Annotated in this window: 49 protein-coding genes and 3 pseudogenes (1 of these 52 running past the window's edge); 23 read left to right on the forward strand and 29 right to left on the reverse strand. The window is 72.5% G+C overall.

What is annotated here, in order from left to right; all coding sequences use genetic code 11:
* Positions 1 to 22: 22 nt before the first annotated feature.
* Positions 23 to 547: a MepB family protein gene (locus tag BIV23_RS24125; protein ID WP_071383033.1), complete on the reverse strand. Its 525-nt coding sequence runs from the start codon at positions 545 to 547 to the stop codon at positions 23 to 25.
* A 227-nt stretch (positions 548 to 774) separates the two neighbouring features.
* Between BIV23_RS24125 and BIV23_RS24130 the strand changes: the two genes are divergently transcribed.
* The 3 genes from BIV23_RS24130 (at position 775) to BIV23_RS24140 (ending at position 4,090) form a co-directional block, all read left to right on the forward strand.
* On the forward strand, positions 775 to 2,028 hold the full coding sequence (locus BIV23_RS24130) for a sensor histidine kinase (protein ID WP_079173325.1): 1,254 nt from the start codon (positions 775 to 777) through the stop codon (positions 2,026 to 2,028).
* Positions 2,025 to 2,684: a response regulator gene (locus tag BIV23_RS24135; RefSeq protein WP_071383034.1), complete on the forward strand. Its 660-nt coding sequence runs from the start codon at positions 2,025 to 2,027 to the stop codon at positions 2,682 to 2,684. Before BIV23_RS24130 ends, BIV23_RS24135 begins: the two co-directional genes overlap by 4 nt.
* Positions 2,685 to 3,016: 332 nt before the next feature.
* The gene (locus BIV23_RS24140) at positions 3,017 to 4,090 is read left to right on the forward strand and encodes a fatty acid desaturase family protein (protein ID WP_071383035.1); all 1,074 of its coding nucleotides are present in this window, start codon (positions 3,017 to 3,019) and stop codon (positions 4,088 to 4,090) included.
* Between the two features lie 72 nt (positions 4,091 to 4,162).
* Here the strand turns inward: BIV23_RS24140 and BIV23_RS24145 are convergent.
* From BIV23_RS24145 to BIV23_RS24175, 7 genes and pseudogenes are all read right to left on the reverse strand, one after another.
* Positions 4,163 to 5,340 (reverse strand): annotated as a pseudogene (locus BIV23_RS24145) (cation:dicarboxylate symporter family transporter); the annotation flags it as partial.
* Between the two features lie 54 nt (positions 5,341 to 5,394).
* A complete protein-coding gene (gene gap / locus BIV23_RS24150; RefSeq protein ID WP_071383036.1) occupies positions 5,395 to 6,393 on the reverse strand; it encodes a type I glyceraldehyde-3-phosphate dehydrogenase in 999 nt (332 codons plus the stop codon).
* Positions 6,394 to 6,556: 163 nt separating this feature from the next.
* A complete protein-coding gene (locus BIV23_RS24155) occupies positions 6,557 to 7,513 on the reverse strand; it encodes a GlxA family transcriptional regulator (RefSeq protein ID WP_071383037.1) in 957 nt (318 codons plus the stop codon).
* Positions 7,514 to 7,583: 70 nt separating this feature from the next.
* On the reverse strand, positions 7,584 to 8,351 hold the full coding sequence (locus tag BIV23_RS24160; protein ID WP_071383038.1) for an SAM-dependent methyltransferase: 768 nt from the start codon (positions 8,349 to 8,351) through the stop codon (positions 7,584 to 7,586).
* A 398-nt stretch (positions 8,352 to 8,749) separates the two neighbouring features.
* On the reverse strand, positions 8,750 to 10,198 hold the full coding sequence (gene argG, locus BIV23_RS24165; RefSeq protein ID WP_071383039.1) for an argininosuccinate synthase: 1,449 nt from the start codon (positions 10,196 to 10,198) through the stop codon (positions 8,750 to 8,752).
* Between the two features lie 294 nt (positions 10,199 to 10,492).
* Positions 10,493 to 10,981 carry an aminoacyl-tRNA deacylase gene (locus tag BIV23_RS46635; RefSeq protein WP_177240012.1) on the reverse strand — a complete coding sequence of 163 codons (489 nt, stop codon included), beginning with the start codon at positions 10,979 to 10,981 and terminating at the stop codon, positions 10,493 to 10,495.
* Positions 10,982 to 11,123: 142 nt separating this feature from the next.
* The gene (locus BIV23_RS24175; protein ID WP_071383040.1) at positions 11,124 to 12,005 is read right to left on the reverse strand and encodes a winged helix-turn-helix transcriptional regulator; all 882 of its coding nucleotides are present in this window, start codon (positions 12,003 to 12,005) and stop codon (positions 11,124 to 11,126) included.
* A gap of 93 nt (positions 12,006 to 12,098) precedes the next feature.
* Between BIV23_RS24175 and BIV23_RS24180 the strand changes: the two genes are divergently transcribed.
* Positions 12,099 to 12,767: an O-methyltransferase gene (locus BIV23_RS24180; protein ID WP_071383041.1), complete on the forward strand. Its 669-nt coding sequence runs from the start codon at positions 12,099 to 12,101 to the stop codon at positions 12,765 to 12,767.
* A 25-nt stretch (positions 12,768 to 12,792) separates the two neighbouring features.
* On the opposite strand, the gene BIV23_RS24185 is transcribed toward BIV23_RS24180, so the two are convergent.
* Positions 12,793 to 14,451, reverse strand: a complete 1,659-nt coding sequence (locus BIV23_RS24185) for a penicillin-binding transpeptidase domain-containing protein (protein ID WP_071383042.1) — start codon at positions 14,449 to 14,451, stop codon at positions 12,793 to 12,795.
* Between the two features lie 285 nt (positions 14,452 to 14,736).
* On the opposite strand from BIV23_RS24185, the gene BIV23_RS24190 reads away from it, so the two are divergent.
* Complete coding sequence (locus tag BIV23_RS24190) at positions 14,737 to 17,061, forward strand: glycosyl hydrolase family 95 catalytic domain-containing protein (protein ID WP_177240013.1); 2,325 nt, start codon at positions 14,737 to 14,739, stop codon at positions 17,059 to 17,061.
* 252 nt (positions 17,062 to 17,313) lie between these two features.
* On the opposite strand, the gene BIV23_RS24195 is transcribed toward BIV23_RS24190, so the two are convergent.
* A complete protein-coding gene (locus BIV23_RS24195) occupies positions 17,314 to 17,880 on the reverse strand; it encodes a TetR/AcrR family transcriptional regulator (protein WP_071383113.1) in 567 nt (188 codons plus the stop codon).
* Positions 17,881 to 17,965: 85 nt separating this feature from the next.
* Between BIV23_RS24195 and BIV23_RS24200 the strand changes: the two genes are divergently transcribed.
* Both BIV23_RS24200 and BIV23_RS24205 read left to right on the forward strand, forming a co-directional pair.
* On the forward strand, positions 17,966 to 18,889 hold the full coding sequence (locus BIV23_RS24200) for an SDR family oxidoreductase (protein ID WP_071383043.1): 924 nt from the start codon (positions 17,966 to 17,968) through the stop codon (positions 18,887 to 18,889).
* Between the two features lie 185 nt (positions 18,890 to 19,074).
* Entirely contained in the window at positions 19,075 to 19,743 is a 669-nt protein-coding gene (locus BIV23_RS24205; RefSeq protein WP_071383044.1) for a DUF4232 domain-containing protein, read from the forward strand.
* Here BIV23_RS24205 and BIV23_RS24210 read toward each other — a convergent pair.
* Positions 19,715 to 20,470, reverse strand: a complete 756-nt coding sequence (locus BIV23_RS24210; protein ID WP_071383045.1) for a TioE family transcriptional regulator — start codon at positions 20,468 to 20,470, stop codon at positions 19,715 to 19,717. The genes BIV23_RS24205 and BIV23_RS24210 overlap by 29 nt on opposite strands.
* Before the next feature lie 124 nt (positions 20,471 to 20,594).
* On the opposite strand from BIV23_RS24210, the gene BIV23_RS24215 reads away from it, so the two are divergent.
* Positions 20,595 to 21,746, forward strand: a complete 1,152-nt coding sequence (locus BIV23_RS24215) for an erythromycin esterase family protein (RefSeq protein ID WP_071383046.1) — start codon at positions 20,595 to 20,597, stop codon at positions 21,744 to 21,746.
* Positions 21,747 to 21,774: 28 nt separating this feature from the next.
* Positions 21,775 to 22,173, forward strand: coding sequence for an ACT domain-containing protein (locus tag BIV23_RS24220; RefSeq protein WP_071383047.1), 399 nt, complete (start codon positions 21,775 to 21,777; stop codon positions 22,171 to 22,173).
* Positions 22,174 to 22,647: 474 nt separating this feature from the next.
* Here the strand turns inward: BIV23_RS24220 and BIV23_RS24225 are convergent, their stop codons facing one another.
* The gene (locus BIV23_RS24225; protein WP_245790620.1) at positions 22,648 to 23,709 is read right to left on the reverse strand and encodes a cobalamin-independent methionine synthase II family protein; all 1,062 of its coding nucleotides are present in this window, start codon (positions 23,707 to 23,709) and stop codon (positions 22,648 to 22,650) included.
* 191 nt (positions 23,710 to 23,900) lie between these two features.
* Here BIV23_RS24225 and BIV23_RS24230 point away from each other — a divergent pair, with 191 nt between their 5' ends.
* Together BIV23_RS24230 and BIV23_RS24235 are read left to right on the forward strand one after the other, a co-directional pair.
* A complete protein-coding gene (locus BIV23_RS24230) occupies positions 23,901 to 24,857 on the forward strand; it encodes a MerR family transcriptional regulator (protein WP_071383049.1) in 957 nt (318 codons plus the stop codon).
* 73 nt (positions 24,858 to 24,930) lie between these two features.
* A complete protein-coding gene (locus BIV23_RS24235) occupies positions 24,931 to 25,575 on the forward strand; it encodes an FMN-binding negative transcriptional regulator (protein WP_071383050.1) in 645 nt (214 codons plus the stop codon).
* 25 nt (positions 25,576 to 25,600) lie between these two features.
* On the opposite strand, the gene BIV23_RS24240 is transcribed toward BIV23_RS24235, so the two are convergent.
* Positions 25,601 to 26,071 (reverse strand): GNAT family N-acetyltransferase, encoded by a 471-nt coding sequence (locus BIV23_RS24240; protein ID WP_071383114.1) that lies wholly within the window; start codon positions 26,069 to 26,071, stop codon positions 25,601 to 25,603.
* 684 nt (positions 26,072 to 26,755) lie between these two features.
* On the opposite strand from BIV23_RS24240, the gene BIV23_RS24245 reads away from it, so the two are divergent.
* The 3 genes from BIV23_RS24245 (at position 26,756) to BIV23_RS24255 (ending at position 30,308) form a co-directional block, all read left to right on the forward strand.
* Positions 26,756 to 27,493 (forward strand): hypothetical protein, encoded by a 738-nt coding sequence (locus BIV23_RS24245; RefSeq protein WP_071383051.1) that lies wholly within the window; start codon positions 26,756 to 26,758, stop codon positions 27,491 to 27,493.
* A gap of 737 nt (positions 27,494 to 28,230) precedes the next feature.
* Entirely contained in the window at positions 28,231 to 29,202 is a 972-nt protein-coding gene (locus BIV23_RS24250; protein ID WP_071383052.1) for an alpha/beta hydrolase, read from the forward strand.
* A gap of 356 nt (positions 29,203 to 29,558) precedes the next feature.
* Positions 29,559 to 30,308 carry an SDR family oxidoreductase gene (locus BIV23_RS24255; protein WP_071383053.1) on the forward strand — a complete coding sequence of 250 codons (750 nt, stop codon included), beginning with the start codon at positions 29,559 to 29,561 and terminating at the stop codon, positions 30,306 to 30,308.
* A gap of 96 nt (positions 30,309 to 30,404) precedes the next feature.
* Here the strand turns inward: BIV23_RS24255 and BIV23_RS24260 are convergent, their stop codons facing one another.
* Entirely contained in the window at positions 30,405 to 30,635 is a 231-nt protein-coding gene (locus BIV23_RS24260) for a hypothetical protein (RefSeq protein WP_245790614.1), read from the reverse strand.
* Between the two features lie 303 nt (positions 30,636 to 30,938).
* Here BIV23_RS24260 and BIV23_RS24265 point away from each other — a divergent pair.
* The 3 genes and pseudogenes from BIV23_RS24265 (at position 30,939) to BIV23_RS24275 (ending at position 33,665) form a co-directional block, all read left to right on the forward strand.
* Positions 30,939 to 32,069 (forward strand): annotated as a pseudogene (locus tag BIV23_RS24265) (sensor histidine kinase).
* Between the two features lie 98 nt (positions 32,070 to 32,167).
* A complete protein-coding gene (locus tag BIV23_RS24270) occupies positions 32,168 to 32,632 on the forward strand; it encodes a MerR family transcriptional regulator (RefSeq protein WP_071383054.1) in 465 nt (154 codons plus the stop codon).
* A 7-nt stretch (positions 32,633 to 32,639) separates the two neighbouring features.
* On the forward strand, positions 32,640 to 33,665 hold the full coding sequence (locus BIV23_RS24275) for an aldo/keto reductase (protein WP_071383055.1): 1,026 nt from the start codon (positions 32,640 to 32,642) through the stop codon (positions 33,663 to 33,665).
* Between the two features lie 16 nt (positions 33,666 to 33,681).
* On the opposite strand, the gene BIV23_RS24280 is transcribed toward BIV23_RS24275, so the two are convergent.
* The 5 genes from BIV23_RS24280 to BIV23_RS24295 form a co-directional block, all read right to left on the reverse strand.
* On the reverse strand, positions 33,682 to 35,124 hold the full coding sequence (locus BIV23_RS24280; protein ID WP_071383056.1) for a phytoene desaturase family protein: 1,443 nt from the start codon (positions 35,122 to 35,124) through the stop codon (positions 33,682 to 33,684).
* 221 nt (positions 35,125 to 35,345) lie between these two features.
* Positions 35,346 to 35,450: a hypothetical protein gene (locus BIV23_RS54260; RefSeq protein ID WP_483883312.1), complete on the reverse strand. Its 105-nt coding sequence runs from the start codon at positions 35,448 to 35,450 to the stop codon at positions 35,346 to 35,348.
* A gap of 34 nt (positions 35,451 to 35,484) precedes the next feature.
* Complete coding sequence (locus BIV23_RS24285; RefSeq protein WP_071383057.1) at positions 35,485 to 35,745, reverse strand: hypothetical protein; 261 nt, start codon at positions 35,743 to 35,745, stop codon at positions 35,485 to 35,487.
* 13 nt (positions 35,746 to 35,758) lie between these two features.
* The gene (locus tag BIV23_RS24290; RefSeq protein ID WP_071383058.1) at positions 35,759 to 38,314 is read right to left on the reverse strand and encodes an ATP-dependent Clp protease ATP-binding subunit; all 2,556 of its coding nucleotides are present in this window, start codon (positions 38,312 to 38,314) and stop codon (positions 35,759 to 35,761) included.
* A gap of 130 nt (positions 38,315 to 38,444) precedes the next feature.
* Positions 38,445 to 39,389, reverse strand: a complete 945-nt coding sequence (locus BIV23_RS24295) for a Dyp-type peroxidase (protein ID WP_071383116.1) — start codon at positions 39,387 to 39,389, stop codon at positions 38,445 to 38,447.
* 173 nt (positions 39,390 to 39,562) lie between these two features.
* On the opposite strand from BIV23_RS24295, the gene BIV23_RS24300 reads away from it, so the two are divergent.
* On the forward strand, positions 39,563 to 40,492 hold the full coding sequence (locus BIV23_RS24300; protein WP_071383059.1) for a LysR family transcriptional regulator: 930 nt from the start codon (positions 39,563 to 39,565) through the stop codon (positions 40,490 to 40,492).
* Positions 40,493 to 40,505: 13 nt separating this feature from the next.
* Here the strand turns inward: BIV23_RS24300 and fdhD are convergent, their stop codons facing one another.
* On the reverse strand, positions 40,506 to 41,342 hold the full coding sequence (fdhD, locus tag BIV23_RS24305) for a formate dehydrogenase accessory sulfurtransferase FdhD (RefSeq protein ID WP_071383060.1): 837 nt from the start codon (positions 41,340 to 41,342) through the stop codon (positions 40,506 to 40,508).
* On the reverse strand, positions 41,330 to 43,633 hold the full coding sequence (locus tag BIV23_RS24310) for an FdhF/YdeP family oxidoreductase (RefSeq protein ID WP_071383061.1): 2,304 nt from the start codon (positions 43,631 to 43,633) through the stop codon (positions 41,330 to 41,332). The genes fdhD and BIV23_RS24310 overlap by 13 nt, the downstream gene beginning before the upstream one ends.
* A gap of 149 nt (positions 43,634 to 43,782) precedes the next feature.
* On the opposite strand from BIV23_RS24310, the gene BIV23_RS24315 reads away from it, so the two are divergent.
* On the forward strand, positions 43,783 to 45,075 hold the full coding sequence (locus tag BIV23_RS24315; RefSeq protein WP_079173336.1) for a molybdopterin molybdotransferase MoeA: 1,293 nt from the start codon (positions 43,783 to 43,785) through the stop codon (positions 45,073 to 45,075).
* A 104-nt stretch (positions 45,076 to 45,179) separates the two neighbouring features.
* Positions 45,180 to 45,494: pseudogene (locus tag BIV23_RS54000) on the forward strand (thioesterase family protein); the annotation flags it as partial.
* A 66-nt stretch (positions 45,495 to 45,560) separates the two neighbouring features.
* Here the strand turns inward: BIV23_RS54000 and BIV23_RS24320 are convergent.
* The 3 genes from BIV23_RS24320 to BIV23_RS24330 form a co-directional block, all read right to left on the reverse strand.
* On the reverse strand, positions 45,561 to 45,923 hold the full coding sequence (locus BIV23_RS24320; protein WP_071383062.1) for an NUDIX domain-containing protein: 363 nt from the start codon (positions 45,921 to 45,923) through the stop codon (positions 45,561 to 45,563).
* 80 nt (positions 45,924 to 46,003) lie between these two features.
* Positions 46,004 to 46,885, reverse strand: coding sequence for a diacylglycerol kinase family protein (locus BIV23_RS24325; RefSeq protein WP_071383063.1), 882 nt, complete (start codon positions 46,883 to 46,885; stop codon positions 46,004 to 46,006).
* Positions 46,886 to 46,950: 65 nt separating this feature from the next.
* A complete protein-coding gene (locus BIV23_RS24330) occupies positions 46,951 to 48,555 on the reverse strand; it encodes an FAD-binding oxidoreductase (RefSeq protein WP_071383064.1) in 1,605 nt (534 codons plus the stop codon).
* Positions 48,556 to 48,685: 130 nt separating this feature from the next.
* On the opposite strand from BIV23_RS24330, the gene BIV23_RS24335 reads away from it, so the two are divergent.
* Together BIV23_RS24335 and BIV23_RS24340 are read left to right on the forward strand one after the other, a co-directional pair.
* Complete coding sequence (locus tag BIV23_RS24335) at positions 48,686 to 49,285, forward strand: TetR/AcrR family transcriptional regulator (RefSeq protein ID WP_071383065.1); 600 nt, start codon at positions 48,686 to 48,688, stop codon at positions 49,283 to 49,285.
* Complete coding sequence (locus BIV23_RS24340) at positions 49,282 to 50,865, forward strand: glycerol-3-phosphate dehydrogenase/oxidase (RefSeq protein ID WP_071383066.1); 1,584 nt, start codon at positions 49,282 to 49,284, stop codon at positions 50,863 to 50,865. Before BIV23_RS24335 ends, BIV23_RS24340 begins: the two co-directional genes overlap by 4 nt.
* A 140-nt stretch (positions 50,866 to 51,005) precedes the next feature.
* Here BIV23_RS24340 and BIV23_RS24345 read toward each other — a convergent pair whose 3' ends face one another.
* Positions 51,006 to 52,457, reverse strand: coding sequence for a WGR domain-containing protein (locus BIV23_RS24345; protein WP_071383067.1), 1,452 nt, complete (start codon positions 52,455 to 52,457; stop codon positions 51,006 to 51,008).
* Between the two features lie 91 nt (positions 52,458 to 52,548).
* Entirely contained in the window at positions 52,549 to 53,220 is a 672-nt protein-coding gene (locus BIV23_RS24350; RefSeq protein ID WP_071383068.1) for a TetR/AcrR family transcriptional regulator, read from the reverse strand.
* 159 nt (positions 53,221 to 53,379) lie between these two features.
* Between BIV23_RS24350 and BIV23_RS24355 the strand changes: the two genes are divergently transcribed.
* Positions 53,380 to 54,165, forward strand: a complete 786-nt coding sequence (locus BIV23_RS24355; RefSeq protein WP_071383069.1) for an SDR family NAD(P)-dependent oxidoreductase — start codon at positions 53,380 to 53,382, stop codon at positions 54,163 to 54,165.
* 54 nt (positions 54,166 to 54,219) lie between these two features.
* Here the strand turns inward: BIV23_RS24355 and BIV23_RS24360 are convergent, their stop codons facing one another.
* The 3 genes from BIV23_RS24360 to BIV23_RS24370 form a co-directional block, all read right to left on the reverse strand.
* Positions 54,220 to 55,188, reverse strand: coding sequence for a threo-3-hydroxy-L-aspartate ammonia-lyase (locus BIV23_RS24360; RefSeq protein ID WP_071383070.1), 969 nt, complete (start codon positions 55,186 to 55,188; stop codon positions 54,220 to 54,222).
* Between the two features lie 22 nt (positions 55,189 to 55,210).
* Complete coding sequence (locus BIV23_RS24365; protein ID WP_245790615.1) at positions 55,211 to 55,882, reverse strand: helix-turn-helix transcriptional regulator; 672 nt, start codon at positions 55,880 to 55,882, stop codon at positions 55,211 to 55,213.
* A gap of 204 nt (positions 55,883 to 56,086) precedes the next feature.
* Positions 56,087 to 56,393: the final stretch of an SDR family oxidoreductase gene (locus tag BIV23_RS24370; protein WP_071383071.1), read on the reverse strand. It continues 398 nt past the right edge of the window; 307 of the gene's 705 nt are visible here — the last part of the coding sequence; its start codon lies off the right edge, out of view; its stop codon occupies positions 56,087 to 56,089.

Consider the following 56,393-nt stretch of genomic DNA (forward strand, 5'->3'; position numbering starts at 1 on the left):
CCCGCGCTTCCTAAAACACGGCCTAGGGGCGGTAAAGGGCTTTGGCGCGCTCCATCTGGACGGCCCGGCCCTCCCCGAGGCACAGGAAGTAGTTCACCTGCCAGGCCTGAGTGCTGGTTGCCTGACGACTGGTCGTGGTCACCCATGGCGGGTAGACGCGGAACCCTCGCTTCCCGCCGGTACCGTTCCTGGACACGATGCCGCGCTCGCACAGCACCTCTCGCGGGAACACGAACTGCCCGAAACCGCCGCTGTCACGGCTACTGACGACGAAGAGGTCGACCCCGTCACCGGTATCGAACGGCCGGATCGGGCCTTCGGCCGACCGCAGCCACACGGTGACGAACTGGCCGGCCTTCGTCGGGGTGGTCTTGGCCACGCGGAACCGGACCGACAACCCGTCGATCGTGAACCCGTGAGCCGCGTACTCGGCGCTCTCCGGTTCGGGCACCGGCTGCGAGCAGGCAAAGCCGCCTGGGTCGTACACCCGTGTCTTCGCTGCCAGCAGATCACCGTGAAGCCCTGCCCAGGGCTGTTGCGCCGCCATGCTCATATCCTGCCAGCACGCCCGCCACGCACCGTCGGGTGAGTGCCGCTCGTCGAGGCGCGTATGGGCGCTGCCGCCGGCGCCACGCACACGAAGGCCCGCGCAGTGGGCCACCGGGCAGGAGGCCGCGGGCGGCGTTGCGCACTGCCGCACCCACCCACGGGCATACCACGGGCGTACGTCCCCGGGCCGATGCCGCGCGGGTGACGGCTCGTTAGTCTCACGGCATGCTCACCTCACCGGCCGACCCGCTCGGCGCCGCCGTTCCCCGCAAGGAGTTGTCCGTGACGAGGAGAACGGCGGTCGCCGACTGGGCGTGCGGCGTGCTGTACCTCTTCCTGGTGCTGGTCCTGCTGACGGCCGCACCGCGTGCCTCGGGCGTTCTGAACGCCGTCGGATGCCTGCTGGCGGCGAGTCTGCTGGCCGGGGTCGTGCGGCGGAGGCCGGCGGCGGCTCTGGCGCTGACGCTGGTCGGGGCCACCGCCGTGGTGGTCCTCCCGCACCGCCCCACCGCCATCGCGCTGACGTTGCAGGGGCAGGCGCCGTTCGTGTCGTTCGTGGCGGCCGACCTCGCCCTGGGGTGCATCGTCGCCACGCGGACCCGGCGGGCCGCCCTGGCCGCCGTGGTGCCGGCGTTCACCGTGCAGCTGCTCGTGATCAGCGTCTTCTCCCACGGGGACTTTCTGGTCCTCAACGGCGTCATCGGCCTGCTCGCACTGATCGCGTCCTGCGTGGTCGGGCTGCTGTTCCGCGAGCGCCGCGAGCATGCGGTGGCGCTGCGCGCGCAGGAGGTGGCTGAGGCCGTCACAGCCGAACGGCTGCGGATCGCACGGGAGTTGCACGACATGGTCGCGCACAGCATCGGCATCGTGACCATCCAGGCCGGGGTGGCCGGCCGGGTCATCGACACACAGCCCGGGGCGGCGCGCGAGGCGCTGCGGGCCATCGAGGACACGAGCAGGCAGACCCTGTCCGGCCTCCGCCGCACCCTGGTGGCGCTCCGCCGGGCGGACCCGGACACGACGGCCGTGGAGGGGCCGGCGGGCACGAGGGAGGACTCGCTCGCGCCCGCGCCGGGGCTCGCGGACCTCGCTCGGCTGGCAGCGGCCACCGCGGACGCGGGAGTACGGGTCGAGGTGCACGTCGGCGGGAAGCAGCGGCCGTTGCCGGCCGAACTCGACCTGGCCGCCTACCGTATCGTGCAGGAGGCGCTGACCAACGTGGTCCGCCACGCGGGCACCGGGGACTGCCGGGTGGCCGTCGACTACGGGGACGAGGAGCTGACGGTGGAGGTCGTCGACGACGGGCGGGGCGCCACCGGTCCCGGCCCCGGGCACGGCTTCGGGATCATCGGCATGCGCGAGCGGGCGGGGCTGTTGCACGGCCGGCTCAGCGCGGGGCCGCGTCCCGAGGGCGGCTTCCGGGTGGTGGCGCTGCTGCCGCTGCCGGAGTCCGTCGCGGCCGGAGCCGAGACCCGATGAGCATCCGGGTCGTCCTCGCCGACGACCAGCCGCTGGTGCGCTCCGGGCTGCGTGTCCTCATGGCCGATCACCCCGACCTGGAGGTGGTCGGCGAGGCCACCACCGGTGACGAGGCGGTCCGACTGACCGAGGAACTCGCCCCCGACGTCGTGGTGATGGACATCAGGATGCCCGGGACGGACGGCATCGAGGCCACCCGCCGGATCACGGCCGGCCCGACGGCGGCCCGGGTCCTCGTCCTGACCACGTTCGACGAGGACGACCATGTGTACGGCGCGCTGCGGGCCGGAGCCGGCGGCTTCGTCGTCAAGGACATGGCGCTGGACGACATCCTCGGCGCGATCCGCGTCGTCGCCGCCGGAGACGCGTTGATCGCGCCCGGCGTGACGCGCCGCCTGATCGCGGACTTCGTCGGCCGCCCCCTGACCGCGCCGGAACGGCGCGTCCCGCGTCTGGCGGGCATCACCGAGCGGGAACGCGAGGTGCTGGCCCTCGTCGGACGCGGTCGCTCGAACACCGAGATCGCGGAGGACCTCTTCATCACGGTCGCCACCACCAAGTCCCACGTCTCACGCCTGCTCACCAAACTGGGCGCCCGTGACCGGGTCCAGCTCGTGATCACCGCGTACGAGACGGGGCTGGTCGAACCGTACTGAACTCCACGGTCGCGCGGCGGCACCCGGCAGGAGTTCATCTCTCGGCTGCGCCGCACCCGTCACCCACCGAGCGCGGCGCTACTGGCGGACCGTGTTCGGCGAGCAGCTCACCCCGCGGGCCGCGGTGACCGTACCCAACCTGTAGGTCGGCGCGGGCGCCGGGTACAGAGGTGGCCAGCGGCCGGTGGGTTCACGGGCCTGACTCCGGGCGAACGCCCAGTTCAGGGGCGTGCGGTGGTGAGAACACCCTGGGCGCGGTAGGGAAAGCCCCCGGTGGGGAAAGGTGACTGGCAGGCTGTTTCGGCCGCAGCTCTGTTCCCAGACTCGTCTGCATGACGATTCCCACCGACACCGCCCCGGCCACCCGCTCCCGTACGTCCGGCTCCGGCTCCGGCTCCGGCTCCGGCAGTGACTTCGCCCGGCTGTCCCGACGTGTCACCGAGGCGGGTCTGCTGGAGCGGCGCCCGGGCTACTACACGGCACGGCTCGGTCTGGTGATCGCCCTGCTGGCGGCCGGCTGGGGCGCCTTCCTCGCGCTCGGCGACACCTGGTGGCAGCTGGCGGTGGCCGCGTTCCTGGCATTGATGTTCGGGCAAGTGGCGCTGGTCGCACATGACTTGGCGCACCGGCAGGTCTTCGGGAGTGCCCGCAGGAGTGAGATCTGGGGCCGGCTCTTCGGCAATCTCGGGATCGGCATGAGCTACGGCTGGTGGATGAACAAGCACACCCGCCATCACGCCAACCCCAACCACGAGGAGCTCGACCCCGATGTCTCCCCCGACATCCTGGTGTGGTCCACCGAGCAGGCGCGCAACAGCCGGGGGCCGGCCCGGCTCATCGGCGGGCACCAGGCGCTGCTGTTCTTCCCGCTGCTGACGCTGGAGGGGTTCAATCTGCATGTCTCCAGCGTCCGGGCGCTGCGTTCGCCGTCGATGAAGAAGCGGGGGCTGGAAGGCGTCCTGCTCTTCCTGCACATCGTGGCCTATGTGTCGGCGCTGTTCCTGGTGCTCTCCCCCGGCAAGGCGGTGGCGTTCCTCGCCGTCCACCAGTGCCTGTTCGGTGTCTACCTCGGCTGCACCTTCGCGCCGAACCACAAGGGCATGCCCACCTTCACCGGTGACGACCGGCCGGACTTCCTGCGCCGCCAGGTGCTCACCTCCCGCAACGTGCGCGGCGGACGGCTCACCGACGTGATGCTGGGCGGGCTCAACTACCAGATCGAGCACCACCTGTTCCCCAGCATGCCCACGCCGCATCTGCGCCGTGCCCAGGTCGTCGTGCGCGAGTACTGCGCCGAGATCGGGGTGCCGTACCACGAGACCGGGCTCATCCGGTCCTACCGCGAGGCCCTCACCCACCTGCACCGGGTGGGAGAGCCCATCAGGCAGCGACGGAAGGAGTCCTGACGATCCACCGGATCGGATGGGTGAGGCCGCCCGGACACCGGCACGTCAGTCGGCCCGCACGCGCGGTGTCCAGCGCGCGGTGTCCAGCGCGCCTTCCCAGCGGGCCACGGCGAACGCGGCCACGCAGTTCCCGAGGAGGTTGGTGGTCACGCGCATCGAGTCCATGATGCGGTCCACACCGAGCAGCAGGGCGACGGCCCCGGCGGGGACGACCCCGAGCGCGGAGGCGGTCGCCGACAGGGCGAGGAACGCCGAGCCCGGCACGCCCGCCATGCCCTTGCTGGTGAACATGAGCATCAGCACGACGGTAATCGCCGGCCGATGGAGAGGTCGACGCCCACCGCCTGGGCCATGAACAGCGTGGCGACGGACAGGTAGATCGAGGTGCCGTCGAGGTTGAAGGAGTAGCCGGTGGGCAGGACGAGGCCGACGACGTCGTCGCGGCAGCCGGCGTGACGCAGTTTCTGCATCATGCGGGGCATGACCGTCTCGCTGGAGGCGGTGCCCAGGGCGAGCACCAGTTCCTCGCGGGTGTAGCGGACGAACCTCCGCAGGCTCAGCCCGGTGAACGCCTTCAGCGCCCCCGCGAGCAGGGCGAGGAACAGCACGGCGACGCCGTAACAGACCGCGATCAGCTTGCCGTAGGTCGACATGGCGCCCAGGCCGTACTGACCGACCAGGTGGGCGGTCGCACCGAAGACCGCGAGGGGCGCGAGCCGCATGACGAAGCCGACGATCGCGAAGACGACCTCCTGCACCTGCTCGGCGGCCGGCAGGATCGCGGGCACCTTGGTGTGCCCGAGGTGCAGCAGGGCCGCGCCCACCAGGCAGGCCAGGACGAGGACTTGGAGCAGGGAGTTGTCGGCGAACGCCCCCACCGCGCTCTCGGGCAGCGAGTGCAGGACGAACTGGCCGGTGGACGGCAGGGATCCGCCGCCGGTCTGCGCGTCGACGGCCGAGGCGTCGAGCCGGGAGGGATCCACGTGCCTGCCCGCGCCGGGCCGGACGACGTTGCCCGCGACCAGGCCGATCAGCAGGGCGAACGTCGTCGCCACCTCGAACCAGAGCAGCGCCTTGACGCCGATGCGGCCCAACGCCCGCAGGTTGCCGGCCTTGGCGATGCCGGTGACCGCCACGCAGTACACCAGGGGTGCGATGACGGCCTTGATGAGCCGCACGAACCCGTCGCCGAGCAGGTGAACGGCGGTGCCCACGTCGGGCCGGAGGCCCCCGACGACGACTCCGAGCACCAGGGCACAGGCCACCTGGGTGAACAGCGAGGTGCGTAAGAGACGTAGTGCGCGTCAGGCGGTGGCGAGGAGTTCGAGGGTGTCGATCACGCGGTTCGAGAAGCCCCACTCGTTGTCGTACCAGGCGACCACCTTGACGTGCCGTCCGTCGACGCGGGTGAGGGCCGAGTCGAAGATCGAGGAGGCCGGGTTGCCGGTGATGTCCGAGGACACGAGCGGGTCCTCGGAGTACTCGAGGATGCCGGCCAGCGGGCCCTGTGCCGCGGTGCGGTAGGCCGTCAGGACGTCGTCGCGGGTGACGTCGCGGCGGACGGTGGTGTTGAGTTCGACGAGGGAGCCCACGGGGACCGGCACCCTGATGGAGTCGCCGGACAGCCTGCCGTCGAGGCCCGGCAGCACGAGGCCGATCGCCTTGGCGGCGCCGGTCGTGGTCGGCACGATGTTCACGGCGGCGGCACGGGCGCGGCGGGCGTCGCGGTGCGGACCGTCCTGGAGGTTCTGTTCCTGGGTATAGGCGTGCACGGTCGTCATGAACCCGTGCTCGATACCGGCGAGTTCGTCGAGGACGGCGGCCAGGGGCGCGAGCGCGTTGGTGGTGCAGGAGGCGTTCGAGACGACGGTGTGCAGGGCCGGGTCGTAGGCGTCGGTGTTGACGCCGTAGGCGAGTGTGACGTCGGCGCCGTCCGAGGGCGCGCTGACGAGGACCTTCCGGGCGCCCGCGTCGAGATGGGCGCGTGCGGCCTTGGCCGAGGTGAAGCGGCCGGTCGACTCCAGCACGAGGTCCACTCCGAGGCCGGCCCACGGCAGCCGTGCCGGTTCACGCTCGGCGAGCACCCGGATCCGGCGGCCGTCCACGACGAGGTCGTCCCCGTCTGCGGCCACCGGGCGGCCGAGCCGACCGGACGTGCTGTCGTAGGCGAGGAGCCGGGCCAGGGCGGTGGGTTCGGTGAGGTCGTTGACGGCGACGACCTCAAGACAGCTGTCGCGTTCCAGCAGCGCGCGCAGCACGTTGCGTCCGATGCGGCCGAATCCGTTGATGGCGATGCGCGTCACGGGTGGTGTCCCTCCGGTTGGTCACTGCGGGCCACCACCAGCGTCGCGTGCGGCGTCCGGCCGTGGCAGTGTCCGGAGCGCCATGGTTCGCAAGGATCGCGCCACACCCGCAACACCTCGCAACACCTCTCTCGCGGTGCTTCTCACCCCGGCCCCCGCCGGGTCATTCGCCGCGGGTGAAGGTGCGCCGGTACTCGCTCGGGGTGGTGCCGAGGATCTGCTGGAAGTGCAGGCGCAGATTGGCGCCGGTGCCGAGTCCGACGTCGACGGCGATCTGCTCGATGCCGCGCTCGGAGCGTTCGAGCAGTTCGCGGGCCAGGTCGATGCGGGCGCGCATGACCCACTGCATCGGCGTGTAGCCGGTGTCCTCCACGAAGCGCCGGGAGAAGGTGCGCGGGGAGACGGCCGCGTGCCGGGCGAGCACGGCGAGGCTGAGGGGTTCGCCGAGCCGGTGCAGAGCCCATTCGCGGGTCGCGGCGAACCGTTCGCCGAGCGGCTCGGGCACGCTGCGCGGCACGTACTGGGCCTGGCCGCCGCTGCGATAGGGGGCGGCGACCAGACGCCGGGCGGCGTGGTTGGACGCGGCGACGCCGAGGTCGCCGCGGAGGATGTGCAGGCACAGGTCGATGCCGGAGGCGGCGCCGGCCGAGGTGAGGACGCTGCCCTCGTCGACGAACAGCACGTTCTCGTCCACCTGGACCAGCGGATGCCTGGCCGCGAGTGCCCGTGTGTAGTGCCAGTGCGTCGTCGCGCGCCGACCGTCGAGGAGACCGGTGGCGGCGAGGGCGAAGGCGCCCGTGGAGATGGCCGCGAGGCGCGCGCCCCGGGCGTGGGCGGCGCGGAGCGCGTCGATGACGGCCGGCGGTGGGTCCTCGCGGTCCGGGAGCCGGTAGCCGGGGAGGAAGACGATGTCGGCCCAGGCGAGCGCGTCGAGGCCGTGCGCGACGTGGTACGACAGCCCGTCGCCGCCGGTCACCAGACCGGGCGCCGCGCCGCACACCCGCACCTCGTACGGCATGCTCGCCCGGGTCGTGAACACCTGCGCGGGGATGCCGACATCGAGCGGCTTCGCACCGTCGAGCACGAGGACGGCGACGCGACGCAGACGGGAGGCGGACACGGCGACCAGGGTACGAGAGAGGTGCGAGGGGCGCGGGCGCCGGTCGTCGGGGCGGCTGGGCGGGGTGGGGTCAGCCGGCCGTACGGCGCAGGACGAGGCAGGCGAAGCCGAAGACGTCGCGGTGGACGCGCAGCCACTCCTCGCGGTGGACGGTGGCTGCTTCGAGTGCTTCCTCGGCGTCGGGGTCGTCCGGGTGGTCCAGGGCCCAGGACGCCAGTGATCCGGTCCAGGACCACTCGTAGTCGTCCAGTTCCTGACGGGTGCTCACATGCCCGTGGACAGGGGTCCAGCCGTCGGCGACCACCCGGTCCACGGTGGTGGGCAGGTCGGCGAACTCGCCGAGCATCTTGACGGCCTCCTGGCTCGGTTCGCACTCCCAGATGCCCTCGCCGACGAGGCCCTGGCCGCCGGGAGCCAGGTGGGTGCGCGCCGCCGCCAGGGTGGGCAGCAGTCCGCCGAAGGCATGCGTGACGCCGACGCCGAGGACGAGGTCGTAGGTGTCGGCGGCGCGGAAGACGGCGGCGTCCTTGCGGTGCAGGGTGAGGCGGTCGCGCACGCCGAGTTCCGTGGCGCGCTCACCGGCCCGGACCAGCGCGCCCGCGGAGAGGTCCACGCCGTCCGCACGGACACCGGGGTAGTCGGCCAGGGCGGGCACCAGCCACTCGCCGGTGCCGCAGCCGAGGTCGAGGGCGCGGGCGTCCGCGCGATGGAGAGCGCGCTGGAGGAGCCGGTGCACCGAGGTGTCGCCGAGGGGCGCGGCGATCGGGTGGTCCGCGTGAGCATGGCGGGAGATCAGGTCACGGTTCGCCCCGGGAGCACGCTGGCAGGCCCCACCGATGCAGCAACGTGATGGTGGAGATCACCCGTTGGTGTGCCCGCTGACGGAAGCGCGGCCGGTCGTCATCCCGGCCCCGCCAGGTCCCGCGGGGCCGCGACCAGATGGACAGCCGGCGCCCGGGGGCGGTACGGCCGCGCCCGGCTCAGCTGGGCCGGCCCAGGCACGGTCGAGGTGGTCGAGGCATACGGCGCGCGCCGCCGGACCACCAGGCCGGATCCCTCCAACGTGCCGAGTCAGCAAGGCTGTTCAGAGAAGTGGCAGATCACGGACCTGGCTGCTCCGGGCCACCGGCGACGGCCGTCCGGGGCCGGTCGGACACGGCACCGGGCCCCGCCGGTGGTGAACCGACGGGGCCCGCTGTCCTGGAACTCCGGGAGACGTACGACCGTTGACCCTGGTCAGTCCGTGCCGGACTCCATCGCGGCGCGGTCGAGCAGTACGTCCTCCTCCGGGGCCTCGCCGCGCGAGGCGATCGCCTCGGCGCCGCCGTGGGCCATCGCGCCGATCAGACCGGTCGACGCCGCCTGCGCCGCGCCGATCAGCGCCGGGTGCTCGGTGCCGACCATGCCGAGGCCCGCGTACTGCTCCAGGCGTGCACGGGAGTCCGCGATGTCGAGGTTGCGCATGGTGAGCTGGCCGATCCGGTCCGAGGGACCGAACGCGGAGTCCTCGGTACGCTCCATGGACAGCTTGTCCGGGTGGTAGCTGAACGCCGGGCCCGTGGTGTCCAGGAGCGAGTAGTCCTCACCGCGCCGCAGCCGCAGCGTCACCTCACCGGTGACCGCGGCGCCCACCCAGCGCTGGAGCGCCTCGCGGATCATCAGCGCCTGCGGGTCCAGCCAGCGGCCCTCGTACATGAGGCGGCCGAGCTTGCGGCCCTCGGCGTGGTACTGGGCGAGGGTGTCCTCGTTGTGGATCGCGTTGACGAGGCGCTCGTAGGCGGCGTGCAGCAGCGCCATGCCAGGCGCCTCGTAGATGCCGCGGCTCTTGGCCTCGATGATCCGGTTCTCGATCTGGTCTGACATGCCGAGGCCGTGCCGTCCACCGATGGCGTTGGCCTCCATGACGAGCTCGACCGCCGAGGCGAACTCCTTGCCGTTGATCGTCACGGGCCGGCCCTGGTCGAAGCCGATCGTCACGTCCTCGGCGGGGATCTCGATCGTGGGGTCCCAGAACCGCACACCCATGATCGGGTCGACGGTCTCGACGCCGGTGTCCAGGTGCTCCAGGGTCTTCGCCTCGTGCGTGGCGCCCCAGATGTTGGCGTCGGTCGAGTACGCCTTCTCCGTGCTGTCGCGGTACGGCAGCCCGTGCGCGAGCAGCCACTCCGACATCTCCTTGCGGCCGCCCAGCTCGGTCACGAAGTCCGCGTCCAGCCAGGGCTTGTAGATCCGCAGGTGCGGGTTGGCGAGCAGACCGTAGCGGTAGAACCGCTCGATGTCGTTGCCCTTGAAGGTGGAGCCGTCGCCCCAGATCTGTACGTCGTCCTCGAGCATCGCCCGGACCAGCAGGGTGCCGGTGACGGCGCGGCCGAGGGGCGTGGTGTTGAAGTACGCGCGCCCGCCGGAGCGGATGTGGAACGCGCCGCACGCGAGCGCGGCCAGCCCCTCCTCGACCAGGGCCGCGCGGCAGTCGACCAGGCGCGCGATCTCGGCACCGTAGGTCGTCGCACGGCCCGGCACCGAGGCGATGTCGGGCTCGTCGTACTGGCCGATGTCGGCGGTGTAGGTGCACGGGACGGCACCCTTGTCGCGCATCCACGCGACGGCGACCGACGTGTCGAGGCCGCCGGAGAAGGCGATGCCGACGCGCTCGCCGACCGGAAGGGAGGTGAGGACCTTGGACATAGGAAGAGTATGCACTATTCCGTATGGCCATGCATAGTCCGGAGCGGGAACGAGTGTCGCGAAGCCCCTCGGACCCCGCCCTCGGACTCGCCTTCCGCCCGCTTCCCTCCTCCTCAGCGGTGCCGACGGTCTCCTCCTCGCCGATGGCCGCCACGCGAAGCCGCCCCGGGACGACGAAGACGTCCGGTGTGTGGTGGGCGACCGGATCCGTGCCGGTCCCGCCGTACCCGATCAGGCAGAGGGGACACTCGCCGGTCGCCCCTCTCCCTGCACTCGCCGCAGGCCGGGCCCGGCTCATACCGGCCCGGTCGCCGGGATGTCGGCGATCTGCGCGGTGGCGGCCGCCGGCACCGCGGCCATGAGCCGGGTCACGTCGATCTCGATGCTGCTGTCGGGCCGGCCGCCGCCGCAGTGCACCCGGCCCGGACCGCCGACCGTCTCGTCGAACACCACCAGCTCGTCGTGGTCCCCGGAGACCGGGCACACCCCGCCGGGCCGCATGCCGGCCCTGGCCAGCCGGTCGCCCCCGGCCGGCGCGAGGTCGGTGCGGCGGATCCCGGCCGCTCGGGCCAGCGCGCCGTACCGCAGCCGGGCGTGGCCCGGCAGGGCGGCCGGCACCAGCCGGTCGTCGGGCGTGACGAACGCCAGGGTCTTCACGGTCCGCTCCAGCGGGACGCCGAGCGCGGCGCAGACCTCCACGGCGTCGACCACGTCAGGGTGCCCACGCAGCGGGAACGGCGCCCCGAGCGCGCCGAGCGGGCCGGTCGATGCGGGTTCGCTCACCCCGCGGAGAGTACCGCGCCGGGCAAGGCGGTCGGCCGCTGCCGACGGCTGCCTTTCGCACGCTCGCGACGGCTCCGGCCGACCGGGGCGGGGCCTCGGCAGCGCCGCGCGGGCCCCCCGGGCCGTCGGCTCTCGACCGTCTCTACCGGCCCGCCGCGACAGCCAGGTCGAGCGCCCGCGTCACCACGGCCGGGATGTCGGTGACCGGGAAGAGCGTGTGGCGTACGGTGCGGTCGGGCCCGACGACGAGGACGAGCCGTTTGATCCGCAGGTCCTGTCCGGCCCGGAAGGTCGGCAGCCGCAGGGCCGCGGTGAGCTGGAGCCGGGCGTCGGACAGCAGCGGGAAGGGCAGTTCCTCGGCCCGTGCGAAAGCGGCTTGTTCCTCGGGTGTCTGCGTGCTCACCCCGTGGACGGCGATCCCGGCGGCCTCGAACCGCGGCCAGGCGGCGCGGAACTGCCGGTTCTCCAGGGTGCAGCCGGCGCTGCCGGGGATCGGGGGGCCGGCCAGGCCGGCCGGGATGCCGGGGATGCCGGCGGCCGGGTAGGCGAACACCACCGTCGGCCGCGACCCCGCTGCGACGGGATCGTGCACCCGGCCGTCGGTCGCCGGCAGCCGGAGGCCCGTGGGGACGGCCTCGCCGACGAGTGAGGCGACCCGCTGGGCCTCGGCGCCGTCGCCGGGGGCCTCGCCGGTGAGGGTGCCGTCGCCGAGGAGCCAGCGGTCGGCCCAGTCCTGGAGCGCCACCAGGACGGGCACCAGGCCGCGGCCCTGTTCGGTCAGGACGTACTCGTGGCGGGGCGGCCGGTCCTGGTAGGGCCGCCGCTCCAGCACCTGGTGCTCGGTCAGGGTGCGCAGCCGCTCGGTGAGGATCTTGCGGGAGACACCCAGTTCGCCGGCCAGTTGGTCGAAGCGCACATGGCCGCGGGCGATCTCGCGCAGGACCAGCAGGCTCCACCAGTCGCCCACCACCGCCGCGGCCTGCGCGATACCGCAGGCGTCGTCGGCCACCCGCCGTGCGTTCATCGTCGCTCTCCCCAGCAAGACCGTTGACAGGCCGTCGGACCCCCATAGTAGGTTCCTTTTCGGAACTTAGTAAGTATCGAAAGGGAACCCACTGTGTCTCAGCAGACGTGGACCGCCGTCGACGACTACTTCAACGGTCTGCTCGTACAGGAGGACGACGCCCTGCTCGCGGCGGCCCGGGACAGCGACGCCGCCGGACTCCCGCCGATCCAAGTGGCCCCGAACCAGGGGAAGTTGCTGAACCTGCTCGCCCGGATCAGGGGCGCGCGCAGCATCCTGGAGATCGGCACCCTGGGCGGCTACAGCACGATCTGGCTGGCCCGGGCCCTGCCGGAGGACGGCCGGCTGGTCACGCTGGAGAGCGACCCGCACTGCGCCGCCGTCGCCGCGGCCAACATCGCCCGCGCCGGGCTGGACCACGTCGTCGACATCCGCGTCGGCAAGGCGCTGGATTCGCTGCCCCTGCTCGCGGCCGAGGAGGCGGGCCCGTTCGACCTGGTCTTCATCGACGCCGACAAGCCCTCCAACCCCGCGTACCTGGAGTGGTCCCTCGAGCTCACCCGGCCCGGCAGCCTGATCGTCGGCGACAACGTCGTGCGCGAGGGCGCGGTCACCGACGCGGCGAGCGACGACCCGCGCGTCCAGGGGGTGCGCCGCTTCACCGAACTCATCGCCGGACACCCCGCGTTGACCGCCACCACGCTCCAGACGGTCGGCAGCAAGGGGTACGACGGCTTCACCCTCGCCGTCGTGACCGGGTGAGCGCGGCCCGGTCCGCGGCCGGCCGTCAGCCGGCGGTCAGCAGCCGGCGCACGACGTATCCGGCGGAGTCCACCCCCGAGCCGCCTCCTTCGACGAGCGCCGCGACCGAGATGCGGGAGTCATACGCGGTCAGCCAGCCGTTGGTGTGGTCCCCCTCCTCCGCGGTGCCGGTCTTGGCGCCGACGCCCGCGAGTCCGGCCAGGCGCGGAGCCGCCGTTCCGGTCGTGGCCACGCTGCGCATCATCGAGCGGAGATACTCCGCCGTGCCGGCCGAGAGGGGCCGGGGAGCGCTCTCCTGATGCTGGCCGGGGAGGATGACCGGCTGCTCGAAGCCGGCGTTGCGGACGGTCGCCGCAACGGACGCCATGAACAGCGGGGTGGCCGTGACCCTGCCCTGGCCGATGAACTGGGCCGCCTGGTCGCCGCCTTGCGCGTCCGGCGGGATGCTCGGATCGGTGGTGGCGACCCCGCCGCCGATGGACCAGCCGCCCATGCCGAACACGTCCACGGCCTCGTCGTGCAGCGCGGAGGCGTCCCCGTCGTGCACCAGGTCGTGAAAGCCGTCCTTGATGAAGGAGGTGTTGCACGACACCGTGAACGCCTGGGCGAGCGTGGCGCCGGGATCGGCCCGGACGCCGGGGTCGTTGCGGAACAGCTGGCTGTTGGCCATCAGCGAGTCCGTGCACGGGGCCGGGCTGTCCGGCGTGAGCCCCGCCCGGTCGAAGAGGGCCGCCGCGGTGATGATCTTCATGGTGGAGCCGGGCGACTTCATGCCGTTGATGGCGATGTCGCCGTCGTTTCCGCTGTGCGCGACGGCGAGGATGTGTCCGGTGCGCCAGTCCAGCGCCACGGTCCCGGCGGGCTTGCCCTGGAGGTGGGCGTCCTGCACCGCGCTCTCGGCCGCCGCCTGGAGCCTGGCGTCGACGGTCGCCCTGATCACCGCGGTCCGTCCCTTCGTGAAGACCTGGACCGTCTCCACGGCGCCGCCGTCGCCGTCGACCACGGCCACCCCCGTCCCGGCGCTGCCACCGGTGGGCGCGGCGTTCTCGCCGATGGTCGTCGCGATGTCCCGCAGGGACGGGAAGGCGGACAGATCCGTCGTGCCGTCGCTCGCGACCACCTTCGCCGCGTCCGGATCGGCCGGCAGCCTGCCCGCGATCAGCGACTGGCCGTCGCCCATCCCCGGGTAGAGCACCGAGTTGTTCCAGTGCACCGCCGGCACACCGGTCGCGCTCTTCAGCACCGCGACGGCGCTGGAGTAGTTCCAGGTGCCGCCCGCCACCTGGGCGCTGACGTCGAAGGTGACCTTCGTCGCCCCCGGCGTCACCGCCGACGGCCCCGCGGCCACGATGTGGCCGAACGACACCTTCTTCAGATGCAGGCCGTCGGCGTAGTCACGCAGGGCCTGTGAGGCGGCGTCCGGTACGTCGGTGTCGCTCGCCGCGCCGTCGACGTGCTGCCGGGACCAGCTGTCCAGGAACGCCCGCGTCAGCTTCACCGCCTCGGCACCCGAGGGCGGCTTGCCCGGCAGCTCCGACGCGGCGAACGTGTCCCCCGCCGTGGGCTGGGCATCGCCCGCGGAACCGGAGGTCAGGCCGTTGAGCAGGTTGTAGGTACCGAGTCCCCCGAGAGCGAGCAGCGCGGTGCACGTACCGGCCAGGCCGACCTTCACAGCTCTGTTCATGTAACGGATCGTATGTACGTTCCGTGGAGTTCCGTACCGGTCCTCCATAGATCGTTATCGGACCGTCAAGCTGCGGTAGCCCCAAATACCTTCACTCGCAGGGGAGTTCAGCGGAAAAGCCAGGTCAGGGCGACGGGCAGGCGCCGATCCCGCCGTGCAACCGGACGCAGACATCGGATGTGTACCGGACCAAACTCCACCGGAGTCATTGACAGGTGCACACAGCATCCCTACTTTCCGCGATACGCCCGATGTTTCGATGATCCGTCAGGTTGGAGAGCTCCGATGACCCCACAGCCGGAGAAACACGCGCCGGTCCGCCGCAGATCCGTGCTCGGCACTGCACTCGGCGGTACGGCGGTGGCGGCGCTGCCCACGACCGCCCATGCCGGAGAGCCGGCTCCGCCGGATGGGCCGGCACGCCCGACGGGCGCCGGGCGTCCCTGGCGACTGCGTGACACCATGACCACCGACGGCTCGTGGCAACGCTTCCTGCGCGGCCAGGACCTGGTGTGGAGCAGGCCGCCGACGCTGTGGTATGAGGGCCCGTTCCTCGGGGACGGGCTGCTCGGCAGCATGGTCTACCTGGAGCCCGGCGCCAACAGCATCCGCTTCACCGTGCAGCACGGCCGTGTCCAGGACCACCGGCCCGAGTTCGGCAGCGGCTGGGGTACGTGCCGGCTGCCGGTCGGGCACCTGACGCTCGACCCGGTCGGCACCATCACCGCCGTCGACTGGCGGCTGAGTCTGTACGACGCCGAGCTGACCGGCGCCGTGACCACGTCCGCCGGAACGCTCACCCTCTCCGCCCTCGTCCACGGCGAGGTCCTCGCCGCCCGGGTCACGGCCTCCGGCGGCGAGCGGGTCGCCTGGACCTTCCACCCCGAGGAGGCCATCAGCCCCCGGAGGATCCAGGAGGCCCCGCCCTCCGGCTACACCGCCAATCCGGCCTGGACCACCCGCACCGCCCCCGACGGCACCGAGCAGGTCCTCCAGCCCCTGACCGGCGGCGGCCAGACCGCGACCTCGTACCGGCGCGCCGGGGACGACCTCCTGCTCAGCGTCGGGCACAGCTTCCCCTCCGGCACGGCCGCCGAGGCCGACGCACTGCGCAACCTGGAGCGGGCCTCGTCGTACGCAGCGCTCCGGCGCCGGCACACCGGCTGGTGGCACGCGTTCTACCGGAAGAGCTTCGTGTCGTTCCCCGACCAGCGGCTCCAGAGCTTCCACTGGATCCAGCTCTACAAGGTCGCCTCCGCCAGCCGCGCGGGCGGTCCCGTGATGGCCACCCCCGGCCCCTGGCTGGAGCCCACCCCCTGGCCCGCGGTGTGGTGGAACCTCAACGTCCAGCTGGAGTACTGGCTCATCCAGGGCTTCAACCACCCGGAACTCGACTCGCTCGCCACCACGCTGCGGCAGAACCAGGAACAGCTCGCCGCCAACGTGCCCGCCGCCTACCGCACGGACAGCTCCGGCATCGGCCGCAGCTCCGACATGTTCGCGGACCGGGAGGTGGGGCAGCCGGGCACCGGCGCCGAGACCGGCGACCTCACCTGGGCACTGCACAACGTGTGGCTGTCGTACCGGCACTCCATGGACACGTCCCTGCTGCGCGACACGATCTACCCCGTGCTGCGCCGGGCGATCAACTACTACCTGCACTTCCTCACACCGGGCGGCGACGGCAGGCTGCACCTGCCGAGCACCCTCTCCCCCGAGTACCCCGTCGTGCCGCCGCAGGACACCAACTACGACCTGGCCCTGATCCGCTGGGGCTGTCAGACACTCATCGATTCCGCCCGACTCCTCGCCATCAAGGACGAGTTGATCCCCCGCTGGCAGGAGGTGCTGACCCGGCTCACGCCGTACCCGGTCGACGACAACGGCTTCATGATCGGCGCCGACACCCCCTACGCCCAGTCCCACCGGCACTACTCACACCTGCTGATGGTGTACCCGCTCCACCTCGTCAACTGGGACCAGCCCGAGAACCGTGACCTGATCACCAGGTCCGTGGTGCGCTGGCATGCCCTGACCGGCGCCCACCGCGGCTACAGCTACACCGGTGCCGCCTCCATGTACGCGATGACCGGCGACGGAGACACCGCGATCAGCTACCTGCGGAAGTTCTTCGACCCGGCCAGTCGCTACCCCTGCCGGGCCAACACGCACTACACCGAGGCGGGTCCGGTCATCGAGACGCCGCTGTCCGCCTCGCAGTCCCTGCACGACATGTTCTGCCAGAGCTGGGGCGGCACCGTCCGCGTCTTCCCGGCGGTTCCGTCCGCCTGGGCGGACGTGACCCTGCACAACTTCCGTACGCAGGGCGCCTTCCTGGTCAGCGCCGTCCGCACAGCCGGGGTCACCCGGTTCATCCGGGTCCGGAGTCTGGCGGGCGAACCCCTGAGGCTCCGGCACGGCCTGAGCGGGTCCGTCACCGCCGTGCTGGAGGACGGCACCCCGGCGCGCACCCGCGACCTCGGCGACGGCACGCTCGCCATCGACCTGCTCGAGGGCCGGGAGGTGCTCGTCCACTCCGGTACCCGGCCCGACCTCGTCATCGCACCCGTCGCCGTCAGCGAGCCGGGCGCGGCGTGGGGGCTGCCGTAGCCCATGTCGGTCGGAGGGAGGCGTCTTCACAGCGCGCGGTCCCCAGCACGTCGGCCGAGGCGGCGGTGGAGGCCGGTTCCGCGACAGCGACACGCTCAGCGTCGTGGGCGTGGCCGACAGTGGCGTCGCCACGCCCGAGACGCCCATCGCGGCCGGTGCCACTGGTCCGAGGCCCTGGTGATCGCCCTGATGGCGTGATCGCTCCGGCGCGCCGGGCGAGGACTGCGGCCCCCAGTCGAGCACGTTGACCGGCTAACCGGCCGACGTGACTGCCCTCAGCTCGTCCAGCGACTCCCGGGTCAGTTCCGCCAGGGTGCGCTCCTCGCCCGCCGCGATCCAGCGCTCGAAGGCGATCTTGAAGACGGCGACGCCCGCCTCGGCGGCCAGGCTCGCGGTCGACTCGGCCACGCCCCGGCGCCGCAACGTGTCCGCGAGGGCGGCCGACAGGGAGGCGAGCTTGATCAGCTCGCGCTCGCGGAGTTCGGCGTTCCCCATGATCACCGCTTGTCGTCGGCACGCGAACTCGCGCCGGTCGGTGAACATCTCGGCCGCGGCGTACAGCCCCCGCGCCACCACGTCGAGCGGCGCCTCGGACCCCGGGGCGTCCGTGACGGCGGCCACGAACAGGTTCTCCAGTTCGACGGCGCCCGCGAACAACACCTCGCGCTTGTCGGCGTAGTGCCGGAAGAACGTCCGCTCCGTGAGCCCGGCCCGCTTGGCGATCTCCGCCACGGTGGTCTGCTCGTACCCGCGCTCGCCGTACAGCTCCAGTGCCGCCTTCGCGAGGCGTCCGCGCGCGTCCGGCTCCCATCTGCCCATGGCCCGCATCATACCGTGATGACAGCGCCTGACATCAGGTGTACCGTCGATGACAGTCACTGACATCGACTCTTAGGGGCTTCCCATGCGCATCTTCGTGACCGGCGCCTCCGGCTGGATCGGATCCGCCCTCGTTCCCGAACTTCTCGACGCCGGACACCAGGTCGTCGGACTCGCCCGCTCCGACGCCTCCGCCGCCGCCCTCGTCGAGGCCGGGGCCGAGGTCGTCCGCGGCACCGTCGACGACCTCGACGTCCTGCGGGAGGCGGCCGCCGCCTCCGACGGGGTGATCCACCTCGCCTTCAAGCACGACATCGCCTTCTCCGGCGGCTTCCAGGACGCCGCCGATTCCGACCGTCGGGCCGTCGACACCTTCGGCGAGGCCCTCGCCGGCACCGACCGCCCCTTCGTCCTCGCCTCCGGCGTGGCCGGCCTCACGCCGGGCGTGACGGCGACCGAGCAGGACATGCCGACGCTCGACGGTTCGCCGATGTCGGTCCGCGCGGCGACCTCCCTGGCGACGCTCGACCTCGCCTCGCGCGGCATCCGCGCGTCCGTGGTGCGGCTGTCCCCGACCTGCCACGGCGACGGGGACAACGGATTCATGGCGTTCCTGGTCTCCCTCGCCCGGGAGAAGGGCGTCTCCGGCTACGTCGGCGACGGCGCCAACCGCTGGCCGGCCGTCCACCGCCTCGACGCCGCCCGGCTGTTCCGGCTCGCGGTCGAGAAGGCGCCCGCCCGCTCGGTCCTGCACGGTGCGGCCGAGGAGGGCGTCGCCATCCGCGACGTCGCCGAGGTGATCGGCCGCCACCTCGACGTGCCGGTGACGTCCGTGGCCCCGGAGGACGCGCCCGCGCACTTCGGCTGGCTCAGCGGCTTCATCGGACACGACGCCCCGGCGTCCAGCACCCTCACCCGCGAGCTGCTGGGCTGGGAACCGACCCACCCCACCCTTCTGGACGACCTCGACAAGGGCCACTACTTCCACACCCCGGCCACCGCCGACTGACCGTCCCCGCCCCGCTGACCAGGCCTTCCCCGGGTCCGCCGCCGCGAGAACGCGTCCGGCCCACGTAGCCTCGCCTCTTGAGGGAAGCGACTCGGGGAAGGCACGCAGATGGAGTGCCGGCTGCTCGGATCGGTGGCTGTGATCACCGAGAGCGGTGATCGGCCAAGCGCTCCAGCCTGCTGGCCATGCTGCTCCTGCGGCCCAACACCGCCGTGAGCGCGGACCAGTTGACCGCCGCCCTGTGGGAGGTCGAGCCACCGGCGCGGTTCAGGACGGTCCTGCAGGGACATGAGACGCACGCGGACGGCACCAACGCCGCCGGCGCGTCCGGTTCGGCTGACAGGGGGACGGCCGCCCGGCCCGCCGCCGAGAACGGCAGGAACTCCGGCTCCGGCACGGGCAAGGCCGCCGCTCAGGCTCCCGGCTGCGCCGCCGCCGACGTACGGATCACGGCGGCGAAGGCCGACGAGACCCCCACCGCGCACATCGTGCTGACCGCGAAGAACACCTCCGGCCACGCCTGCCGTCTGTACCAGTACCCGCTGATCGCCTTCGGCGACATCCACACCGCCAAGGACGTCCCGGCGGTCCCGAAGAGCAACCCGGGCACCCCGGTCGTCCTCCGGCCGGGCGATCCGGCGTACGCGAACGTGCGCGTCGCGCTGGGCGGTGCCCACGAGGACACCAAGGTGGTCGGCCAGTTCCACGTGAACCTGTTCGCCTCGGACGGCCCCGTCGAGGGCAGCTTCGTCGTGCCCGCCCCGGCATGCGGGCTCGCGGTCGACGAGGCCGCCGCGAAGACCGGTTACTGGAGTGGAGCGCGGCTCAGTCGGTCGCCGGGCGGTGGCCGGTGAACGGCTGGGGTGCGGTGAGGTCGAGCAGGCCGACGTAGGCGTCGAGCCGCGTGGCCGCGCGGAGCATGGCGAGACCCTGTGCGGTGAGCCTGCGCTGCCACTCCTCCAGGGAGGCGGCCAGCGCGTCCGTGCCGCCGGCGGTCCGGATCTGCCGGACCACCGTGGCGATGTGGTCCAGCAGATGGCCGCCACGGCGGAGCAGGTGCGCCAGCTCGGCGTCGCGGATGTCGGCGGCGTCGAACACGCGGTATCCGGTGGCCGGGTCACGGGCGGGCTTGAGGATGCCGGCCTCCTCCCAGCTGCGCACGGTCGCCGGGGTGACCCCGAGGCGATGCGCGAGCTCGCCGACGGTCCGGGTGCCGTGCGCCGGTGCGGGCGCCGCGGCGGTGCCGGAGCCTGCCGTCAGCTGGTCCATGGCCGTACGCACCGCGTCGAGGGTGTCCCGGTCACGGAGCAACCGGCTGTGCCCACGGTCGATGACCGCGAGGGCGTCGTCGAGCGCGTCCCGGTGGAGCGCGTTCATGATCTGGCCGCCGGCCGCGTGGCCGTACGCCTGGACGAGCGCGAGGAAGGCGCGGAGCGCGGCGGCGTGCACCTCTGTGTAGACGCGGTAGCCGCTCGGCGTGCGCTGCGCGGGAGGGAGGAACCCGTCGCGCTCGTAGTTGCGGACCGCCTGGGTCGAGATGCCGTGCTCGCGGGCGAGATCGGTAGGTCGCAATGTGTTCACCGGTTGATACTTCACGACGGGACTGAGAATGGATCACGGGGTGGGGCATGGCAGATCGTGGCAAAGACTATGCCGATACGTTCCAGAAGTATCAACCGATCTTTCAAGGATACGCTTGAGGCTCATGACCCAGGACATCCGAGACTTCGTCACCCCGTCGTGCGACCTGCTGGCGCTGGGTGAGCCCACCCACCAGGAACCCGCCTTCGGCCGGGTGCGCAACGAGCTGTTCGCCCAGCTGGTCGAGCGCGGCTTCCGGTCCGTCGCCCTCGAGACCGACCGTGTGGCCGCGCTCGCCGTGAACGACTACGTCCAGGGGGGAGCCGGCAGCCTGGACACGGTGATGCACGACGGTTTCTCGCACGGTTGGGGTGCGTTGGCCCCGAACAGGCGACTGGTCACCTGGATGCGGGACCACAACCGGAACCGGCCGCCGGAGGAGCGACTGGTCTTCCACGGCTTCGACACCCCGACGGAGAACTACAGCGCGCCCAGCCCGCGCCCCTACCTCGAACTCGCCCGCGTCTACCTGGACTTCGACGTCGACCTCACCGGCCTCGCCGGGGACGACGAACGCTGGAGCCGTGCGGAGGCGGTCCTGGACCCGGCCATGTCGCCCGGGGCCACGGCGGAGGCCGAGAAGCTGCGACGCGTCGCCGACGACATGTTCCTCTCCCTCCATACCCGCGCCCCCGAACTGATCGACGCCACCTCGCGCGAGCGGTGGCTGCGGGCCAGGACCCAGCTGGCCGCCGGCCTCGGTCTGCTGCGCTACCACCGGCAGTCCGCGCTCCAACCCGTCGACTCCAACCCCCGCCTCACCGCGCTGCTGGCCACCCGGGACGCCCTGATGGCCCAGAACCTGCTGGACATCCGGGACATCGAGGCCGCGCGGGGCGCCACCCTGGTCTTCGCGAGCAACCTCCATCTGCAGCGCAACCGGGCCGGCTGGCACCTGGGGGACCTGGGCGCGGACTGGTGGGGCGCCGGCGCGACCGTGGCGCGTCTGCTCGGCGACCGGTACCTGTTCGTCGCGGGCACCCTCGGCCGCAGCGACGCCCTCGGCCTGGACGATCCGGCGCCGGACACCTACGAGGCCGTCCTCCAGGCCCGCTTCCCCGACTGGGGCCTGACCGCACCCGGCACGCTCGCCTCCGCCCGCACCCGCACGGACGCCGCCTCGCGGCAGGGTTACTTCCCTCTCGACCGGGCGACCCTCGACGCGGCCGACGCGCTCCTGCACATCGGTGACGGCTCGGCCGCCGGACAGCCGTGACGCCCGCCAGGGCCCGTACTGTGGGCCCATGACCGGCGAGACTGATCTGCGCAACCTGCTCAGCGGCATGCGCCCGGAGCTGAATCCGGGCCGCTATGTCTTCACCATGGCGGAGGGCGGTGTGCCCTCCGGAGTCACCCCGGTGGTGACGGTCGCCGAACAGGAGGGCCTCACCCTCGTGGTGCCGCAGGCCGAGGCGGACGCGGCGGGGATGGCGTACGACTACGTGGCGGGGTGGATCACGCTGCGCGTGCACTCCGCGCTGGCCGCGGTCGGCCTGACCGCTGCCGTTTCCCGCGCCCTCGCCGACGCCGGCCTGAGCTGCAACGTCGTCGCCGCCTTCCACCACGATCACCTCTTCGTGCCGTACGAGCACGCCGAGCGGGCGGTCGAGGTGCTGCGGCGCCTGGCACACGAAACCGCTTGAGCGGCAAGGCCGTTCGGGAGCGTAACGACTCCGTTCACAGCAGGCCGTTTTCCGGACGGGCACGGTGCCCAGGGAATTTCCGCGTGCGTCCCGGAGACAATCGGCCAGCAAATGTTCGACCTCCACCGTGCTCCTTCCCCCTGGCGACCGATGAGGGACAGATGAGGTACCGAGGTGAATGTCCGCTCCCGCCCTTGGAATTCCGCAGTGGCGCCCGCCTGAAAAGCAGACCGCAATTCTTCATATGAAAATAGAGTTGCGTGGTGCACGAACCAGGTGACGCTGGGCGGATCACGCATCGGGAGATGAGTGCGCCGCTGCCGTCATGACCTGCGACGAGGATCCGGTCGAGGTGCGGGGGCGGGTGTCCGCATCGCGGTCGCGAGGGGAGACTGCCGGTCCGGGCCCGGCACAGGTGAGCCCGCCCGTCCGTAGGCGCCGGGCGGACGGAGGGGCGGGCACAGCATGGGTGCCTCACCCTCCGAGGAGTTCGGCCGCCAAGGCGGTTCCCTCGACGCGGGCGCGGATCTTGGCGAAGGCCGTCTCGCGTGACGTCGACGTGTCGTCGGCGAAGGGGGCGAAGCCAGCGTCGTCGCAGGTGCCCAGCTGGTCGACGGGAATGTGCCGGGCGGCCCGAACCACCCGGTCACGGACTTCTTCGGGGGTCTCGACGCGCGGGTCGATCGGGTCGGTCACACCGACGAAGACCCGGACACCGGGGCGGAGTTGGTGGGCGATCACGCGCAGGACACGGTCCGCGTCGGCCTCGCCGGCCAGCTGGAGGTAGAAGTTGCCCGCCGTGAGCCGGAAGAGCTGGGGCAGCACCTCGGCGTAGTCGACATCGAGGCTGTGGGTGGAGTCCTGGTCGGCGCCGGGCCCGCAGTAGACACCGATCCGGGCCCGCTCTCTCTCGGTGAAGCGGGACAGCACCTGGTTGTTCAGGTCGACGAGATCGTTCAGTACTCCTCCGCCGGGGTCCAGCTTGAGGGTGAGACGGGCCTCGTCGAAGTCGAGCTGGACGACATGCGCGTCCGCGTCGAGACACGCGCGGATCTCCGCCTCCGACTCGCCCATCAGCTGGTGGAGGAACTCCTCGCGCGGGAATCCGGGGATCCCGCTCGGCGGATAGAACAGGCTCAGCACGGAGGGCGCGACGACGGCCTGCTTCACCGGCGCCGTCGTGTGCTGCCGGGCGGCCCGCAGGTACTGCTCGGCGGACGCCTTGTACCGGAAGGGGCCCGCGGTCAGCACCGGCAGCTGCCGGTGGTGGCCGTCGGCGAAGGGGATCACCACACCCTCGGGAGACAGTCCGGGTGTGCCCGCGACGGGGTACGTGACGAAGTCGGGCTTGGCCTGCTCGCCGTCGGTGACGACCGGCGACCCGGCCGCCTCCAGCCGTTCGACCGTGTCACGCACGGCGCGTTCCTGAACCTGCCTGAGCGTGCTGTCGTCCGTCCTGCCGGCCTGGTGGTCGGCCATGGCGGTGAGCAGTTCGCGAGAGCGGGGAAGGCTGCCGATGGGTTCGGTAGGAATCATCACGGCGGCAGCCTAGGAATCACGTCGTACGGATCCGGTCCGAACACTCTCGCGCCCGCCCAGGTCCACCCGCTCAGGGCATGACCACCCCACGGCGTCGACCTCGGACGACGGCCGGAGGACACCTCGCGGCTCTCGCCGCTTGACCTTGCCCCCGGGGGCAGGGTTTAGCGTGGAGCGAGGTGAGCGGCATGAGGATCAGTGAGCTGGCGCGCCGGTCGGGCGTGACGACGAAAGCAGTGCGGTACTACGAATCGCTGGGGTTGATCACGCCCGGGCGTCTCGCCAACGGCTACCGGGACTACGACGAGGACGACGTACGCCTCGTACGGGAGATCAGGGCGCTGCACCGGCTCGGGATCCCCGTAGAGCGCACCCGGCCGTTCCTGGAGTGCCTGGCGGCCGGGCGCGCGTACGCGGACGACTGCCCCGCCTCGCTGGCCACCTACCGCGAGGCGATCGACGAGCTGACCGAGCGCATCGAGGCACTCACCGCGCGCCGCACGACGCTGATCGGCAACCTGAACGCCGCCGCTCACCGCGGCAGCGCCGTCGTACCCTCCGAGGAGAGCGGCACCGCGGACGACGACTATCTGACGCTGCCGGCGGACCTGCCCGTCCCTGAGGACGACGGCGCCGTGGAGCACCTGTGCGGGACGGCCGCGCCCGGGGTGGCCCTGTGCGACACGGCGGGCAGGACGATCCGTCTGGACGGCCTCGGCCCTCGCCGTGCGGTCGTCTACGTCTACCCGCTCACCGGCCGCCCCGGCACCGATCTGCCGGAGGGCTGGAACTCCATTCCCGGAGCCCGCGGTTGCACGCCCGAGACATGCGGCTTCCGCGATCACTTCCAGGACCTCCTGGAAGCCGGTGCCGGCCGGGTGTACGGGCTGTCCAGCCAGGACAGCCCGTACCAGAACGAGGTCGTGGAGCGCCTCGGGCTGCCCTTCGACATGCTGTCCGACCCGTCCTTCGGGCTCGCCGACGCCCTCGGACTGCCCACGTTCGAGGCGGACGGGATGCGGCTGTTCAAGCGGCTCACGCTCGTCATCCGCGACGGCGTCATCGAGCACGTCTTCTATCCGGTCTTCCCTCCGAACGAACACCCCGAGCAGGTCCTGACCTGGCTGCGCGAGAACCCGCTGTGAGGCACCGACCGCCGCTTCCCGGCCGACGAACACCCTGCCCCCCGCTTGCCCCCTCCGACCGAGAGGCCCGCCCGTGTACGTGCCCAAGCCCTTCATGCCCGAGGACGCCGACGTCCGTGATCTGCTGACCGGCCTCGGTGCCGCCGACCTGGTCACCATGACCCCGCACGGCCTCCAGGCCACCCTGCTGCCCTTCGAGTACGACCCGGACACCGGTGAACTCGGTTCGCTGATCGGTCACATGGCGAGGGCCAACGACCACTGGCGCGGGCCGGTGCAGGGGGAAGCCATGGTGATAGTCCACGGGCCGCAGGCCTATGTCTCGCCCACGTGGTACGCGACGAAGGCCGAGCACCATCGCGTGGTCCCGACCTGGAACTATGTCGTCGCCCACGTGTACGGGCAGTTGGTGGTGCACGACGATCCGGTGTGGGTCGAGGCGCAGATGCGCCGCCTCACCGACCGGCACGAGGCCGCTTCGGCCGAGCCCTGGTCCCTCGACCAGGCCCCGGCGAAGTACGTCGAGGGGCAGGGGCGCGCGGTCGTCGGCGTCGAAGTGGTCATCAGCCGGATCGAGGCCAAGGCGAAGCTCAGTCAGAACCAGCCCGCGCAGAACGTCGAAGGCGTCATGGCCGGGCTGGAGGCGCGGGGTCGGGGCGACGACATGGCGGTCGCCGCCGCGGTACGCGCACACCGCAGGCACTCCGCCACGTCCTGAGGCCGCGGCGGCACCGGGCAGGGCTTCAGTGGCCGACGGTCACCGGACCCTGCGCCGGCTGCGGCCGGCGCACCATGAACACATCCACCGGGTCCTCGGACTCGACCGTGAAACCGTGGCGCGCGTAGAGCTCCCTGGCCCGGCTGCCCCGCAGCACGTTCAGCCGGACGGCAGTACCGTCGCGGTCGCAGCGCTCCAGCAGCATGCTCAGCACCGCCGAGCCGATGCCTCTGCCCTGGAGCGCCGGATCCAGGTAGAAGTGCTCCAGCCAATGGGCGTCCGCGCCCGGCCTCAGCGCCACACAGCCCGCCAGGGCGCCGGCCGCCTCCACCACCCATGTGTGCGCCGGAGTGAACCCGTCGCGCAGCCGCTGCCGCACGCGCTGCGCGTCGTAGCGCCCGAGACGCTCCAGGTCCGTCCTCAGCACGACGGCCCGCAGCTCGGCCACCGCCTCGACGTCCCCCGTCGACGCCTGCCGTATCTCCCAGTCAACCACGATCGCGATGCTACCGACCGGTGTGCGGGAACAGCGCGGCGAGGTCGGCCATCGCGGGCGGCGGGACACCGGGGTCGGCCGCCCGGCGAGGAGCCGTACGGGTGCCACGCGGGTGGTGTCCGGGTCGAATGCGCCCTCGGCGACGAAGGACGCCTCGACAGACCGACCTGCGCGGCGGTGTTCGCGCCGACGCTGTGCGCGCGCACGTCCATATGCTCCTGGCCGGGTTGAGTGCGCAGGGCCTCCGCATCGGGCACGAGGCGATCGCACCGGCAGGAAGCGAGGTTCCGGGGCGTCGCGGACCGGCCGGTGCCCCGCAGGTCCAGCCGGATCAGCGTGCGGTGCTCGGGCAGTTCGCCCAGGTCACGGCTAGGTCGACTGCTGAGGGCGCGGGGCGGGCACACCACGGCTCCGCCATCCTAGGCCATGCCGTGCGGCGACCCCGTCCCCCCTGTTTCCCGGGCGGGAAATGACTGAACACATGAACGGCCCTCGCAGCACATCTTGTTGGCGCGCGGCACATCGGGTTCACTCGGTGCAACGCATATGTTTCACTCAGCAGAAAAAGGGCCGACCCACCCGTATCATCCATGTGTTGTGCGCCCCGAAAGCACAACTCACGCTCCCCGTCTGTCGTCATCGGCCGCGCGGGGTGGCACATCACCGTCGGACACGGAGGAAAAGATGTCTGAGAGCACCTCACCCGTCACCGAGTTGACCTCGCAGTACGTCAGCCAGGTCTCCAACGACCTCGACAACAACGTCAAGGAACAGGACCGTATCGCCGCCGAAATCTCCAGCCTGCAGGGTCAGTTGACGGCCCTTCAGCACGACCACGGCGTTCTGGTGAGCATGCAGCAGGCGCTCGGGGTCACCGCCCCGGCCGGCGTGCCTGCCGGCACCGACGGTGCCGTGGTGCCCGCCCCGCGCAAGACGCCTTCCGCCACACCGGCCACGCCCGCCGCACCCGCCGCACCCGTCGTGGACAAGGCGCCGAAGAAGACGGGCGTCGCGCAGCCCGAGGCCACGAAGCGGGCCGCCAAGAAGCCCGCAGTGAAGAAGTCCACCGCGAAGGCCTCCCCGGCGAAGGCATCCGTGCCGAAGGCGTCGCCGACGAAGACGTCGGCGGCGAAGCAGGCGGCCCCGCAGACGGCTCAGCCCACGCTCGTCGAGCTGGTCCGGCGCCACCTGACGGACCAGAAGGAGCCCCGCTCCGCGGCGGAGGTCGCCGAGGCCCTCGGCAAGGCGCATCCCGACCGGGAGATCCAGACCAAGGTCATCCGCACCACGCTGGAGAACCTGGTCGCCCGCAACAGCGCCCAGCGCAGCAAGCAGGGCACGTCCGTCTTCTACACCGTCGCCCCCGCCGCGCAGTCCGCAGCGGCCGACAAGGCCGAGGCCAAGCCGGAGACCGCCGCATAGGCCGTGGCCACACCCCTGCCGTGCCGACCGGGTGCCGAGGGTACGTCTGCGCCTCTCGGGACCGGTCATGGCCGGCGATCGCCCCACGAGGGGCACGTACCCACGGCCGCGACCCGGACGTGGACACGAACCAGAACGCCGACGCGCGCCGGAACATGGACACGCGCAAGGGCGCGGGCACGAGCAGGGGCGCGGGCGGAGCGTGGGCGCGAGTACGCGGGTGGGCGCTCAGCCTCGGCCCGCCCCGGCCGGGGTGCCCCCGGTCCGCGCGAGTACGCGGGTGGGCGCTCAGCCTCGGCCCGCCCCGGCCGGGGTGCCCCCGGTCCGCGCGGGTCCGCCCGGCGACGGCCGCGAGCAGAGCGGCGAGGGATGTCAGGCCGTCGACGAGGTCGGTTCGCCTCGCCGGCTCAGTGCGGCAGCGAGGGTTCTCGTCAACCACGACGGCAGCCTCGTACACCCCGCGGCCTCGGGGTCGTCGGCGAGTTCGGCGACCCGGCCGCGCCATCGGCCCACACCAGGACGGCCCGGCAGGGCGACGCTTCCCGCCCGGTGCCAGGAGCGCAGCGCGTGCGGAGCCGGTCGAATCCGTGCACTGTGGAGGTACGGGCGGCACGCCCACGGCCCATTGCCCTGCGCGAGGCGGATGCGCGGAGGTGTTCCGTGGCGTCGCGGGAGACGAGGGCACGTGCGGGACGACCGACGGATGCTCCGACCCCCAGTGCACGTGAGGAGACGCGATGTCCGATGCCGCAGCGCCGGTCCGGCCGGTCCTGGAACCCGCGGCCGCGCAGTTCGCGAAGGCCACAGCCGATCCGCCGTACCTGTTCGAGCTGCCGCCCGCGGACGGCCGCAAGGCGCTCGACGAGCTGCAGTCCGGCGACATCCGGAAGCCTGCCGTCGACGAGGAGTGGATCACCGTCTCCGGCGGCCCCACGGGCAGCGTGCGGGCACGGATCGTCAGGGCCGCCGGGGCCGAGGGCGCGCTCCCGGTGATCCTCTACATCCACGGCGCGGGCTGGGTCTTCGGCAATGCCCACACCCATGACCGGCTGGTGCGCGAACTGGCTGTCGGAGCGGATGCCGCGGTCGTCTTTCCCGAGTACGACCTCTCGCCCGAGGCCCGCTACCCGGTCGCCGTCGAGCAGAGCCACACCCTCGCCCAGTGGGTCGTCGAACAGGGCGCCACCAAGGACCTGGACGGAACGCGGCTGGCCGTGGCCGGGGACTCCGTCGGCGGGAACATGGCGGCCGCCCTGACCATGATGGCCAAGGAGCGGGGCGGTCCCGCGCTGGTCCAGCAGGTGCTGTTCTACCCGGTCACCGACGCGTCCTTCGACACCGCGTCCTATGGCCAGTTCGCCACGGGTTACTACCTGCGCCGCGATGCCATGCAGTGGTTCTGGGACCAGTACACGACCGACAGGGAGGAGCGCTCACGGATCACCGCCTCGCCACTGCGTGCCACCGCCGATCAGCTGTCGGGTCTGCCCCCGGCTCTGGTCGTGACCGCCGAGGCGGACGTGCTGCGTGACGAGGGCGAGGCCTACGGCAACAAGCTGCGGGCGGCGGGGGTACCGGTCACGGCGGTGCGGTTCCAGGGCATCATCCACGACTTCGTGATGCTCGACGCCCTGCGCGGCACCCATGCCGCGGGCGCGGCCGTCGACCTGGCGAACCGCACCCTGCGCGCCGCCCTGCACACCGTCTGAGGCAGCCGGTACGGCGGTGTGCCGGCGGCGGTCCGCTCCCCCGGAGACCGCCGCCGGCCGTTTGGCGCCGACTGCCTTCTCACCGCTCGGCTGAAGGCGAATTCGGCGGTGGCACCGTGTCCGTCGACGCCGACGCCGAATTCAAGGAACTCGGTTCTCTCGTGCTTTACCCTCGCCCGTCCACATTAACGGTCGCTCTCATGAAGAAATGATTCCGCGACCATATTTCATACTGGACGACTCATTCCGAAGGGGTTCGCCGGTCGCCCGCCACCGGTCCGTGTGTCCGTGCTCCCGGTCAGGTCGAGGTCCGTTCACCGCCAGCGTGCCCCGTGCCGCACCCGTGAAATGGAGACATGACCTCACCAGCACCCCTGAACGGCAAGAAGGCACTCGTGACCGGCGGCAGCCGGGGCATCGGCGCGGCGGCGGCACGGCGACTGGCGCGGGAGGGCGCGGACGTGGCCGTGACCTATGTCCACGGGAAGGAGGCGGCGGAGGAGGTGGTGCGGGCCGTCGAGGCACACGGGCGGCGGGCGGTGGCGCTGTGCGCGGATGCCGCGGACGCGCAGGAGGCGGCGGGCGCGGTGCACGGTGCGGCGGAGGCGCTCGAAGGCCTGGACGTGCTGGTGAACAACGCGGCCCTCGGGCTGATGCAGCCGCTGGAGAACATGTCGCTCGACGACGTGGACCGGCTCATCGCCGTCAACATCCGCGGGGTGTTCCTCGCCTCCCAGGCCGCTGCCGCGCTCATGGCGCCCGGCGGGCGGATCATCACCGTCGGCAGCTGTATCACCGCGCGCGTGCCCGGCCCCGGAGCCACCCTGTACGCGATGAGCAAGTCGGCCGTCGTGGGGCTGACGAAGGCGCTGGCCCGGGAGTTGAGCGGGCGCGGGATCACGGCTCACGTCGTCCACCCGGGTCCCATCGACACCGACATGAACCCCGCCGCCGGTCCCTTCGCGTCCGACCAGGCGGCCATGACCGCGTTCGGCCGCTACGGCACGGCCGAAGAGGTGGCGTCCGCGATCGCCTACCTCGCGCGACCGGAAGCGATGTACATGACGGGCACGGAACTGTCGGTGGACGGCGGATACGCGGCATGAGCGGGCGGGGTGCGGCGGCCCGCTGCCCGCCGCGCCCCGCTTCGGCCGCGGGCGCCGAAGCCCTGGACACCGACGCCGCGGGCGCCGACCGATGTCTCAGGCCCGACCGAGCTGTGTCGTGCCGCGCCGGCTCGGGACCAGGCCGAACCCCGCCCCCAGCGAGACCAGGCCCATGCCCACCGCGGCCATGACGCCCTGTGCGCCGTCCACCGCGACCGCGCGGAGCGCGGCGACGGCGCCGTTGAAGAGGAAGAGGAACCACAGCACCGGCCGTGCGGACAGGAACGACTTCACCGGTTCCCTGCGGGCGATGCGGGAGCCCGTCACGAGGGCGAGGGCGACACCGCCCTAGGTGGCGAGGTTCTTCGCCGTGCCGTCGAGGACGGTCCCGGCGGCCACCGAGTCCGAGAGGCCGGCGAGGACTGAGATCCACAGGGTGGCGGAGGTGAGGAGGGACTTCATGGGGGCGGTGCCTTCCGAGGAGGGATGAGAGCGTCTGGTTCCACGCTCCCTTGACCCGCTCGCGGTTTCGAGGGAGTGCGCTCCCGAACCGGAGGTGTAGCCCGCTCCACCCTGATGGTGTGGTCCGCTCCCCCGCCCGCGCGCCTCCGGGCACCTAGCGTGGTCGGTATGCGGAACGCGATGCGGCAGGCCGGGCGGGCCACGGTCCATCTGGTGCTGGCCGCGGTGGTCTCTTCGTCACGGTGCTGCTGATCACGGCCGTCGGCACCGTGGTGGTGGTCGGGGCCTGGCTGCTGCCCGAGGCGGTGCTGCTGGTCCGGCGCATCGCCGGGGCCGAGCGCGCCATGACGGCGGCGTGGACGGGCCGGGAGATCCCCGAGGCCTACCAGCCTCTCACCGGCCCGCTGCGACGGCGGCTGCGCACCACTGTGCGGGACCCCGGTACACGCACCGATCTGCGCTGGGTGATCGCCTCGTACGGCTACGGCGCACTCGTCCTGCTCGCGCTGCCGCTGTGGCCGGTCGGCCTCGTCGTCGACGGGGTGTGGTGCGGGCTGCTGCGCCGTGCCCCGGTCGTGCTCCCGCTGATCACCCGGCTCGCCGATCTGGAGGCCCGCTGGTCACAGGCCTTGCTGTGGCCCGCTCCGCAGGCGCTGCTGGCCGCCCGCGTGGAGCGGCTGGCCGCCGCCCGTGCCGATGCGATCAACGCCCACGGGGCGGAGCTGCGCCGCATCGATTCGATCTGCACGACGGTGCCCGGGCACGTCTGGTGTCGCTCTCGATGCGGCTCGGGCTCGCCCCGCGCGCCTACGACCAGGATCCCGAGGCCGCCCGCGCGTTCCTGGTCGACGCCCACCACCACGCCCAGAAGGCACTGACCGAGCTGCGGCAGGTCGTGCGGGGCATCCACCCGCCGGTCCTCACCGACCGCGGTCTCGTCGGAGCCGTGCGGGCGCTCGCGGGGAGCAGCGCGCTCGACGTGGCCGTGAGCGTCACGGGCGGGCCGGAGGAAGGGCTGCGGCCCCCGGCGGCGATCGAGGCCGCCGCGTATTTCGCCGTGGCCGAGGCTCTGACCAACGCGGTCAGGCACGGGGGCGGGCGGAGGTTCGGCTGGAGCGTCTGCGCGCCGGGGTGCGAGCGGTGATCAGCGACGACGGTCACGGGGGCGCCGATGAGCGCGCCGGTACGGGCCTGCTCGGCGTCCGCCGCCCGGTGGCCGCGCTCGCCGGCCAGCTGACCGTGTCCAGCCCGGCCGGCGGCCCGACCGTGATCGTGGTGGAGCTTCCGTGTGTCTGGTGACTGCGCTCCCCCCTCGCCCGGTGAGCACCGCGCGGAGGCGACGGCCGTCGCGGAACGCACTTGCTTGAAGCGCACTTGAAGGATCTAGCGTGTGCCTCATGACGGTGATCGACAACAGCCCTGTGAAGTCTCCGGCCGTGGACACCTGTTCCGCGACCGCGTCGGTGCGGCCCCGGCCCGATGGCCGGGGGCGGTACACGATCAGTGAGGTCGCCGCGTTCACCGGGCTGCGTGCCCACACGCTGCGCTGGTACGAGCAGATCGGGCTGATGCGGCAGGTGGAGCGGTCGCACACCGGACAGCGGCGGTTCGACGACCAGGATCTGGAGTGGCTGTCGTGCCTGACCATGCTGCGGCTGACCGGGATGCCGGTCGCCGACATGGTGCACTTCGCGGAGCTGGTCCGGCAGGGCACCCGGACCTTCGGGGAGCGGCAGCGGCTGCTGGAGCGGACCCGGAGTGAAGTCCTCCAGCGGATCGCCGAGTTGCACGACACCCTCACCGTCCTCGACGCCGAGATCGATTCCTACGCGGACGCCCGGCGGGCGTCGGAAGGGGCCTGAGCGCCACATGGGCAACACCATCGAGCAGATCCGCACGGTCGAACTGGGTGCCGGCGGGCCCCTCGTCGGCGTCCAGGGCTTCGGAGCCATGGGCATCAGCGCAGCCTACGGACAGACCGACGACGCGGCGGCCCGTGACACCCTGGAGGCGGCCGTCGAGGCGGGCGTCACGCTCATCGACACCGCCGACATGTACGGGATCGGCGCCAACGAGGAGTTCCTCGCGCCGTTCGTGGCCGCACACCGCGACACCCTCACCGTGGCCACCAAGTTCGGCATCGAGTACCTCGCCGACGACCCCTCCTACCGGGCCATCCGCAACGATCCCGGCTACGTCAGGCAGGCCGCCGAGGCGAGTCTGCGCCGGCTGGGCGTCGATGTCATCGACCTGTACTACATGCACCGTCGCGACCCCGCCGTCCCGCTCGTCGAGTCGGTCGGTGCCATGGCCGAGCTGGTGCGGGAGGGCAAGGTCAGGCACCTCGGGCTGAGCGAGGTCACCGGTGCCGAGCTGCGTGCGGCGCACGCCGTGCACCCGATCACCGCCGTGCAGACGGAGTGGTCGCTGTTCAGCCGGGACGTCGAGCGCAGCGTGGTGGGCGCGGCGGCCGAGCTGGGCGTCGCCTTCGTGCCGTACTCGCCGCTCGGCCGGGGCTTTCTGACCGGGTCCTTCTCGGACGCGGGCAAGGAGTTGTCCGGCGGGGACTTCCGGCGGCTGATGCCCCGGTTCAGCGGTGACAACGCGAAGGCGAACACGGCGCTGCTCGCACCGCTGCACACGATCGCGGCCGAGCGCGGGGCGACGGTCGCGCAGATCGCCCTGGCCTGGGTGCAGCAGCGGGCACAGGTGCACGGTCTGACCGTGGTGCCGATCCCCGGCACCCGCAAGCGCAGCCGCCTGCTGGAGAACGCCGGTGCCACCCGGATCACGCTCGGCGCCGACGAACTGGCGCTGCTGGAGCCGATCGCCGGCCGGGTGGCGGGCGAGCGCTACGCCGACATGTCCCTCACCTCCGCGGCCCGGGAGTCGTAGGAGCCCCAGAGCTCTGTCAGGCCGTGTCGAACAGCCCCGAGGTCCGCACTCCCAGGTGGCGCAGGGCCGCCTCGGCGGCTCCGGCGCCGCACATGCCGTGGGCGCCGGGGCCCGGCGGGGTGGCGGCCGAGCAGAGGAACACGCCGGGCAGGCCGGTGGCGTACGGGTCGAGGGCCGGGCGGGGGCCGAGGAGGAGCTGGGAGGTCGTCTTGGCTCCCGTGATGATGTCGCCGCCGGTGAAGTTGGGGTTGGCGGCGGCGAACCCGGCGGACCGTACGGCCTGTTGGGCCACGACGCGGTCGCGGACACCGGGGGCGAACCGCTCCAGCTGCCGCAGGATCGCGCCGGTGGCGTCACCGTCGTAGCCGTACGGGACATGGGCGTAGGTGTACACGGGGTGGACGTCGCCGGCCGAGCGCGTGGGGTCGGCCAGGTACTGCTGGGCGACCAGGACGAAGGGCCGCTCGGGCATGCGGCCGGCCACGACGTCCTGGAGCGTCCGCGCCACCTCGGCGAGCGGGCCGCCGAGGTGGACGGTGGTGGCCCGGCGCGCGTGCTCGTTCGCCCAGGGCACGCCGCCCTCGACGGCCAGGTCGAGCTTGAAGACGGCGGGCGCGCGACGGAAGCGGTGGTACGCGGCGCGTGTCCGGGGCGGCAGCCGGTCGCCGTAGAGGGCCGCGGCCTGGCCGGGGTCGAGGTCGAGGAGGGTGACGTCGGCGGGCGGGAGTTGGCGCTGGTCGGTGACGCGGACACCGGTGTGGACGGTGCCCCCGTACCGGCGCAGCACGCGCTCCATGCTGTACGCGATGGACTGTGAGCCGCCCTCGGCCACGGCCCAGCCCGCGTCGTGGCCCGCGGTGAGGATGCCGAGTCCGATGGCCGAGGTGAACGGGCGGGACAGCGGGCGCATGGCGTGTGCCGCGACTCCGGCCCACAGGGCCCGCGCCCGCGGGGTGCGGAAGAGGCGGGCGAGGGCGGTGGCGGGCAGGGTGGTCGGGATGCCGAAGCGGGCCAGCAGCAGCGGGTGCGCGGGCAGGTGCGGGAGCGGGCGCAGCACCTCGTGCGCCAGGACGTCCCAGTGCCGCACCGGGGTGGCGAACAGGGCGCGGTAGCGCTCGCCGTCGGGGCCGAGCAGGCGGGCGGTGTCCGGCACGGAGCGCAGCAGCACCCCGCCGCTGCCGTCGTCCAGTGGGTGGACGCAGTCGATCTCCGCCGACCGCCAGCGCAGCCCGTGCTCTTCGAGGCCGAGCGCGCGCAGCGCCGGGGAGCCGGCGGCGGTGGGGTGGACGGCCGAGCAGTGGTCGTGGAGGAGGCCGGGCACAAGGGCCTCGGAGCTGCGGGTGCCGCCGCCGATCTCGTCGGCTGCTTCCAGGACGGTCACATCGAGACCCGCCCTGGCGAGAAAGGCCGCGGCGGCGAGCCCGTTGGGCCCGGCGCCGACGACGACCGCGGACGTCATGCCGCACCCCCGAGGTGTCCCGTGTCGGAAATCCGTCATATCGGCCGGAAACCGTTCGGAAATCAAATGGCCGGGATAATCGTAGCCCGCAGGTGTTTCATGAGGTGCCGAGGGCCGGGGCGCCCGGGGTCGTAGTCCTCGACGTACCATTGCCAGATCGTCACGGAACCTCCCGCGTCACGGGAACCACCCGCGTCACGGGAGGTGCTCACGACTCTCCCTCAGGACTGGGGCCGCTTGCCGTGGTTGGCGGCGTGACCGCGCCGTGCCTTCTTCTTCCTGCGTCGCTTCGAGGACATGGCAACCTCCTGACGATTCGAGCACATCCTTGTTCTCAAAGTTTCGGACGTAGTCCTGACGCTATTCTTTACGACCCTTGCGCCGGGTCTCGCCCGACCTCATCCGGCCCTCGCGCACCTCGCGGTCGACCTCGGCCTGTGCCGCCTCGTACGCCGCCTCGGGGTCCTCCCGGCGCCCGCCGCGCAGACCCGCCTCCCGCCGGTCCTCCCGGGTGCGCTCGGCGAGTTCCGGCTCGTCCGGCCGGCGGGGCAGGCCGCGGCCGTGCCCGGTGTCCGGCTCGCCCTCGACCCGCTTGTTGGACTTGTGGTGATGGTGCGCCATGAGTTCTCCTCCGTCACTTCTCCGTCGCCGCGGAAGCGGCCTGGGCGGCTCCGGATGCCCCGGCGGTCTCGGCCTGGTCCCCGGAGTCGTCGTTCTTCCGCACCGAGCAGTGCAGGGAGTCGTCCACCACGTCGGCGACGATCGTGTTCCCGGGCTCGGCCTCGCCGCTCAGCAGCAGGGTGGCGATGCGGTTGTCGAGTTCCGCCTGGATGGTGCGGCGCAGCGGGCGGGCGCCGAACTCCGGCTGGTGGCCGTGCGCGATGAGGAGTTTCTTCGCGGACTCCGTGACCTCCAGCTTCAGGCCCTGCGCGTGCACCCGGCGCTTGCTCTGGTCCAGCAGATGGTCCACGATCCGGCTCAGGTCGTCCTCGGTCAGGCCGTGGAAGATGATGATGTCGTCGATGCGGTTGAGGAACTCCGGCAGGAACCTGGTCCGCAGGTCCTCCATCAACTCGCCCTTCAGCTCGGACACATCGCCCTTGTGCTCGAGGATGCGGTGCGCGCCGATGTTGGACGTCATGATGACGACGCAGTGCCGGAAGTCGACGGTACGGCCCTGGCCGTCGGTGAGCCGGCCGTCGTCGAGGATCTGCAGCAGGGTGTTGAACACGTCGGGGTGGGCCTTCTCCACCTCGTCGAAGAGCACCACGCTGTACGGCCGGCGGCGCACCTTCTCGGTCAGCTGGCCCGCTTCCTCGTAGCCGACGTACCCGGGCGGAGCGCCGACGAGCCGGGCGACGGTGTGCTTCTCCTGGAACTCGCTCATGTCGAAGCGGATCATGCGGTCCTCTTCGCCGAACAGCAACGCCGCGAGCGTCTTGGCGAGTTCGGTCTTGCCGACGCCGGTGGGGCCGAGGAAGAGGAAGGAGCCCACGGGCCGGTTCGGGTCGCCCATGCCCGCGCGGTTGCGGCGCACGGCCTGCGAGACGGCGGTGACCGCCTCATCCTGGCCGACGATCCGGGCGTGCATCTCCTCCTCCAGCTTGAGGAGTTTCTCCTTCTCGCCGGCGGTGAGCTGGGCGACCGGAATGCCCGTGCGGCGGGAGACGACGTCGGCGATGTCGGCGGCCGTGACGGAGACGACGCCCTCGCGGCGCTCCTCGATCCCGGCGAGTTCGCCCTCCACCCCGGAGATCTCCCGCTTCACCTCGGAGGCCTTCTCGAAGTCCTCGGCGGCGACGGCCTGTTCCAGTTCCCGGCGCAGCTTGGCGATACGGTCCTCGCGGCTGACCACCTCGGTGGAGCGGCTCGCGCTGCGCAGCCGTACCCGGGCGCCGGCCTGGTCCATGACGTCGATGGCCTTGTCGGGCAGGAAACGGTCGGTGATGTAGCGGTCGGACATCTCGGCGGCGGCCGCCAGTGCCGCGTCGTCGAAACGGACCTGGTGGTGGGCCTCGTAGGAGTCGCGCAGCCCCTCGAGGATCTGCACGGTCTCCTCGACGCCAGGCTCGGGCACCATCACGGGCTGGAACCGGCGTTCCAACGCCGCGTCCTTCTCGACGTACTTGCGGTACTCGTCGATGGTCGTGGCGCCCACCACGTGCAGTTCGCCGCGGGCGAGTGCGGGCTTGAGCATGTTGCCCGCGTCCATGGATCCCTCGCCGGTGGCTCCGGCGCCGACAACGGTGTGGAGTTCGTCGATGAACAGGATGATCTGGCCCTTGGCGGCCTGTACGTCCTCGATGACCTTCTTCAGCCGCTCCTCGAACTGACCCCGGTACTGTGCTCCCGCGACCATGCCCGACAGGTCGAGGGAGACGACCCGCTTGTCCTTCAGGGTGTCCGGGACCTCGCCCGCCACGATGCGCTGCGCCAGGCCCTCCACGATGGCGGTCTTGCCGACGCCGGGTTCGCCGATGAGGACGGGGTTGTTCTTGGATCGCCGGGACAGGACCTCCACGGTCTGCTCGATCTCCTCGGCGCGGCCCACCACCGGATCGAGCCTGCCCGCCTTGGCCTCCTCCGTCAGGTCCCGGCCGAACTCGTCCAGCGTCGTGGCCGGCTGCTTGCGCTCGGCGGACACCGAGTCGGCCCGGGCGGCCTGCTCGGCGAGGCCCGACAGCTTCTCCGTGTCCATGCCCTCGGCTCGCAGCAGCTTGGCGGCACCACTGCCGTCGTCCCCCAGCAGGGCGCTGAGGATGTGCTCCGGACCGATGTACGACACCCCGGCCGCCTGTGACTGTGCGTAGGCGGCACCGAGGGTGCGCTTGGCCGCCGGGGTGAGGCCCGGCTGCGCGGACGGCTCGCCGGACTCGCGCGGCAGGATCCTGGCGATCTCGGCCGCGAGCGTGTCGGGATCGACGCCCAGCTGGGACAGCAGCCGCCGGGACGGATCGACCTTCGTGGCGGCCCACAGGAGGTGTTCGGTGTCGAGGTCGGTGGTGCCGTCCTCGACGGCCCGCCTCGCGGCCAGGTTGAGCAGTTCCTGGGACGCCTCGGTCAGCAGTCGTCCGATGGGCACGCGCTGCACGGCGGGCGGCGACGACGCCGGCGACATCCCGAAGAACCGGTCGAACAACTCGCTGAACGGATCCGACGAACCGAAGGGCGCACCGAACGACATCGACATGAGAACTCCTGAGCGCGGCGAAACAGTGATCCGCGGGGGTCGTACGCGATCCGGGGTCAGTACTCACTGAACCCCTCCGCACACGGCACCGCAAACGGAGCAGCCGGTGCGGAGCGCTCGGCCGCGGACGTCAGGGTCCGGCGGTCTCCGCAGCGGCCGGGAGGTCGTCGAGGAAGCCGACGCTCGGCACGTGGAAGAGGCAGCCCGTGACCGGGACGGAGAAGTCGAGAAGCCTGTCGTGCTGTCCCGGCTCGCGGCCGAGGAACATGTTCCGCAGCATGTCCTCGGTCACGTCCGGGGTGCGGGAGTAGCCGATGAAATAGGTGCCGAACTCGCCGGTCCCGATGGTGCCGAAGGGCATGTTCTCGCGCACGATCCTGCGTTCGTCGCCGTTCTCGTCGGTGATGGTGTTGAGGGCGACATGGGAATCGGCGGGCTTCACGTCGTCGGGGAGTTCCACGTTCGCCAGTTTGGTGCGCCCGATCACCAGGTCCTGTTCCTCGGCCGACAGGGCGTTCCAGGCCGTCATGTCGTGCAGATACTTCTGCACGATCACATAGCTGCCACCGGTGAATTCCGGGTCCTCGTCGCCGATGAACACGGCGTCGTGCGCGACCCTCCCCTCCGGGTTCTCGCTGCCGTCGACGAAGCCGAGCAGATCGCGTTCGTCGAAGAACTTGAAGCCGTGCACCTCGTCCACCACGGTGGCCGCTCCCTGAAGGCGCTCCCCGAGCAGCCGGGCGAGTTCGAAGCACAGGTCCATCCGGTGGGAGCGGACGTGGAAGAGGAGGTCACCGGGGGTGCCGAGGGCCCGATGGCGCGGGCCTTCCAGGTCCACGAAGGGGTGCAGTTGCCGTGGCCGGGGCCCGCTGAAGAGCCGGTCCCAGGCGTGCGAGCCGATGCCGACGACACAGCTGAGCTGCTCGGCGGGCGCGCGGAACGCCACCGAGCGGCGCAGGCCCGAGACGTCCTCCAGCAGGTCACGGACGGTGCCCTCGCCGCCCGGCAGGAGGGTGACGACGAGGAAGACGGCGGCCCTGGCCGGCGGGACGACGACGGGCTGCGACTCGACCACGGGCGTGTGCCTCCTCAGCGGATACTGCGCCACGAACCGCTCGCCGGATCCCTCGTGCACCGGGGCATCGCGGCCGGCTCCTTCGCACCAGCATGGCGCCGCCCGTCCGGCTCGGCAGTTCGGCGGCCGGACGGGGACTGGCATTCCGGTCGGCCGTCGGGTACACCCGTCCCGTGCTCTTTCGTCAGCTCGAATACCTCGTCGCGCTCTCCCGCGAGCGGCATTTCGCCCGCGCCGCCCAGGCCTGCTACGTGTCCCAGCCCGCCCTGTCGGAGGCGCTGCGCAAGCTGGAGGAGGAACTCGACGTGCCCCTGGTGCGGCGCGGCCGCAAGTACGAGGGGCTCACTCCGGAGGGAGAGCGCATCGTCGTATGGGCGCAGCGGATCCTGGCCGACCGCGACGCGCTCAAGGACGAGGTCGACGCGCTGCGCGGTGGTCTGACCGGCCGGATGCGGATCGGTTCGGTGCCGACCGCGTCCGCCGCCGTAGCCCATCTGACCGGCCCGTTCTGCGCGGCGCACCCGCTGGTCACGGTGGAGGTCAGCGCGGACATGCAGTCGGTGGACATCCTGCGGCAGTTGCGGAACTTCGAGCTCGACGCGGCCGTCACCTATCTGCGCGCGGACGTGTCGGAGCAGTTCTTCCACACGGTGCCGCTCTACCAGGAGCGCTACGTCCTGCTGCTCTCGGGCGCCGAAGACCTGGAGCGGCGTACGACGGCCACGTGGGAGCGGGCGGCGCGGTTGCCGCTGTGTCTGCTGAACCAGGGCATGCAGGGGCGCCGGGTGCTGGACGAAGTGTTCGCGCAGGCCGGGACACAGGCCTCGCCCCGGCTGGAGACCGATTCCGTGGCGGCTCTGTTCGCACATGTCAGGACGGGGCGGTGGGCGAGCATCGTGGCGCAGGCATGGCTGCATGTGTTCGGTGTGCCGCCCGGCATGCGGGCGGTGCCGCTGGTCGAGCCGGCCACCTCGGTGCCCGTGGGGCTGGTGGTGGCCGCCCGGGAGCCGGAGTCGGTCATGGCCCGGGCCCTGACGGACATCGCCCGCACGACCGACGTGGCCACGGCCCTGGATCGCATCCCCGGGGAGCCGGGCCGCTGAGCCCTCCCGGCGGTCAGCCGGCCGGCCGGGACGCGAGGCGCTCGGCGCCGGTGTAGACGTTCATCGAGGTGCCGCGCAGGAAGCCGACCAGGGTCAGCCCGCTCTCGGCGGCCAGGTCCACGGCCAGCGAGGACGGCGCGGAGACGGCGGCGAGCAGCGGGATCCCCGCCAGCACCGCCTTCTGCACCAGTTCGAACGAGGCGCGCCCGCTGACCATGAGCACGGTTTCCCGCAGCGGCAGCAGGCCGGAGCGCAGGGCGTGTCCGACGACCTTGTCCACGGCGTTGTGCCGGCCCACGTCCTCGCGCAGGCACAGCAGCTCGCCGTCGGCCGTGAACAGGCCCGCCGCGTGCAGTCCGCCGGTGCTGTCGAACACCCGCTGGGCCGCCCGCAGCCGCTCGGGCAGCGTGGCGAGCAGCTCCGGGCCCACGCTCAGCGGGTCCTCGGCCACGGACCATCTGCGCACCATGCGCACCGCGTCGAGGCTGGCCTTGCCGCACAGCCCGCACGAGGAGGTGGTGTAGAAGTTCCGCTCCAGCGATGCGGCGGGCAGGGCCACGCCGGGGGCGAGGGCCACGTCGACCACGTTGTAGGTGTTGCCGCCGTCCGCCGTGGCGCCCGCGCAGTAGCGGATCCCGGTCACGTCAGCGGCGGCGTGGACGACGCCCTCGCCGGCCAGGAATCCGGCGGCGAGGTCGAAGTCGTCGCCGGGGGTGCGCATGGTCACGGTGAGCGGGCGGCCGCCGACCCGGATCTCCATCGGTTCCTCGGCGGCCAGGGTGTCGGGGCGGTGCGAGGGTACTCCGTCCCGGATGCGCAGCACCCGCCGCCGTGCGGTCACCCGTCCCATGACGCCGCTCCGCGCGCGGGCTCCAGGCGGACCAACACCCCTTTGGACGTGGGGGTGTTGCTGATGTCCGCGACGCTGTCCAGCGGCACCAGGACATTGGTCTCGGGGTAGTAGGAGGCGGCCGAGCCGCGGCTGGCGGGGTAGGCGACGACCCGGAAGTCCGCTGCCCGGCGCTCACGCCCGTCGTGCCAGACCGCGACCAGGTCCACCAGGTCGCGGTCGGCGAACCCGAGGTCCCGGAGGTCGTCGGGGTTGACGAGTACGACGCGGCGGGCGTTGTGGATGCCCCGGTAGCGGTCGTTCATCGCGTACGGGACGGTGTTCCACTGGTCGTGCGAGCGCAGCGTCTGGAGCAGCAGGTGCCCCTCGGGGATGTCGGGCATCGTGAAGTCGTTGCGGGTGAAGACGGCCTTGCCGCTCGGGGTGCGGAAGACGTGCTGGTTGACCGGGTTGGGCAGCCGGAAGCCGCCGGGCTCTGCCACGCGGGCGTTGAAGTCCTGGAAGCCGGGGACGACGCGGGAGATGCGGTCGCGGACGGTGCCGTAGTCCGCCTCGAAGTCCTCCCAGGGGATGGCCGGTGTGTCGCCGAGGGTCCTGCGGGCCAGCCGGCTGATGATCGCGACCTCGCTGAGCAGGTGCGGGGAGGCAGGGGGCAGCTTGCCGCGGGAGGCGTGCACCTCGCTCATGGAGTCCTCGACGGTGACGAACTGCTCCCCGGCCGCCTGCACGTCCCGGTCGCTGCGGCCGAGGGTGGGCAGGATGAGGGCGGTGTCACCGCAGACCGTGTGGGAGCGGTTGAGCTTGGTGGAGATGTGCGCGGTGAGCCGGCAGCCGCGCATCGCCTCCTCGGTGACGTCGCTGTCCGGGGTGGCCCGGACGAAGTTGCCGGCGACGCCGAGGAACACCGTGGCGGTGCCGTCGCGCATGGCCCGGATGCCGTCGACCGAGTCCAGTCCGTGCTTCGTGGGCGGGGTGAAGCCGAACTCGCGCTCCAGGGCGTCGAGGAACGGCTGGGGCATGCGCTCCCAGATGCCCATGGTGCGGTCGCCCTGGACGTTGCTGTGCCCGCGCACGGGGCACACACCCGCGCCCGGCCGTCCGACGTTGCCGCGCAGCAGAAGGAAGTTGACGACTTCGCGGATGGTCGGGACGCCGTGCTTGTGCTGGGTGAGTCCCATCGCCCAGCAGACGATGATCTTTCCGCTGCGCAGCACCTGTTCGTGGACGGCCTCGATCTCCTCGCGGCTCAGCCCGGTCGCGGCGAGGACGTCCTCCCACGCGATCTTCCGGGCGTGGTCGGCGAAGTCCGTGAAGCCGGTGGTGTGGGCGCTGATGAAGGCGTGGTCGAGGACGGTGCCCGGGCGCTCGTCCTCGGCCTCCAGCAGCAGTCGGTTGAGCGCCTGGAACAGGGCGAGGTCGCCACCGGGGCGGATCTGGAGGAACCGGTCGGCGATCGCGGTGCCCCGGCCGATCACCCCGCGGGCCTTCTGGGGGTGCTTGAAGCGGAGCAGTCCGGCCTCGGGCAGCGGGTTGACCGCGATGACCTTGCCGCCGCCCCGCTTGGTCTCCTCCAGCGCGGACAGCATGCGCGGATGGTTGGTGCCCGGGTTCTGTCCGACGACGAAGACCAGGTCGGCGGTGTGGATGTCGTCCAGCGAGACACTGCCCTTGCCGATGCCGAGGGTCTCCATCAGGGCGGACCCGCTCGACTCGTGGCACATGTTGGAGCAGTCCGGCAGGTTGTTGGTGCCATAGGCGCGGGCGAACAGCTGCAGCAGGAAGGCGGCCTCGTTGCCCACCCGGCCGGAGGTGTAGAAGAGGGCCTCGTCCGGGGAGTCGAGCCGGCGCAGTTCCGCGGCGAGCACCTCCAACGCCTCGTCCCAGCCGACGGGTTCGTAGTGCTCGGCGCCGGGCCGCTTGATCATGGGCTCGGTGAGCCGGCCCTGCTGGTTGAGCCAGTAGTCCGACTTCGCGCCCAGTTCGGCGATCGAGTGCTCGCGGAAGAAGTCGGCGGTGACGCGGCGCGTGGTGGCCTCGTCGTTGATGTGCTTCGCACCGTTCTCGCAGTACTCGTTGAGGTGCCGCTTGCCCGCCGCGGGCTCGGGCCAGGCGCAGCCCGGGCAGTCGGTTCCCCTGGCCTGGTTGATGTTCAGCAGGGTCAGCGCGGTGCGGCGTACGGAGGTCTGCTCCAGGGAGTACGTCAGCGCGTGCGTCACCGCCGGGACACCGGTGGCCCAGCGCTTGGGCGGGGTGACCGACAGGTCGTCTACGGGGTCCTCGATGCCGCTCATGATCCGGCAGCATCCGCCTCGTCACGCGGCGAAGTCAAAGAGGTGTTTTCGATGAGCCGATAAGCAGGGGTTATCACATAGGCGGGACCTGTCGGCCGACAAACAGCCCCTCTTTGACTTCGCCGGATGCCTGATCAACGATGACCGGCATGAGGGCATCCCGGACGGACACGGCCGACGGCACGGCACCGCACGGAGCGGCATCGCGCGCCACCGCACCGCATGGGGCCCCTGCCGCGCCGGGCGCGCGGCGGGTCGGCCGGGACTGGGAGCGGGCCCGCGCGATCGCCGGGTCCTGTGCCGGCCGGCCGCTGCCCGCGGGCCCCCGCTCCCTCGCCGACGCCCTCGGCCACGCACTGGCGGAACCGCTCCTCGCGCTCACCGATCTGCCGTCGTTCGACACCGCCGCGATGGACGGCTGGGCCGTGGCCGGACCGGGCCCGTGGCGACTGGGCGGCGCGGGGCTCCTCGCCGGCGAGGAGCCCGGACCGCTCGGCCGGGACACCGCCGTCCCCATCGCGACCGGCGCCCCGGTGCCGCCCGGCGCCACCGCCGTGCTGCGCCGCGAGCACGGCGAGGCGGACCCCGCGCGGGACCTGCTCTACGACCGCTCCCCCGGTCCGGTGTGCGAGGGGCAGGACATCCGGCCGCGCGGCCAGGAGTGCCGTTCCGGCGAGCCGCTGCTGCCCGCCGGCACCACCGTGACCGAACGTGTGCTGGGCCTCGCGGCGGCGGCCGGATACGACCGGCTGACCGTGCACCGCCGCCCCAGCGTGGAACTCCTCGTCCTCGGCGACGAGTTGCTCGACCGGGGCGTGCCGCGCGGCGGGCGGGTCCGGGACGCGCTCGGCCCGCTGCTGCCGCCGTGGCTGCGGGGCCGCGGCGCCGAGCTGATCGGCCATCGCCGGGTGCCGGACGACCCCGGCCCGCTGGGTGAGGCCGTGCGCAGCTCGCCCGCCGACGTCGTCATCACCACCGGGAGCACCGCGGCGGGCCCCGTGGACTTCCTGCACGACACGCTCCGGTCGGTGGGCGCCCGGCTGCTGATCGACTCCGTTGCGGTGCGACCGGGCCATCCGATGCTGCTCGCCGAGCTGCCCGCGACCTCGGACGGCCGGGCGCGCCGGCTGGTCGGGCTGCCGGGTAACCCGCTGGCCGCGGTGGCCGGCCTGGTCACGCTCGCCGAACCGCTGCTGCGCCGGCTCGGCGGCCGTCGCGAGGCCGGTCCGGTCCGGCTGACGGCGACCGCCGCCCTGCCGGGACATCCGCACGACACCCGGCTGCTGCCGGTGTTCACGTCCGGCCAGGGGGTGGCGCCGCTGCCGTTCGACGGCCCGGCGATGCTCCGGGGCCTCGCCCTGGCGGACGCCCTCGCAGTGGTCCCACCGGGCGGTGTCACGGCCGGCGCCGCCGTGGACGTACTGGAGCTGCCCGGCCGGTGAGCCGGTGGCGTCCCGGTGCGGCCCAGCCCGTGTCGTACGGCAGCTCCGTGCCGTACGGCGGCTCGCGCTCGGCGGCCCGTGCTCGGCGGCACTAGCGTGGGGGCATGCGTCACGAGGTGACCGATGCCGACACCGCGGCCGCGGTGGGCAGTGGTGATGTGCCCGTGCTGGCGACGCCGCGGCTGATCGCCTGGCTGGAGGCGGCCACCGTGCGGGCCGCCGCGCCCTTCACCGCGACCGGTCAGACCACCGTCGGCACCGAGGTCTGGGTCCGGCATGTGCGGCCCACCCGGGTGGGCGGCCGGGTGGAGGTGAGCGCCCGGCCGCTGCCCTCCGCGACGGACCGGCGGCTGACCTTCCTGGTACGGGCCGTCGACGGCGCGGGCCTGCTCGTCGCGACGGGCGAGATCGACCGGGCGGTCGTGGACCGGCAGCGCTTCCTCGCGCAGACACCCGACCGGCGGCGGAGCGCTGACCGGCACGGTTCACACCGGCGTGTGGCCCTCCAGGTACGTCCGCACGACCGCCGGGAGGTCGGCGTCGGCGGTCTCGGCGAGCGAGGCCCAGCGCAGTCGGTCCGGCGCGAGACGGGCACCGTCGGACGGGGACTCGCTCAGCAACTGGCACACCACGGCCGTGGCGCCGTCCTGCGGGGTCAGGCTCTCGGTGCCGTCGACGAGGTAGCCGGTGAGTTCGTAGACGACGCGCGCCGCGGTGGCCTCGGCCGGCTCGGCCGGCTCGGGAGTGCCGGACGGCAGTCTCCAGCCCTCGCCGCGCTCCGCCAGCAGCAGCCGTCCGTCGTACAGGACGACGGCCTGCACCACGCCTTCGGCGGGCTCCAGCGTCATGACCGACCAACCCCTCCCCCGGCACGCTCGGCCGGGTTCTCCTCCCTTACCCAGGGCCGGGCACCCGCACGCCGCGCCGGTCAGTACAGCACCGGCAGGTCCCCGGGCCGGACCCGCACCGTCACCGGCAAGGTGGCTTCGACCTCGCCGTCGGCGCCGTAGTAGACGGGCCGGGTCGCCTCGATGCGCAGTTCCCGGCCGCGCAGGACGCGCACCTCGGGGCGGCCGACGTGGCCGCCGGTCTTCAGCTCGTTCATGAGGGCGAAGAACAGCCGGCGGGGCGCCTCGCGGATCATCACGATGTCCAGCAGCCCGTCGTCGACCCGGGCGCCGGGGGCGATCAGCCGACCGGAGCCGTAGTAGGGCGAGTTGGCGGCCACGACGGTGTACCCGCGGTGGGTGTGCTCCTCGCCGTCGACGGTGACGCGGTAGTCGGCCGCGCGCCAGCCGGTGACGGCGCGCAGGCCGCCCGCGTAGTAGGAGGCGGAGCCGCGCAGCAGCCGGGCGTGGTTGGCGTGCCGGTTGGCCACGGCGTCGACTCCGGCGTACACGCTGCCGAGGACGACGGTGCGCTCGTGGACGGCCGACTCCACCTCGACGGTGTCGACCGGCCGGGGCTCGGAGTGCAGCAGGATGCCGGCGAGGGCGGCGGGGTCGGAGGGCAGGTCCAGGGCGCGGGCGAAGTCGTTGCCGCGGCCCGCGGGCACCAGGCCGAGGACGGCCCCCGTGCCGCTCAGCGCGCCGCCGATGCCGCCGGCGATGCCGTCGCCGCCGACGGCCAGGACGATCCGGCCGCGCTCACCGGCCCGGCGCGCGAGGTCCTGGGCGTGGGCGAGGCTGTGGCTGTACTCCGTCTCCAGTTCGGCACCGGCCTCACGCAGCAGCCGGGCCAGGGGCAGCAGGGTCGCCGCCCCGGTGGAGCCGCCCGCGGTGGGGTTGACGACGGCGGTGAACTGTCGCATCGGATGTGCCTCCGGGGCGGTGACGGTCGCGCTGAGGGGACGGTGGGGTGGGCGGCGGGGCCGGGTCAGTCGGTCAGGGCGTGGCCGGGCAGCAGGACGCCGGGGTTGAGCAGGCCCTCGGGGTCGAGGCGGCGCTTGACCGCGCGCAGGGCCGAGATGCCGAGCGGTCCGGCCTCGCGGACGTACCAGTCGCGGTGGTCGGTGCCGACGCCGTGGTGGTGGGAGATGGTACCGCCGGCGGCGAGCACGGCCTCGTTGGCCGCGTGCTTGGCGGGTTCCCAGTGGGCGACCGGGTCCTCGCCCTGGGCGCTGACGACCGTGAAGTACAGCGAGGCGCCGTTCTCGTACACGTGGGAGATGTGGCACATCACCAGGGGCGGGGTGCCGGCCGCGGTGAGGGTGTCGGTGAGCGCGGTGCGCACGGCGGTGTAGAGGTCGGGGATACGGGACCAGAACGCCGCGGTCTCCAGGGTCTCCGCGAAGGCGCCGACGTCGAGCAGCGCGTCGCGCAGGTACGGCGCCGAGAAGCGGCCGTGGGCCCAGCGCTCGCCGGGCTCGGTGCCGGCCAGAGTGCCGCCGCAGGCGGTGAGGACGGCGGCGGCCTGCTCCCGGCGCAGCGCGGTGTCCTCGGGCGTGCCCTCGTAGCCCGCGATGGCGAGGCAGCCTGCCGTGCTCTGGCTCAGGTCGCCGCCGATGGACTCGGGTTGGGCCAGGCCGATGAAGGTTTCGGTCTCGTCGGACAGGCGCAGCACGGTCGGCCGGGGTCCGTCCTGGGCGAGCGTGCGCAGCGCGGCGGCCCCCTCCGCGAAGGAGGCGAACCGCCAGCCCTCGTAGACGCACACCTCGGGCCGGGGGCGGACGCGGACGGTGACGGAGGTGATGACGCCGAAGGCGCCCTCGGAACCGAGGATCAGCTGGCGCAGGTCGGGTCCGGCGGCGGAGCGCGGGGCACGGCCGGTCTCGATGGTGCCCTCGGGGGTGGCGAGGGTCAGGCCGAGGACCATCTCGTCGAAGCGGCCGTAGCCGGCGGAGGCCTGGCCGCTGGAGCGGGCCGCGGCGAAGCCGCCGATGGTGGCCCACTCGAAGGACTGCGGGAAGTGGCCGAGGGTGAAGCCCTGTTCGGCGAGCAGCGCCTCGGCCTCGGGGGCGCGCAGGCCGGGCTGGAGGACAGCGGTGCGCGAGACGGGGTCGAGGTCGAGCAGGGCGTCCATGCGGCGCAGGTCCAGGGCGATGAACGCGCTGCGCCTCGGGGCGAGTCCGCCGACGACCGAGGTGCCGCCGCCGAAGGGGACGACGGCGAGGCCGTGTGCGCCGCAGGCGCGCAGCACGGCGAGGACCTCGTCGTGCGAGCCGGGCAGGACGACGGCCTGCGGGACGTCCGTGAGGTCCGCGGCGCGGATGCGCAACAGGTCGGGCGTGGACTTGCCGCGGGTGTGCCGGATGCGGCTCTCGTCGTCGGTGCGGACGTGCTCCGTGCCGCCGGCGGCCTCGGCGAGCGCCGTGAGCGCGGCGGGCGAGGCCGTGGTGGCGGGCACCCGGATGTCGTCGAGCGAGAGGGCGGGGGTGGTGCGGGGCTTGACGCCGAGGAGGTCGCGCAGCAGGCCGGTCACCGAGTCGGGCAGGGGTGCCGCCTTGGCCGGGTCGCCCCAGCCGTTCCACAGCATGTCCATTGAAGGGTCGTCCTCACAGGTCGGTGTGCTCGGTTCGGTGCTCGGTGTGCTCGGTCCGCGCGACGGCCCGGCGGCCGTTGCCCGGGAGGGTCTTCTCCTGCCGGACCCTCAGGGCGTTACACTGTGACACATGACGCCTATTCGTCACAACGGTTCGGACAACGATCACGTGCTCGACGCGGTACGCGACTGCGTGCTGGCCGTCGGAGTCCGCCGCACCACCCTCGCCGACGTGGCCCGCCGCGCCGGTGTCTCCCGGATGACGCTGTACCGGCGCTGGCCGGACCTGCGGACCCTGGTGGGCGACCTGATGACCCGGGAGTGGATCGACGTCGCCACCCGTGCCATCCCCGAGGCCGCGGACGGCACGGACACGCGCACCCGGATCGTGGACGGGCTGGTGGCGGGCGTCGAGGCGTTCCGGGCCCATCCGCTGTTCCGCAAGATCGTCGACGTCGATCCCGAACTGCTGCTGCCGTATGTGCTCGACCGGCGCGGAGCGAGCCAGGAGGCCCTGCTCGTGCTGCTGGCCGACGCGCTGCGCGAGGGCCACGCGGACGGCTCCGTGCGCCGCGGCCATGTCGAACGGCAGTCCCGTGCGCTGCTGTTGACCGTGCAGTCCTTCACCCTGTCCCTGCGCACGATGACCGACGAGGACGATCCGGAGCTGGACTCCGCCGCGTTCCTCGGCGAGTTGCGCACCCTCCTGGAGAGGATCCTCACGCCATGAGCCACACCAGGACCGACGCCGGCTCGTCGCTCGACGCATCACGACGGGCCCGGGAACTGGACGAGGCCGCGGACGGCAGGGTGGTGGACGTCCTGGTCGTCGGGCTCGGCGCCACCGGTGCCGGAGTCGCGCTGGACGCGGCGGCCCGCGGCCTGGACGTGGTCGCGGTGGACGCGCACGACCTGGCCTTCGGCACCTCCCGCTGGAGCTCGAAGCTCATCCACGGCGGGCTGCGCTACCTGGCCTCCGCGCAGTTCGACGTCGCGCACGAGAGCGCCGTCGAGCGCGGGGTGCTGATGACGCGTACGGCCCCGCACCTGGTGTCGGCGCAGCCGTTCGTCCTGCCGCTGACCCCGCTGGTGTCCCGTGCCCAGGCCTCGCTGGCGTGGGCCGGGCTGCGCGCCGGGGACGTACTGCGCCTCGCCGCCCGCACCCCGCGCCAGGTCCTGCCCGCCCCGCGCCGGCTCACCGCGACGGAGGCCCGGCATCTCGCGCCCTCGGTCCGCCCGGCCGGGCTGCGCGGCGGGCTGCTGTCCTGGGACGGCAAGGTGACCGACGACGCCCGGCTGGTCACGGCGCTCGCGCGGACGGCCGCCGCGCACGGGGCCCGGGTGCTGACCCGGGCCCGGGCGCTGGAGCTGACCGGTGCGGGCGCCCGCATCCGCGACGAACTGACCGGCGAGGAGGGCGAGATCAGGGCCCGCGCCGTCATCAACGCGAGCGGGGTGTGGGCGGGCGACCTCGTCGAGGGCATCCGGATCCGCCCGTCCCGCGGCACCCATCTCGTCCTGCGCTCGGAGCGGCTCGGCGCGCTGCCGGCCGGCCTGCACATCCCGATCCCCGGCGAGACCAACCGCTTCGTGCTGGTCCTGCCCCAGGGTGACGGCCGGGTGTACGTCGGCCTCACCGACGAGCCCGTCGAGGGAGACATCCCGGACGTCCCGGAGGTACCCGAGACCGACATCGGTTTCCTGCTGGACGTCCTGGGGTCGGCCCTGGACACGCCGGTCACCCGGGACGAGGTCGTCGGCGCCTTCGCCGGGCTGCGTCCCCTGCTGGACACCTCCGGCCAGGACGGCCGGGACGGGGAAGCGGCCCGCACCTCCGACATCTCCCGACGGCACGCGGTGCTGACCTCCCCGGACGGCGTGACGACGATCGTCGGCGGCAAGCTCACCACCTACCGGCGGATGGCACAGGACGCCGTGGACGCCGCGACCGCAGCCCGGGGTCTGCCCGCCGCCCCCTCGCGCACCGCCGCGCTGCCCCTGGTCGGCGCCGCCTCGCCCGCGCGGCTGCGTGCCCTGCCCGCGCCGCTCCGGCTGGTCCGCCGCTACGGCACCGAGGCCGAGGCCGTCCAGGCCCTCATGACCCGGGACCCCGCGCTGGCCGAGCCGGTGCTGCCCGGCCACCCGGTCACCCGGGCCGAACTCGTGTGGGCGGCCCGGCACGAGGGCGCGCTGGACGAGTCCGACCTGCTGGACCGGCGCACCCGCATCGGCCTGGTCCCGGGGGACCGCGCCGAGGCGCTCGGCGTGGCGCGCGACGTGCTGGCGCAGGCGGCGGCCGTGCGGTCCTGACACTCCGGCCCGCCCGGGACGGGCCCGGAGCGGGGCGCGGGTATCGGCGCCGACGCGCTCGCGGTGACACGGCGGTGCCGATGCCGAGGTCGGCCGTACGGCCGGAACCGGCGGTCGGCGGCCGGGCGTCACGGGATGGGTCACAGCAGACGGCGGATGTCACCGCGGACACGGTAGAAGCCGCCGGCCGCCGGGTGCAGGGCGTCCACGACGTAGCGGGCGCCCGGTTCCCGTATCGCGCGCGGGAACTGGACGTTCCAGGAGGTGTCGTAGCCCTCGGACACCACGTGCACCCGCATCCGGCCGCCCTGCTGGACGCACTCGACCACGACCGATCCGACGGGAGCCCGGTCCACGGTGGACACCGCGGCCACGGCCGTCGCGGGCTGGTAGGTCGGCAGGGCGGCGGCGAGCTTGACGTCCCGCGCCACCGGCACCGTGCCCTGCTGGGCCGCGGAGATGGCCGCCTCGCTCGCGTCGACGCACACCAGTGAACCGTCGGTGGTCACCAGGTACAGGCGCTCGTCGCGGTACTGCATCGACAGCGCCGAGCCGCTGCCCGTGCCGAGCTTCCACAGCCGGGTGCCGTCCTGGTCGAAGCAGTAGACGGACGAGACGGCGTCCCCGGCGAAGACGAACCGGCCGCCCGGCGAGGTGGCGCAGGAGTAGACCGCGCCGTCACAGGCGTACGTCGCCTCGATCCGGCCCGTGGCCTTCGACAGCCGCTGGACCACGTGGTGACCGGTGCCCGCGTAGACGGCGTCGTCCTCCTGCCAGCCGAACAGCACGCTGCCCCGGGTGGCCGTGTGCCACAACTCGCCGCCGCCGTCCGGCGCGTAGGCGGTGACGCCCCGGTGGTGGCCGTGGTAGACGGCCCGGTCGTCGGCGCGGACCATCCAGGCGTGCTCGCCCTGGCTGCGGCGGGACCACTGGTGTTCGTCCTCGTGGTCGATGACGGTGAGCCGGCCCGCACGGTCCGAGACGTTCAGCACGCCCTCATGGATGTCCAGCCAGAAGATGTCGACGTCGGCGGCGATGTCGTAGGCGGCGAACGGGAGCTTGGAGGACAGGTCGTAGACCTTGCCGTCGTCGCAGCCGGCGTAGATCCAGAAGTCGTCGGCGACCAGGCACTTCACGCCGTCCGGCAGACCGAACCGGGCGAGGACGGCGCCCTCGTGGTCCAGGGTGTAGACGTCTCCCGCCTGGTTGCCCACCCAGCAGCGGTCGTCGTCGACATGGATGCCGAACGCGGACGAGCCGGTGCGAAAGCGCCACAGCACGGGGGCCGCCGCGCGGGCGGTCGACGGGGCGGAGGCGACCTGACGCCGGGTCACCGCGCGGGGGGCGCGCTGCCCCTGGACGGCGGGGGCGTATCCCTTGCGGGCCTTCTCCCCCACCTTCTTGGCGGCGGCCGCCCTGGCCTTGTCCGCGGTCGGGAACGTCGTCGTCTGGGTCTGTCCGGCCGCGCCGATCCTGCCGTACCGCACCGTCACCACCAGGCCGTCGACGGTCACTTCGTAGAACTTGTGGGCGCCGCCGCCCTCCTGCGACAGCTCCAGATACGTCGTCGACACCGCGGACGCCGTGGACATGGCAGACCCCTCCCCAGGACGGACCCGCGGCCGTTCCCGCAGGTCCTCACTGATCACACCGTAGAGGCCGCCACTGACAACGGGCCGCCGCCTAGCCCGCCGCCTCCCCGTCCGACGTCAACGCGCCCATCCCGCCCATCAGTTGGCGCAGGCAGTCCAGCGCGAGGGAGGCCGGGGAGCCCTCGCCCGTGACGCCCGCCTCCGTGTCGGCCCAGGTCTCCAGGGCGATGCGGATCGCGTCCGTGGCCGCCGCGGCGGCCAGGCGTACCTGCACCGCCTCCAGACGCCCGTCCGCGAGGCGGGCGACGACCGGTACGAGACGCTCCTCGGACTCCTGGTTGACGCGGTACCAGACCGCGCGCAGCGCGGGATCGTCGGCGGCGGCGCGCAGCAGCCCCCGGGTCCGCAGCAACGCCCGGGCGGCGTCCTCGTCGGGTGCCGCCAGCGATTGCTCCATCGCGGCCTCCAGCGCCCGGGACAGCCCGGTGCCCGGTTCGGCCGCCTCCAGCAGTGCCCGCCACCGGTCGGCGCCGGCGGCGAGCAGCGGGCTCACCGCGTCCTGCTTGGAGCGGAAGTACCGGTAGAAGGTCCGCAGCGCGACCCCCGCGTGCCGGGCGATCTCCTCGGCCGTCGTCGCGTGCGGGCCCTGGGCGGCGAAGAGCTCGGCCGCGGCGTGCGCGATCTCGAGCTGGGTGGCGGCCTTGCGGCGCTCGGTCAGGGAGGCGGGCGGCGCACTGCTCGCCCCGGACGGCTTGGTGCTCACCCCAGAAGGGTACGGCCCGGCAGCATCGGATGGCACACAGTGGCATGGTGGCAAAGTGTGCCACTCAGGCGTAACGTGTAACGCATGGGAACGTCGGCGGCAGGAGGTCCGGCGTCGCGAAGGCCCCGCCGTACGCCGACGGGGAAGGCAGGAGAAGACATGAACCGCTACGAAGGCCGCCGCGCACTGATCACCGGCGGCGGCTCGGGCATCGGCCAGGCCACCGTGCTGCGTCTCCTCTCCGAGGGCGGCACCGTCGTGGCCGCCGATGTGAGCGAGCGGGGTCTGAAGGACACCGTCGAGAAGGCCGGAGCACACGCGGACCGCCTCACCACGCTCGTCGTGGACATCGCCGACGAGACCTCCGTACGCGAGGGCGTCGCGACCGCGGTCGCCGCGCTCGGCGGGCTTGACGTGCTGGTCAACGCGGCCGGGATCCTGCGCTCCTCGCACACCCACGAGACGCCCCTGCGGGACTTCACCCGCATCCTGCAGGTCAACCTGGTCGGCACCTTCCTCGTCGTCCGCGAGGCCATACCGGCACTGCTGACGGGCCGCGACGCGGCGGTGGTCAACTTCAGCTCCACCTCGGCGGCGTTCGCACACCCGTACATGGCGGCCTACGCGGCGAGCAAGGGCGGGATCCAGTCCATGACCCACGCCCTGGCCGCCGAGTACGCGAAGCGGGGCATCCGCTTCACCGCCGTCCAGCCAGGGTCCATCTCGTCCGGCATGACCGACGGCAGCGGCGCCAGCGGCCAGAGCACCGGTCCGGGGCTGCCCGCGGATGCCGACATGGCGCTGTTCGCCAAGCTCTCCCCCGCGCTCGGGCAGGGCTTCGCCGGTCCCGAGACGGTCGCCTCCGTCGTCGCGATGCTCGCCTCGCGGGACGGCCGGTTCATCACCGGCACCGAGATCCGCGTCGACGGCGGCACCCACTTCTGAACAGGGGCGTGCCCGGCCGCACCGGCCACGCGCCGGTACGGTCCGGTACGGCCGTCAGGAGCCGAGGAGTTCGACGAACCGCTCGATGTCGATGTTGCCGCCGGAGGCGATGACGCCGACGCGCGGCGGGAGGTTCTCGACGCGGCCCGCCAGGAGTGCGGCCAGAGCGGTGGCGCCGCTGGGTTCGAGGACGATCTTGAGGCGCTCGAAGGCGAACCGCATGGCGGTGATGATCTCCGCGTCGCCGACCAGCGCAATGCCGTCGACCAGGCGCTGGTTGATCGGGAAGGTGAGCTCGCCCGGCGTGGGCAGTGCCTGTCCGTCGGCGATGGTCCGGGGGACGGGCCGGGTGACGCGGACGCCGCTCTCCAGCGACCGCTTGGTGTCGTCCCCCGCCTCGGGCTCCACGCCGAGGACCCGGATGGCGGGGTGCAGCGCCTTCGCGGCGGTGGCGCTGCCGGCGATGAGTCCGCCTCCCCCGACCGGCACGACGAGGGCGTCCAACGGGCCGGTCTCCTCCAGGAGTTCGAGGGTCGCGGTGCCCTGGCCGGCCATGACGTGCGGGTGGTCGTAGGGCGGGATGAGGGTGAGACCACGCTCCTCGGCGAGCGCATGGCCGAGCGCGGTGCGGTCCTGGGTGTAGCGGTCGTAGGTGACGATCTCGGCCCCGTACCCGGCGGTGGCCTCGCGTTTGGCGCGCGGGGCGTCCTCGGGCATCAGCACGACGGCGCTGGTGCCCAGTTCTCGGGCGGCGAGGGCGGTGGCCTGGGCGTGGTTGCCGGAGGAGTAGGCCGCGATGCCCCTGGCCAGTTGCTCCGGCGGGAGCTGGGCGGCCGCGTTGTAGGCGCCGCGGAACTTGAAGGCGCCGACCCGCTGGAAGTTCTCGCACTTGATGAACACCTCGGCGCCGACGAGGGAGTTCAGGGTGCTCGAGGTGAGGACGGGGGTGCGGTGGGCGACGCCTGCGAGGCGTGCGGCGGCGGCACGGACGTCGTCGAACGTGACGGGTGAAGCGGCGGCCATGACGAGATCCTCTCCCGGTGCGTCATTTCGCGTAGTTGTAGACGGTCGCCCGGGACACGCCGAGCAGGTCCGCGATGGTCTGCGCGGCGTCGCGCGAGTCGAAGTACCCGTCCTGGTAGAGCTGTCGTACGAGCGCCTTCTTGTCGTCGCGGCTCAGCGACCGGGGCGTGGCGCCGCGTTGGGCGGACAGCTCCTCCACGGTCCGGCGCAGTTCGCGGGCGGTGCGGTCGCGCAGGGTCTCCAGCGGGCGGTCGCCGTGCGCGGTGTCCGTGGCGACGAGGTTCGAGAGGGCGAGCGTGACGGGTGACAGGACGGAGATGTCGAGGTTGAGGCAGAGCGCGGCGACGTACTCCCCCTCGGTGTTCTTGATGCCGATGGACGTGCTCTTCGCGGGGCGGCCGTCCGGGAAGCGGTTGGGGTAGTTCTGGACGACGCTCGGAAAGTCCGGGTCGGCGATGCGAGCGAGTCCCAATTCGGTTGCGGGATCCCCGACTTGGCGCCCCGACAGATCGTTCTCGATCACCCGGATCGCATGTCGCGGGTCCCGCAGGTCGTGCAGCACCACCTCGCACAGGCCCGGAAACATCCGCCCGAGCGCGACGGCGATCTTCTCGGCCTCCCGGACGAGGTGTTCGTCGGACTCCGCCGCCACCCCACTCACCAGCTCCCTGCCCTGCTTGGATTTATTTTCCAAGACTGTACACGAATTCCAAATAGATCACGGACACCGGCGGTGTCCCGGTCCCGGGGGAGCCGCCCGCGGGCGAGCGAGCTCCACGGAATCACCCCGGCACCCTGGGACATGCGTGATCGCATAGAGGGGGGCGGCGGGCTCGGGGGCCATCCGCACCGTACGCCGGGTCGCTCTCCGGCCCGAGGGTGCGCCGACGATATGCCGCTAGCCGGCCAACTGCGGGTAAAGCGCCGCCAGTTCACCGGAGAGGCCCGCCTTCACGTTCCTGGTGAGGTCGTCCGCGAGCACTTCGTACGCCCCGGTTTCGACGCCGTCGAGCGCGAGGGCGGCGACGTCGTGCGGTGTGGACTTGGGGGCATCCACGGCCGCGGCCATGTCGGTGTCGATGTAGCCGACGTGCAGTCCCGTCACTCCGATGCCGCGTGAACCCAGCTCCAGGCGAAGGGAGTTGGTCTGGGACCAGAAGGCGGCCTTGGTGGCGCTGTAGGAGCCGGCGAGCCCGATCCAGGAG

The sequence above is a fragment of the Streptomyces monashensis genome (assembly GCF_001866665.1).
Taxonomy (GTDB): Bacteria; Actinomycetota; Actinomycetes; order Streptomycetales; family Streptomycetaceae; genus Streptomyces; species Streptomyces monashensis.

What these genes read in the sequence shown, in the direction of transcription:
- BIV23_RS24225 (WP_245790620.1), bottom strand. Translation starts at nt 23,709, where the DNA reads ATGATTCCTACCGAACCCATCGGCAGCCTTCCCCGCTCTCGCGAACTG.
- BIV23_RS24335 (WP_071383065.1), top strand. Translation starts at nt 48,686, where the DNA reads ATGACGCCTATTCGTCACAACGGTTCGGACAACGATCACGTGCTCGAC.
- BIV23_RS24330 (WP_071383064.1), bottom strand. Translation starts at nt 48,555, where the DNA reads ATGGACATGCTGTGGAACGGCTGGGGCGACCCGGCCAAGGCGGCACCC.
- BIV23_RS24345 (WP_071383067.1), bottom strand. Translation starts at nt 52,457, where the DNA reads ATGTCCACGGCGTCCGCGGTGTCGACGACGTATCTGGAGCTGTCGCAG.
- BIV23_RS24200 (WP_071383043.1), top strand. Translation starts at nt 17,966, where the DNA reads ATGCGCATCTTCGTGACCGGCGCCTCCGGCTGGATCGGATCCGCCCTC.
- BIV23_RS24315 (WP_079173336.1), top strand. Translation starts at nt 43,783, where the DNA reads ATGAGGGCATCCCGGACGGACACGGCCGACGGCACGGCACCGCACGGA.
- BIV23_RS24185 (WP_071383042.1), bottom strand. Translation starts at nt 14,451, where the DNA reads ATGAACAGAGCTGTGAAGGTCGGCCTGGCCGGTACGTGCACCGCGCTG.
- BIV23_RS24340 (WP_071383066.1), top strand. Translation starts at nt 49,282, where the DNA reads ATGAGCCACACCAGGACCGACGCCGGCTCGTCGCTCGACGCATCACGA.
- BIV23_RS54260 (WP_483883312.1), bottom strand. Translation starts at nt 35,450, where the DNA reads ATGTGCTCGAATCGTCAGGAGGTTGCCATGTCCTCGAAGCGACGCAGG.
- BIV23_RS24325 (WP_071383063.1), bottom strand. Translation starts at nt 46,885, where the DNA reads ATGCGACAGTTCACCGCCGTCGTCAACCCCACCGCGGGCGGCTCCACC.
- BIV23_RS24140 (WP_071383035.1), top strand. Translation starts at nt 3,017, where the DNA reads ATGACGATTCCCACCGACACCGCCCCGGCCACCCGCTCCCGTACGTCC.
- BIV23_RS24360 (WP_071383070.1), bottom strand. Translation starts at nt 55,188, where the DNA reads ATGGCCGCCGCTTCACCCGTCACGTTCGACGACGTCCGTGCCGCCGCC.
- argG (WP_071383039.1), bottom strand. Translation starts at nt 10,198, where the DNA reads ATGTCCAAGGTCCTCACCTCCCTTCCGGTCGGCGAGCGCGTCGGCATC.
- BIV23_RS24245 (WP_071383051.1), top strand. Translation starts at nt 26,756, where the DNA reads ATGTCTGAGAGCACCTCACCCGTCACCGAGTTGACCTCGCAGTACGTC.
- BIV23_RS24215 (WP_071383046.1), top strand. Translation starts at nt 20,595, where the DNA reads ATGACCCAGGACATCCGAGACTTCGTCACCCCGTCGTGCGACCTGCTG.
- BIV23_RS24190 (WP_177240013.1), top strand. Translation starts at nt 14,737, where the DNA reads ATGACCCCACAGCCGGAGAAACACGCGCCGGTCCGCCGCAGATCCGTG.
- BIV23_RS24355 (WP_071383069.1), top strand. Translation starts at nt 53,380, where the DNA reads ATGAACCGCTACGAAGGCCGCCGCGCACTGATCACCGGCGGCGGCTCG.
- BIV23_RS24280 (WP_071383056.1), bottom strand. Translation starts at nt 35,124, where the DNA reads ATGACGTCCGCGGTCGTCGTCGGCGCCGGGCCCAACGGGCTCGCCGCC.
- BIV23_RS24275 (WP_071383055.1), top strand. Translation starts at nt 32,640, where the DNA reads ATGGGCAACACCATCGAGCAGATCCGCACGGTCGAACTGGGTGCCGGC.
- BIV23_RS24290 (WP_071383058.1), bottom strand. Translation starts at nt 38,314, where the DNA reads ATGTCGATGTCGTTCGGTGCGCCCTTCGGTTCGTCGGATCCGTTCAGC.
- BIV23_RS24125 (WP_071383033.1), bottom strand. Translation starts at nt 547, where the DNA reads ATGGCGGCGCAACAGCCCTGGGCAGGGCTTCACGGTGATCTGCTGGCA.
- BIV23_RS24250 (WP_071383052.1), top strand. Translation starts at nt 28,231, where the DNA reads ATGTCCGATGCCGCAGCGCCGGTCCGGCCGGTCCTGGAACCCGCGGCC.
- BIV23_RS24195 (WP_071383113.1), bottom strand. Translation starts at nt 17,880, where the DNA reads ATGGGCAGATGGGAGCCGGACGCGCGCGGACGCCTCGCGAAGGCGGCA.
- BIV23_RS24320 (WP_071383062.1), bottom strand. Translation starts at nt 45,923, where the DNA reads ATGACGCTGGAGCCCGCCGAAGGCGTGGTGCAGGCCGTCGTCCTGTAC.
- BIV23_RS24230 (WP_071383049.1), top strand. Translation starts at nt 23,901, where the DNA reads ATGAGGATCAGTGAGCTGGCGCGCCGGTCGGGCGTGACGACGAAAGCA.
- BIV23_RS24135 (WP_071383034.1), top strand. Translation starts at nt 2,025, where the DNA reads ATGAGCATCCGGGTCGTCCTCGCCGACGACCAGCCGCTGGTGCGCTCC.
- BIV23_RS24255 (WP_071383053.1), top strand. Translation starts at nt 29,559, where the DNA reads ATGACCTCACCAGCACCCCTGAACGGCAAGAAGGCACTCGTGACCGGC.
- BIV23_RS24175 (WP_071383040.1), bottom strand. Translation starts at nt 12,005, where the DNA reads ATGAACGCACGGCGGGTGGCCGACGACGCCTGCGGTATCGCGCAGGCC.
- BIV23_RS24130 (WP_079173325.1), top strand. Translation starts at nt 775, where the DNA reads ATGCTCACCTCACCGGCCGACCCGCTCGGCGCCGCCGTTCCCCGCAAG.
- BIV23_RS24285 (WP_071383057.1), bottom strand. Translation starts at nt 35,745, where the DNA reads ATGGCGCACCATCACCACAAGTCCAACAAGCGGGTCGAGGGCGAGCCG.
- BIV23_RS24270 (WP_071383054.1), top strand. Translation starts at nt 32,168, where the DNA reads ATGACGGTGATCGACAACAGCCCTGTGAAGTCTCCGGCCGTGGACACC.
- BIV23_RS24220 (WP_071383047.1), top strand. Translation starts at nt 21,775, where the DNA reads ATGACCGGCGAGACTGATCTGCGCAACCTGCTCAGCGGCATGCGCCCG.
- BIV23_RS24310 (WP_071383061.1), bottom strand. Translation starts at nt 43,633, where the DNA reads ATGAGCGGCATCGAGGACCCCGTAGACGACCTGTCGGTCACCCCGCCC.
- fdhD (WP_071383060.1), bottom strand. Translation starts at nt 41,342, where the DNA reads ATGGGACGGGTGACCGCACGGCGGCGGGTGCTGCGCATCCGGGACGGA.
- BIV23_RS24205 (WP_071383044.1), top strand. Translation starts at nt 19,075, where the DNA reads ATGCTGCTCCTGCGGCCCAACACCGCCGTGAGCGCGGACCAGTTGACC.